We start from the raw sequence: 57,671 nt of genomic DNA, 5'->3' as shown, positions 1-57,671 counted from the left end.
CGGGATGCCCAGGAAGCCGTGGCTGTACCAGACGAACCCGAAGATGGTGGTGGCGATGATGGCCAGCAGCGAGATGACCATACGAGTGCGCAACTCGTATAGGTGCTCGACCAACGACATGGTGCCGTCGGGATTGAGTTTTCGCTTGCGTTGCCGCGGGTCGAGGCGTCGGGGAATCGGGAGAGTGCGCACTGGCGATGCTCCGACGCGCCCCTAAGCCGATTTCTTGGCGTCGGCGTCGCGCTGCGTGGCCGGCTGGGTCGAGTCACCAGCGGGCAGCTCGCGTCGCGCCGGATCGGTCGCTGCCGCGTCGGTGGTGGCCTGCGCGTCCTTGTCGTCGTCCTTCTGCATCTCCTTGACCTCGCTCTTGAAGATGCGCAGCGACTGTCCCAGACCACGGGCGGCGTCCGGCAGCTTCTTCGAGCCGAACAGGATCAGCAGCACGATGGCGACGATCGCCCAGTGCCACCATGACGTGAAGCCCATGAGATCACCCTTCAGTTCGGAGCAGACAGTGTCCAATGCTACCCGACACACGCCGAGCCGGAGGGGCCCAGTCGTGGCCGGTCTCAGCGATAACGCCCGCGGGCGGCCTCCGCGGTGTCGGCGACCGCGGCGGCAATCGCCGGGTCATCGACGACCCGCACGGCGCCGGCGAATCCGAGCAGGAACCGGGTGAGCCATTCCGGCGAGCCGTAGACCAACCGGGCGCGGACGGGGAGACCTGGATCGGGCCGGTCCTCGACAGTCTCGAGGGGTTCGAGCGGGTAGTAATCGAGAATCCACAGGTGATCGGCATCGATCTCGATCTCGACGGCCGGAAGGTCGGGGTCCTCGGCGACGAGCACCGACTGATTCGACGCCGCCGCCTCGGCCGGCGGACGGCTCGGCTCGTCGAGGGCGGTCGCGGTGTCGACGCGGTCGAACCGGAACAACCGCACGCCTTCGGCCATCCGGCACCAGGCCTCGAGATAGGTGTGCTGGTCCATGACCTGCAGGCGGATGGGGTCGACCACGCGGTCGGTGACGCTGTCGCGTCCGGCCGAGTAGTAGCGCAGGCGCAATGCCCGCGCTTTCTTGGTGGCCTCGCGGATCGTCGTGTACGTGGGGTTCTCCCCCGACGGCTCGGCGGGTGCGTCGGACGCTCCCGCGACCCCCGGCACCGTCGCACCCACCGCCTGCTCGATCTTGGCGATCGCCCGCCTGGCCGCCGCCACATCGATGACCCCCGGGGTCTCGACCAGCGCCCGCAGTGCGACGAGGAGCGTGCTCGCCTCCACGGTCGTCAGCCGCAGTGGCCGGTCCATGCCCGCGGTGAACCCGACCGTGACGTAACCCTCGCTGAACTCGAGCTCGATCAGGTCGTCGGGGTAATAGCCCGGTAGCCCGCAGACGAAGAGCAGCTCGAGGTCCTTCGTGAGCTGCGCTTGCGTGACCCCGAGTTCGTCGGCGGCCTGAGCAACCGAGATGCCCCGGCGGGCCTGGAAATACGGGACCATCGCCAGCAGTCGGTTGAGTCTCGACGGCGCTGCCGCGGCCATCAGACGCTCACCCCCATCAGACGGTCGAGGCTCGCGATGACGAGCTCGCGCAACTCGGGCGGATCGAGGACGACCGCGTCACGGCCCACACCCAGCACCATCCGTGCCACCGCGGTCAGCGAGTGGATGTCGAGGGTCACGATGTCGCCGGGTTCGCCGTCGAAGTCGGCGGGTTCAGTCGTCGTCGCGGCCCTGCGGAGGCCGAATGCCCGGTCGGCCGCGACCCAGATCCGCGCGACCCGTCCGTCCGAACCGGCAGCGGAATCGACCGCCGCGGAGACGATCTGCTGGAGATCGGTGCCGGCCGGGACCACGACCGCGTCGGCGGCACCGACCGCGGTGACCGCCGTGATCCGCGACAGCCGGAAGGTCCGGGTGGCGTCGCGGTCACGGTCGTGGCCGACGACGTACCAGCGGCCCCGGTGTGACACGACCCCCCACGGTTCGACGCGTCGGGTGGTCGGGGCGGCCGCGGCAGACGATCGATGTTGGAACTCGACGGCACGGCGGTCCTGGACCGCGGCGAGCAGGCCGGCGATGACCTCTTCGGAGCCGAGCGATCGTGATGACCCGCCCGAGGTGATCCCCAGATCGTCCTCGGAGCGGACATCGAGCCCGGCGGCCCGGAGCTTGAGGATCGCCGTCTGCGACAGCGTCGAGACCTCGGGTGTGTCCCACAGCGCGGCGGCCATGGCGATCGCCGCGGCCTCGTCGGACTCCAGCGAGATCTCCGGCAACTCGTAGGAGTCGCGGTCGATGCGGTATCCCTCGGCGCCGGCCGCCATCGGCGACCGGCCCGTCACGAGGGGGATCCCGAGATCTCGCAGCTCGTTCTTGTCCCGCTCGAACATCCGGTTGAACGCCTCGTCGGACTGCCCGTCGTCCGAATAGCCCGCGACGTTGCGGCGGATGTAGTCGGCGGTGACGTACTGTCGCGTCCACAGCAGGCAGATCACGAGGTTGAGCAGACGCTCGACTTTGGGGGTTGCCACCGAGTCAGGTTAGAACGTGGCCGTTCACCGCGTGCGGAGGCACGCTGGGTTCGCCGGTGACCCGGCGCTCACATCGAGGCGATGAGGCGATCGACGCGCTCGTCGACACTGCGGAACGGGTCCTTGCACAGCACCGTCCGCTGGGCCTGGTCGTTGAGCTTGAGGTGAACCCAGTCGACGGTGAAGTCACGCCCGGCTTTCTGCGCGGCCGAGATGAAGTCGCCCCGGAGCTTGGCGCGGGTGGTCTGCGGCGGCTCGTTGACCGCGGTCTTGATGGCCTCGTCGGTGGTCGCCCGGGCGACCAGCCCCTTGCGCATCAGGACGTCGAACACGCCGCGGCCGCGTTTGATGTCGTGGAACGCCAGGTCGAGCTGCGCGATCTTCGGATCCGAGAGCTCCATCGAGTACCGGTCCTGGTAGCGCTGGAACAGCTTCCGCTTGATGACCCAGTCGACCTCGGTGTCGACCTTGGCGAAGTCGTCGCTCTCCACTGCGTCGAGCATCCGTCCCCACAGGTCCACGACCATGTCCATCTCGGGGTCGGGCCGGCGGTTGGTGAGGTGCTCGACGGCGCGGGCGTGATACTCGCGCTGGATGTCGAGGGCGCTGGCCTGCCGACCGCCGGCGAGGCGCACCGGGCGTCGCCCTGTCGGGTCATGGCTGACCTCGCGGATGGCGCGGATCGGATTGTCGAGCGCGAAGTCCCGGAACGCGACACCGGCCTCGATCATCTCCAGGACGAGGGCCGCCGAACCGACCTTGAGGAGGGTGGTCATCTCCGACATGTTCGAGTCGCCCACGATGACGTGCAGCCTGCGGTATTTCTCGGCGTCGGCGTGCGGCTCATCGCGAGTGTTGATGATCGGGCGCGACCGGGTGGTCGCCGAGGAGACACCCTCCCAGATGTGCTCGGCGCGCTGGGACAGGCAGAAGGTCGCGGCCTTGGGGGTCTGCAGCACCTTGCCCGCACCACAGATCAGCTGGCGCGTCACGAGGAACGGCAACAGGACGTCGGAGATGCGGGAGAACTCCCCCGCCCGCACGACGAGATAGTTCTCGTGGCATCCATAGGAGTTGCCGGCCGAGTCGGTGTTGTTCTTGAACAGATAGATGTCGCCGCCGATGCCCTCGTCGGCCAGGCGTTGTTCGGCATCGACGAGCAGGTCCTCGAGAACCAGTTCGCCCGCGCGGTCGTGGTTGATCAGCTGGATGAGGCTGTCGCACTCCGCCGTGGCGTATTCGGGATGCGATCCGACGTCGAGATAGAGGCGAGCGCCGTTCTGCAGGAAGACGTTCGAGGACCGGCCCCACGACACGACCCGGCGGAAGAGGTACCGCGCGACCTCGTCCGGACTCAGGCGGCGGTGGCCGTGGAAGGTGCACGTGACACCGAACTCGGTCTCGATGCCCATGATTCGTCGCTGCACTTGACCAACCCTACTCGCGCGGACCGCGGCGGACCGGTCGACACGCACCGGCCGCCGCGCGCCGCGGCGTTCTCGTCACTGTTCGGAGGATGGCGTCTCACCAGGGGCTTCGTCCACCTCGGACGGTGTATCCGAGGACTGGGCCGCCGCAGCCTGCGGGAGGAGCCCTTCGACCGTGGACGTCGTGAGGCGCCGGAACGCGCGCCGTGGACGGTTGTGGTCGAGGACGGCGACCTCGAGGTCGCCCGCGGCGAGCACCCGGCGTTCGGTCGGGGTCCCGCCACCGTTGTCGGCCGGCGCCGTCAGGGCGGTGACCGCGACGCCGATCGCCCGGCCGAGCTCCATGTCGGGCTCGTAGCTGTCCTTGAGGGCCGCCGCGATCGGTTCGGTCGCCCCGCCCATCACCAGGAAGCGGGTCTCGTCGGTGATCGACCCGTCGTAGGAGATCCGGTACAGCTGCGACCGTTTCGGCTTGCCCGGACGGGCGACCTCGGCGACGCAGAGCTCGACCTCGAACGGCTTCGCCTGCTCGGTGAAGACGCTGCCCAGTGCGTTGGCGTAGGTGTTGGCCAGCGACAGCCCGGACACGTCGGCACGGTCGTAGCTGTAGCCGCGCATGTCCGCGATCTGGATGCCGGCCTTGCGCAGGCTCTCGAACTCGTTGTACTTGCCCACCGCCGCGAAACCGATCCGGTCGTAGATCTCGCTGGTCTTGCGGAGCGTGTTGGACGGGTTCTCCGCGACGAACAGCACACCGTCGGCGAACGTGAGGATCACGACGCTGCGTCCCCGGGCGATGCCCTTGCGAGCGAGCTCCGAGCGATCGCGCATGATCTGCTCGGCACTGGCGTAGTACGGGAAGGTCATCGGGCACCCCCCTCGTGCTCGGCGCTGCGGCGTTCGACGACGGCACGTGCCGCCGCCTCGATGTCGGTCGGGTCCACCTCCCGGGCCCCGTCGGCGCCGACGATGGCGGCCATCGGGAAGATCTTGCGGACCAGATCGGGCCCGCCGGTCGCCGAGTCGTCGTCGGCGGCGTCGTACAACGATTCGACGGCGATCGCGAGCGCCTCGTCGGCGGTCAGATCGGGTCGGTAGAGCTTCTTGAGCGAGGACTTGGCGAACACCGACCCCGAGCCGATGGCGGTGTAGCCACCGAACTCCTCGTGCCGGTCACCCGCGACGTCGAAGCTGAAGATACGTCCGCGTTCGGTCGGATCGTCGTGGTCGATGTCGTAGCCGACGAGCAGCGGAATGGCCGCCAGACCCTGCAGGGCCGCGCCGAGATTGCCCCGCACCATCGAGGCCAGCCGGCTGACCTTGCCGTCGAGGGTCAGCGGGACGCCTTCGATCTTCTCGTAGTGCTCGAGTTCGACGGTGAACAGCCGGACCATCTCGATCGCGATCCCGGCGGTGCCGGCGATCCCGGCCGCCGAGTACTCGTCGGTGATGTAGACCTTCTTGACGTCGCGCGTGGCGATGAGGTTGCCCATGGTGGCCCGGCGGTCCCCGGCGAGGACGACCCCACCCGGGTATGACACGGCCACGATCGTCGTGCCGTGGGGGATGTCACCGGCGCCGTCGGCGCCGCCGGCGAACGACCCCACCCGGTCGACCTGGGCCTGCGGGAGTTGTTCCGGCGCATGCGTCCGGAGGAATTCGGTGAACGACGAGATGTCGGCGCCGGCGAACGGGCCGGGGCGGAACTGGGACAGCGGGGGCAGTGAACCGAACCTGTCGCTCACTGGCCGCCCTTCTGGACGTAGGCGCGCACGAAGTCCTCGGCGTTCTCCTCCAGCACGTCGTCGATCTCGTCGAGCAGGTCGTCGGTGTCCTCGGCCAGCTTCTCGCGACGTTCCTGTCCGGCGCCGGAATCGGGGCCCACGCCCTCGTCGTCGCCGCCGCCACCACGCTTGGTCTGTTCCTGCGCCATCTGCTGCCTCCTTGAAACCGATCGCCCCTTGGCGGGCTACCGCGGTCGAGGGAGTCGGGATCGGGTGTCGCTGTCGCGGCGCTGATCCGGTGTCTCGACCCTGCGGAATCGTGTGCTCCCACACTACCTGTGGGGACGACAACTGTGGCGGAACGAAGCACATGCCGTCGGAGACGGCGAGGCGCCGCGGCCGCTCAGGTGGTGAGCTGATCCACCAGTTCGGCGGCCGAGTCCACCGAGTCGAGGAGCTTGCCGACGTGCGCCGCGGTGCCGCGTAGCGGTTCGAGGGTGGGGATACGGACCAGCGAGTCCCCGCCCAGATCGAAGATGACCGAGTCCCAGCTCGCCGCCGCGACGTCGGCGCCGAACCGGCGCAGACACTCGCCGCGGAAGTAGGCGCGCGTGTTCCGCGGCGGCTCGCTGATCGCGGCGAGCACGTCGTTCTCGTCGGTCAGCCGCTTCATCGACCCGCGCGCGACGAGCCGGTTGTACAGCCCCTTGTCGAGCCGGACGTCGGAGTACTGCAGGTCGATGAGCTGCAGACGCGGCGCCGACCACGACAGGTTCTCACGCTGGCGGAAGCCCTCCAGGATGCGCAGCTTCGCGGGCCAGTCGAGGATGTCGGCGCACTCCATCGGGTCGCGCTCGAGGCGGTCGAGCACGTCCGCCCACGTCTGCAGGACGTGTGCGGCGCGCTGGTCGTCGGAGTGCTCCTGGTCGTGGAACTTCTGACAACGCTCCAGATACTCCCGCTGCAGAGCGAGGCCGGTGAGCTCGCGACCGTCGGTGAGTGCGACCGTGGCCGTCAGCGACGGGTCGTGACTGATCGTGTGGACGGCCTGCACCGGCCGCGCGAGCTCGATGTCGGAGAAGTCGACCCCGGCCTCGATGAGGTCGAGGACGAGCGCGGTGGTCCCGACCTTCAGGTAGGTCGAGGTCTCGGCGAGGTTGGCGTCGCCGATGATGACGTGGAGTCGCCGGTATCGCTCGGGGTCGGCGTGCGGCTCGTCGCGGGTGTTGATGATGCCCCGCTTGAGCGTGGTCTCCAGCCCGACCTCGACCTCGATGTAGTCCGACCGCTGCGACAGCTGATAACCCGCCTCGTCGCCGGACTGGCCTATACCCACGCGTCCCGAACCGGTGATCACCTGCCGGGACGCGAAGAAGGTCGTGAGCCCGGCGATGACGGCGGTGAACGGGGTCTCCCGCGCCATCAGGTAGTTCTCGTGGGTGCCGTAGGAGGCGCCCTTGCCGTCGATGTTGTTCTTGTACAGCTGCAGTTTCGGAGCGCCCGGGACGCTCGCCACGTGACGAGCCGCGGCCTCCATCACGCGCTCCCCGGCCTTGTCCCAGATGACCGCGTCCATCGGGTCGGTGACCTCGGGTGCGGAGTACTCGGGGTGGGCGTGGTCGACGTACAGCCGCGCCCCGTTGGTGAGGATCATGTTGGCCGCGCCGATCTCGTCGGCGTCGATGATCGGTGCGGGTCCGGCCCCGCGGCCGAGGTCGAAACCTCGGGCGTCGCGAAGCGGCGACTCCACCTCGTAGTCCCAGCGTGTCCGCTTCGCGCGCGGTACACCGGCGGCCGCGGCATAGGCGAGAACCGCCTGGGTGGACGTCATGATCGGGTTCGCGGTCGGGTCGCCGGGTGCGGAGATTCCGTACTCGACCTCGGTCCCGATGATTCGCTGCATCCTTCGAGGGTAGATGTTCACTTGCCACCGGTCGCAACCACCGCACGTGCTGAGTACGGTCGACGCCGTGAAAGCATTCCGCCGGTTCACCGTTCGAGTGCCGCTGCCCGACCGGATCGCCGACCTCGCGCCGTTGTCGCACAACCTGCGCTGGGCCTGGCACACCCCCACCCAGGAGCTGTTCGCCACCATCGACCCGCGCCTGTGGTCGTCGACCGGCGATCCGGTCCGGGTTCTCGCCGACACCGACCCCGCCCGTCTGGTCGAGCTGGCCGACGACGAGGGTTTCGTGGCACGGGTCGCCGAGGCACACGCCGACCTCGAGCAGTATCTCGATGCACCGCAGTGGTTCCAGAGGTATGCGGCCGAGTCATCGGGACAGGACGGTTCGGCGCATGACCGGGTGGTGCCCCCGGGAATCGCGTACTTCTCGATGGAGTTCGGCGTCTCCGAGGTCCTGCCGATCTACTCCGGCGGCCTCGGCATCCTCGCCGGTGACCATCTCAAGGCGGCCTCCGACCTCGGGCTGCCGCTGATCGGCGTCGGATTGCTGTACCGCTCCGGTTACTTCCGCCAAGGCCTCGATCACGACGGCTGGCAGATCGAGCGGTATCCCGTGAACGATCCCGCCGACCTGCCCCTCACGCTCCTCGCCCCGGGCGACGGCGCGGAGCCGGTGATCGTCGAGGTCGCGATGCCCGGCGGGGCGACCCTGTCGGCCCAGGTGTGGGTGGCGTCGGTGGGCCGAATCCCGTTGCTGCTCCTCGACTCCGACATCGATCGCAACGATGTCGAGCCCGAAGGCGCCGCCCTGCGCGCGGTGACCGACCGGCTCTACGGCGGGGATCAGGAACACCGGATCGCACAGGAGATCCTGCTCGGCATCGGCGGTGTCCGCGCGCTCCGCGAGTACGTCCGGATCACCGGCCGGCCCGAGCCGACGGTGTTCCACATGAACGAGGGACACGCGGGCTTCCTCGGCGTGGAACGCATCCGCGAGTTGGTGGCCGGTGGGCTCGACTTCGACACCGCGGAAGCGGTGGTCCGCGCCTCGAATGTGTTCACCACCCACACCCCGGTGCCGGCCGGGATCGACCGTTTCCCCGCCGACCTCGTCGCCCGTTACCTCGACGCCGACTCCGACGGCAAATCCCGCCTGCTGCCCGGGCTGGCCGCGGCGACGGTGGCCGAACTCGGCGACGAGGCGGACCCCGGCGTTTTCAACATGGCGCACATGGGATTTCGGCTCGGGCAACGCAGCAACGGGGTGTCGCAGCTGCACGGTGCGGTGAGTCGGGAGATGTTCGCCGACCTGTGGCCGGGTTTCGACGCCGCCGATGTGCCAATCGGCGCGATCACGAACGGCGTGCACGGACCGACCTGGGTGGCCCCGGCGTGGCGCGACTTCGCCGACGGGGACGAGGACTCCGCGCCCGAGGTGTACGCGGACCTGTCCGACGAGACGATCTGGCGAACACACGAGAAGCTGCGCGAGGAACTAGTCGACGAGGTGCGGCGGCGAGCACTAGCCAGCGGCCTCGACCGCGGCTTCACCCACGCCGAGCTGGCATGGACCGCCGACCTGTTCGACCCGCACGTGCTGACCATCGGATTCGCACGGCGAGCGGCGACCTACAAGCGCCTGACGCTGATGCTCCGCGATCCCGAACGCATGCGCACCATCCTCACCGATCCCGATCGGCCGGTGCAGCTGGTCATCGCGGGCAAGGCCCACCCGGCCGACGAGGGAGGCAAGTCCCTGATCCAGCAGGTTGTCCGGTTCACCGAGGATCCGGAACTGCGCGATCGCATCGTGTTCCTCCCCGACTACGACATCTCGATGGCGCGTTTCATCTACGCCGGTTGCGATGTGTGGCTGAACAATCCGGTCCGTCCCATGGAGGCCTGCGGGACCTCGGGGATGAAATCGGCGCTCAACGGCGGACTCAATCTGTCGATCCTGGACGGCTGGTGGGACGAGATGGCCGACGGCGACAACGGGTGGGCGATCCCGTCCGCGGAGGGGATCACCGACGAACATCGTCGCGACGATCTGGAGGCGCAGGCGCTGTACACGCTCCTCGAGGAGACGGTGATCCCCCTCTTCTATCGCCGGGCGGACGACGGTGTACCCCGCCGGTGGGTGGAGATGATGCGCCACACCCTCACTCGGCTCGGACCGCAGGTACTCGCCTCGCGCATGGTCCGCGACTACACGACCGACCTCTACTGCCCGGCCGCCCGCGCCTATGAGTCCGCATGCGCCGACTCCTACGCGGGCGCACGCGACCTCGCCGTCTATCGGCGCACACTGGAGACCGGATGGTCGTCGGTTCTGGTGGCCGGTGTGGAGGACGAGCGTCGCGAGGACGGACTCTGGATCACCGCCCATGTGGCATTGGGAGACCTCGCGCCCGAGTCGGTCGCGGTGCAGGTCGTACTCGGCAGGGTCGGCGACGACGGCGAGATCCTGGCACCGACGTTCACCGACATGACCCCCGGTCCCGACCGCGATGCGTCTGGCCGAGTGGTGTTCACCGCACTGGTGCCGCCGTCGACCTCCGGTCATCTCGGCTATACCGTCCGGGTCCTACCCCGCCATCCGCAGTTGTCGTCGGAGTCCGAACTCGGGTTCGTACGCTTTCCGGCGACGACCGGTTGACGGATCCCTCCATCCCCGGGGGTGATTCAGGGTCTTCCCGGATGCCGTCGCCGCCCTCGCCACGCCACACTGGTCGAACAGAGCCAGTGACGGGAGGACCGGATGGCCGTGTCGTCGACGGTCGCGAGGACGGCGTCGCAGATCGCTTCGATGCTGGGTGAGCGACGCATGCGGCTGGTGGCGGTGCTCAACAAGCACGTGACCAACCGGATCGTGCTGCTGTGGGCCGGGCGCGTCCCGGGGATGGCGGTCATCGAACACGATGGTCTCCGCAGTGGCCGCCGCTACCGGACGCCGGTCATGGCGCTGGCGTCGGGCCGCGATTTCTGGGTCGTGCTGAACTATGGCGCAGGGTCGGACTGGGTGGCGAAGGTGCTCGCGGCGCGGGGGGCCTCGATCCGACACCGCGGTCGTCGATGTCAGATCGGGGACGTCCGCGTGCTGCCGGCGTCGCGGAGCGGCGCACCCCTCCCCGACAGCCTCGACGACGACCGGAAGGTGCTGTGCGCCACCATGCGCGACGTCTGACGGAACGGACCGCCCGTCAGTGCTGGTCAGCCGCCGCGCGTCAGCGCTTCTTCAATCGCAGCCGCGAATAGGTGAAGGCGAGCAGCAGCGCGCTGATCACCGCGAGCACCCCGTAGGCGAGTGCGGTGTGCGCGACCGATGTCTCCCACAGCGTGATGCGCTGCGGCGCGGCCACATTGATGTTGTAGAGGTCCACGCTGCCGGCCGCGGCGACATACCCCCAGAACGACGGGAAGATCCACGACAGCTGTTCGAGTCCGATGCCGTCGAGTTTGAACAGGCCGCCGCAGAACACCAACTGGACCATCACGACGATGACCAGCGGGGGCATGACCTGCTCGTTGGATTTGACCGCCGACGAGATGGCGAGACCGACGAGCGTGCTCACGCAGGCGAGGACGGCCACCGCGACGAGCAACGCCAGCGGCGGCGGGAGGATCGGACCGCCGAAGTCGGGCAGCCCCCGACCGGCGAAGGTGATGCCGACCATGATGATCGTCTGCAGCACCGCGGCGACGAAGAACACCACGATCTTGGCGAAAAGGTATGCGCCGGGCCGCAACCCGACGGCGCGCTCGCGTTCGAAGATGTCGCGCTCCCCGACGAGATCGCGCACGGTCAGCGCGGCCCCCATGAACGCGGCCCCGACGACGAGCACGACGAGGATCTGGATCGCCTCCGCGCCGTCCTTCGGTGGCGGCGCGTTCGGGATCACCTCGAGGCGGGCGAACCCGCTCGAACCCGGGATCACCAAGGTGAGCAGGCCGAGCACGACGGGTAGCAGCACGAGGAAGACGAGATAGCCGACGTCGGCGAAGATGAGCCGTACCTGGCGTCGGGCGATGGTCGACGACTGGCGGGTGAAGCTCGTGTGCGGCACCGGTATCGGTGGCCCGGGAGGACGCTGGGGCGGCGGCGGATTCGGCGCTCGACGGTGCCGGTCCAGGTACCGCATGTGTGCGGTGTCCGGCTGATCGGCGACGTACGCGAAGATCTCTGCCCAGTCGGAGGTGCCCATCTCCCCCTCGACCTGTCCGGGCGGGCCGCAGAAGGACGTCTTGCCGCCGGGCGCCAGCAGCAGCACCTGGTCGCACATGGACAGATAGGTCAGCGAGTGCGTGACCACGAGGACCACACGCCCGGCGTCGGCGAGCCGGCGGAGGGTGGCCATCACCTGGCGGTCGAGTGCGGGGTCGAGACCGGAGGTCGGTTCGTCGAGGATGAGCAGTGACGGACCCGTCAGCAACTCCATCGCGACCGACGCGCGCTTCTGCTGGCCGCCGGACAGCTTCTCCACGCGGGTGTCGACATGCTCGGTCAGCTGCAGCTCGCTGAGCACCCCGTCGATGACCCGGTCCCGATCGGCCTTCGAGAGGTCGGGTGGCAGGCGCAGTTCCGCAGCGTAGCGCAAGGCCTGCCGGAGCGTGAGCTTGTGGTGCAGGACGTCCTTCTGCGGCACCATGCCGATGCGGGTGCGCAGAGCGTCGTATTCGGCGTGGACGTTGCGGCTCTCGAAGGTGACCAGGCCGCTCGTCGGTGAGTTGAGTCCGGCCGCGATCTTCGACACCGTCGACTTACCCGCGCCCGAGGGGCCGATCACCGCGGTCAGCGTGCCCGGACTGGCGCTGAAGTCCACGTCGGCGAGCAGACGCTTCCCGCCGTCCACGACGAGACTCACACCGTGGACGTGGAGGCCGTCGGCGACCGCGGCGCTCTCCTGCCCGCGCATCAGCGTGCCGCCGGACACCACGAAGTCGCTGTTGCCGATGGTGACGACGTCGCCGTCGGTCAGTTGCGCGCTCGACACCCGCCGGCCGTTGACGAAGGTTCCGTTGACGCTGCCGAGGTCCTCGATCACGAGGGCAGCCCCGCGGCTGGACACCTGTGCGTGGTGCCGAGACGCCAGGACGTCACTGACGACGATGTCGTTGTCGGGCGTGCGTCCGATTCGCTGGACTCCGCGGAGCGAGATCGACTCGCGCTCGGGCGGTGTCGACGCGCCGGGCAGGCGGTAGACCGCCGACACGTTCTGCTGCAGCGCCTGCAGATGCGGCGCGCTCAGGACTTCCTGCGGCATCGGGTCCACTCGGTACTGTCGCCCGCCCGGTGCGTGGGCGGGCATCTGGCCGGAGGCCGGGACGGCCGCGCCCGGGAACCCCGCCGAGCGAGGACCTGACGGCGGGTGGCCCGACTGCATCGGACGCGAGACCGGCGGGCCCGGCCGGGACGGCGCGCTGCGCCCGGGACCACTCGAGGGCGGCCGGCCGCCGGATGCGGGCACGTCGACCACGAGGTCGACGACCGGACCCGTGTTCACGTCGCCGAGGCGTACCTGGGTCGTACCGGGCACCATGAACTCGGCCATCCGCCGGCCGTTGACGAAGAAGCCGTTGGTGCTGCCGATGTCGACGAGACACCAGGCCGTACCGCGCCACTCGATGGCGAGATGCCGACGCGACACCATCGGATGGTTGATCACGATGTCGTTGTCGGGCTCACGCCCCAGGGTGATGCGCTGAGCGCCGCCGCCCAGTGGATGCGGCGCCCCACCGTCGACGATCACTCGTCCACGCGCCATCGATGTGCTGTTCATCGCCGACAACTCTAGTGCTTGACGGCGCTGTTCACGCGGTTCTGTCGAGCAGACAGCCGACCCCGTGGGAGTCGGCTGTCTGCTCGGTCGAGACCACTGTCGCTACAGGTACTGACCCGTGTTCGTCTCGGTGTCGATGGCCCGGCTCGCGCCCGCACTCTTGCCCGTGACCAGCGTGCGGATGTACACGATCCGCTCGCCCTTCTTGCCCGAGATCCGAGCCCAGTCGTCGGGGTTGGTCGTGTTGGGCAGGTCCTCGTTCTCCGCGAACTCGTCGAGGATGGAGTCGAAGAGATGCTGGACGCGCAGACCCGGTGCACCCGTGTCCAGTTGCGACTTGATCGCGTACTTCTTGGCCCGGTCGACGACGTTCTGGATCATCGCGCCGGAGTTGAAGTCCTTGAAGTACATGATCTCTTTGTCGCCGTTGGCGTAGGTGACCTCGAGGAACCGGTTGTCCTCGCTCTCGGCGTACATTCGCTCGACGACCTTCTCGATCATCGCGTTGACACAGGCCGTGCGATCGCCCCCGAACTCGCCGATGTCGTCGGCGTGGATGGGCAGCTCCTCGGTGAGGTACTTGGAGAAGATGTCGATCGCGGACTCGGCGTCGGGACGCTCGATCTTGATCTTCACGTCGAGGCGCCCCGGGCGCAGGATCGCGGGGTCGATCATGTCCTCGCGATTCGACGCACCGATCACGATGACGTTCTCGAGGCCCTCGACGCCGTCGATCTCACTGAGCAGCTGCGGGACGACGGTGGTCTCCACGTCCGAGGAGACGCCCGACCCGCGAGTGCGGAAGATCGAGTCCATCTCGTCGAAGAAGACGATGACCGGCGTGCCCTCCGAAGCCTTCTCGCGCGCCCGCTGGAAGATCAGCCGGATGTGCCGCTCGGTCTCACCGACGAACTTGTTGAGCAGCTCGGGGCCCTTGATGTTCAGGAAGTACGACTTCGCCTCCTTGGCGTCGTCGCCGCGCACCTGCGCGATCTTCTTCGCCAGGGAGTTGGCCACGGCCTTGGCGATGAGCGTCTTGCCACAGCCGGGCGGGCCGTAGAGCAGCACGCCCTTCGGGGGACGCAGCTGGTAGTCGCGGAACAGGTCCTTGTGCAGGAACGGGAGTTCGACGGCGTCGCGGATCTGCTCGATCTGGCGGCCCAGGCCACCGATGTCCTCGTAACCGACGTCCGGGACCTCCTCCAGGACGAGATCCTCGACCTCGGCCTTGGGCACCCGCTCGAACGCGAACCCGGCCTTGGTGTCGATGAGCAGCGAGTCGCCGGGACGCAGCTTGCGACGCAAACCGTCCTCACCGTCGACCTCGCCGAGCAGCGGTTCGGCCAGCCAGACCACCCGCTCCTCGTCGGCGTGACCGACGACCAGGGCGCGTTTGCCGTCACCGAGCACCTCGCGCAGCGTGCTGATCTCGCCGACGGTGTCGAATTCACAGGCCTCGACGATGGTCAGGGCCTCGTTCAGACGCAGGGTCTGACCCTTGGTCAGCAGGTCGGTGTCGATGTTGGGCGAACAGGTGAGGCGCATCTTGCGGCCCGAGGTGAACACATCGACGGTGGCGTCGGGGTGCACGTCCAGCAGGACGCCGTACCCGCTCGGCGGCTGACCCAGACGGTCGACCTCCTCGCGGAGAGCGACGAGTTGCTGTCGGGCTTCTTTGAGGGTGTCGAGCAGCTTCGCGTTGCGTGCGGTGAGGCTGTCCACCCGCTCTTGTAGATCCCCGGCCGGCCGGCCGGCTGCGCCGCGCGCAGACGAGTCCGGGCCGCTCCGCGACAGCGGCGACTCGGTGCCGCTCCGCGGCGGGGGCGGAGTGTAGGCGGGGACGAAGCCCTCGTCGGATGCACTGGCGCCCTCGGGAACCGCGCGGTCCCCCAGTGCGTCGTGGCGGTCAGATTCGGTCATTGCTGACTCCTCTCGCCGGCAATCACCCGATCCCTCGATCGGAATGCTCGCGCCGTATCCCTACGCTACCGGCCGAGACGGCGAATCGCCGTCCACCGCGCAATCGCCGGTGTTGACGGTGTGTTAAATGTGCGTCTTCGCAACGTATTCGCGATGTTTCACCGCACAGCTCGGCGACGGGCCGTTGCTCCGCGACCGGGCTCAGCCCTTGCTCGGACGGCGCTGCGGACGCAGTGTGGTGGTGCCGTCGGCAAGGCGCCGGGCCGTGATCAGAAAAGCCGTGTGGCCTTGCATTTTGTGCTCGGGACGCACCGCGAGGCCCACCGCGCTCCACTCGCGGAGGAGCGTCTCCCAGGCCCGGGGCTCGGTCCAGCACTCCTGCTCGCGCAGGGCCTCCATCACCCGGGACAACTGGGTGGCGGTCGCCACGTAGACCGTCAAGACCCCGCCTGGTTTCAACACGGTCCGCACGACGTCGAGCGGTTCCCAGGGCGCGAGCATGTCCAGGATGACGCGATCGAACCGTTCGTTCCGATCCACGTTCGCCAGATCGTCGACGGTGAGGTGCCAGTTGTCCGGCCGTCCCCCGAAGAAGGTCTCGACGTTGCGGATCGCGTGCTCGGCGTGGTCATCCCGGATCTCGAAGGAGACGACCTCTCCGTCGGCACCGACCGCGCGCAGCAGCGAACACGTCAGCGCGCCGGAGCCGGCACCGGCTTCGAGGACGCGGGCGCCCGGGAAGATGTCGCCCTCGAGGACGATCTGGGCGGCGTCCTTGGGATAGATGACCTGGGCCCCGCGCGGCATCGAGAGCACGTAGTCGACGAGCAGCGGGCGCAGCGCCAGATATTGGGTACCGCTGGTCGCGGAGACGATGCTGCCCTCGGGCGAACCGATGAGGTCGTCATGGGAGATGGCACCGCGGTGGGTGTGGAACTGCTTTCCCTCGTCGAGCAGCACCGTGAACTTGCGCCCCTTGGCATCGGTCAGCTGAACCCGGTCGCCGACGACGAACGGTCCGGTGGTGGGCACTGGTGCTTCCTCTCGTGAACGATCCGAACCCGCGCGACTCGGCGCAGGGGTTCGTGGGCCGTGTGGACGTTACCCGACGAGGTGGCCCGGTCCTGCCTCGTGTCGCTGCGGGGAGGGCGCCGCCCGGGTGGCCGGCTAGCGGACCCGAGTGTCGGGACCTCGGACTGTCGGGCCCGGCGCCTACCCTGCGAAGGGTGAGCACGATGACCGGAGTCGGAGACGCCTCCCCCAGCACGACCCCGACAGGGACCCCGGACGGCCCCGACGCCGATGCGCGAGGGATCGTCGGGCGCCCGCTGGCGCTGTCGCCGTCCCGCGCCGCGGACTTCAAGCAGTGCCCGCTGCTCTACCGCTACCGTGCGATCGACCGCTTCCCGGAGACCCCCACCACCGCGCAGACCAGGGGCACCGTCGTCCATGCCGCGCTGGAGAATCTGTTCGACCTCCCGGCCGAGCTCCGCACGCAGGACTCGGCCGAGTTGCTGGTCGAAGGCGCCTGGGCCGCGATGTGCGAGGGCGACCCCGAGCTCGCGAAGGTCATCGGCGAAGGCGGCCAGGCCGCGTTCCTCGCCGATGCGCACAAGCTCATCGCCACCTACTACACGATGGAGAACCCGACCGCCTTCGACGCCGACGCGGTGGAGGAACACGTCGAGATCGACGCCGACGACATGCTCATGCGGGGGTTCATCGACCGCATCGACGTCGCGCCGACCGGCGAGATACGCGTCGTCGACTACAAGACCGGGCGGTCGCCGGGTGAGGCGTACGAAGCCAAGGCGTTGTTCCAGATGAAGTTCTACGCGCTCGCGATCCTGCGCACCCGCGGAGTCGTTCCCGCCCGGTTGCAGCTGATGTACCTCTCCGACGGGCAACAGCTGATCTACCGCCCGGACCGTGATGAGCTGCTCCGCTTCGAGCGCACCCTGCGCGCGATCTGGCAGGCGATCCGCACGGCCGTGGCCTCGGGCGACTTCCGGCCGAAGAAGTCGTGGTCGTGCAAGTTCTGTGAGCACCGCGCCCGGTGTCCGGAGTTCGGGGGCGTCATCCCGCCGTACCCCGGTCCCCCGGCGGGTTTCGCGGTCTGAGCAGCCCCGACGTCCGCGGGACGCCCCCGCCCCGACCCATTATGTCGGCAGTCATAGAGTGACTCGGGTGGAGAACTCGTACTACGAACCCATCGATGCCCCGCCGGATGCTGCCCGCGACGAGGGCGACTTCGAGTACTTCCGCCCGACCGAGGCGACGCTGAGCGTGTGGTCGCCGACGATGCAGCACGGTGGTCCCCCGTCGGCCCTGCTGATGCGGTCGTTGCTGCGGTGCGAGCCCGACCCGGCTCAGCACTTCACGCGTGTGACCACCGAGATCCTCGGTCCGGTCGGGCTGGGCGTCAACCGGGTCGCCGCCCGGGTCGTGCGGCCGGGCCGCCAGATCAGCCTCGTCGAGACCGAACTGCAGGTGCAGCAGGCCGACGGGACATTCCGCGCCGCCGCCCGCTCGGTGGGGTGGCGGCTCCGCGTCGCCGACACCGCCGAGATCGCGAACGGTCCCGACCCCCTGACGCCCGGACCGGACGAGTCGAAGGCGGTGATCGGCTTCTCCGACGACAACGGCGAGGCGGTCGACTGGGGCACCCTCGGGTTCATCGGCACCATCGAGTCGGTCCGGGCCGAGGGGCGCAACGGCTCGACTCCCGCGGTGTGGCTGCGGCCGGCGATCCCGCTCGTCGCCGACGAGAAGACCGAGGACCTGGAGTCGATGTTCACCGTCATCGACGTCGCCAACGGGTTGGGCACCCGACTCCGCCCGAATCGGTGGACGTGGATGAACACCGACACCACCGTGCACCTGACGCGCGTCCCGAGCGGACCGTGGGTCGGCATCGACGCCCACATGATCGCCGGTCCGGACGGGTTCGGCAGCACCTTCGCCGACCTCTACGACGCCTCCGGCCACATCGGCCGGTCGGCCCAGACGGTGATGCTCAGCGCGGTGCAATAGCCACAAATTCACCACTAATCGGCAAACCCACCAGCTCGCAGCTGGTGGGTTTGCCGAAAATGGGTGGATCTGCCTCCGCTAGAACCGGCAGGACCGGATGTCCGTCGCCAGGATGGCCTTGGCGCCGAGCTCGGACAGCTCGTCCATGAGGTTCTGGTGGTCCTTGCGGGGCACCATTGCGCGGACCGCGACCCAGTCCGGGTCGGCCATGGGCGCCACGGTCGGCGACTCGAGGCCCGGCGTGAGCGCCGACGCCCGATCGAGAAGCGAACGGGGGCAGTCGTAGTCGATCATCACGTACTGCTGTCCGAACACCACGCCCTGCACTCGGGCGACGAACTGCCGTTCGGCCTTGGTGAGGTCGGCGTCGCGTCGGGAGATCAGGACCGCCTCGGAATCGCACAGCGATTCACCGAACGCCACCAGGCCGTGCTGGCGCAGCGTGCGACCGGAACCGACGACGTCGGCGATCGCGTCGGCGACACCGAGCTGGATCGAGATCTCGACCGCACCGTCGAGCCGGATGATGTCGGCGGTGATGCCATGACCGGCCAGGTCCTCGCGCACGAGGTTCGGGTACGACGTGGCGATGCGTTTGCCCGCGAGATCGGCCACTGCCCACTGCTGGTCGGCCGGAGCCGCGTAACGGAAGGTCGACGAGCCGAAGCCCATGGCCAGCTGTTCGCCCACCTCGGCGCCGGAGTCGCGGGCGAGGTCACGTCCGGTGATGCCCAGGTCCAGCCGGCCGGAGGCGACGTAGATCGCGATGTCCTTGGGACGCAGGAAGAAGAACTCGACGTCGTTGTTGTTGTCGAGGACCGTGAGGTCCTTGGCGTCGGTCCGGCGGCGATAGCCGGCCTCGGAGAGGATGGCCGACGCGGATTCGGAGAGCGCACCCTTGTTGGGTACGGCCACTCTCAGCATCTCGTTGTCCTTTTCGTGGAGTGCGCCTGCGGGCGCGGGGATGGAGCAGAACTGTGTCGTGTGGACTGTGTCCGGACCGGGTCAACCGGTCACAGATGTCGGTACACGTCCTGCAGCGTCAGTCCCCGCTTGATCATCATCACCTGCAGCCAGTAGACGAGCTGCGAGATCTCCTCGCCGAGCGACTCGTCGGATTCGTGTTCGGCGGCGAGCCAGACCTCACCCGCCTCTTCGATGATCTTCTTGCCCAGGGTGTGGACACCGGAGTCGAGGGCGGCGACGGTACCCGAACCCTCGGGACGGCTCTGCGCCTTGTCGCTGAGTTCGGCGAACAGCTCCTCGAAAGTCTTCACGATTCCTCATTTTTGCATGTGGAGATGCGCGCGAGACCGCCGGTCCATGCACCGGCGACATCGTCGAGGTCCAGCCCGACCAGACTGGTCCGGAAGACGCGCAACCGGCCCGGCTCGACCGGTGCCGCGGACTCGACGACGAGCGTCGGACATCCGGCCGCCGATGCCGCCTGGGCGCCGGTCGGCGAGTCCTCGACGGCCAGACAGTCGGCCGACGGGACACCGAGTAGTTCCGCCGCGCGCAGGTAGGGATCGGGCGCGGGTTTGCCCACCGCCACCTCGTCGCCGCAGACCGTCGTGGTGAATCGTCCACGCCCGATGGTCTCCAGGGCCACCTCGGTCAACTCTCGCACCGTGTTCGTCACCAGCACCATGGGGATCCCTGCCCCGGCCACCAGGTCGAGTGCTTCGGCTGCGCCGGGACGCCACGGCAGGTCGTCGGCGAACAGTTCGGCGACCCGATCGAGAGTCCAGCGTCCGTCGGCATCGGGATCGCGCTCCGCGGCGGACAGACCGGCCGCGTCATGCACCTTCGCCAATGCGTCCGGCAGCGAGTTCCCGAGAGTGGATTCGCGGAGTTCCGGTGACATGACGATGCCGTGCCGGGCGGCCAGTTCCGCCATCGCGACGTCCCAGATCGGTTCGGAGTCGAGCAGCGTGCCGTCCATGTCCCACAGCACGGCAGCGGGGAGTCGCGCACCCGAGGGTGAGGTGGGGCCGGCGGTGGAGACGGTGGGGGCGGTGTCGGTCACCCCTGCATCATCGCAACCCACCGCTCGGTGGGCTCGTCGGCGGGGTAGAACAGCTCGATGGTCAGCTCCTCGAGGGTGACATCGCGTGGGGAGCCGAACGTCGTGAGGGTGCTGAAGAACGACAGCACCTGGTCGCCGAGGGCGAGCCGGAACGGCACCAGCAACTGCGGTTGTCCCCCGACTCCGGCACGGTCGCGGGCGAGACGTCCGTCGAGTGCGGCGACGGTCGGATACCCCGAGACCTCCCGTTCGAGGTCGGCGAGGCGCGGGTCGCCGGTGATCCGCGCCATCCGCCGGAGCAACTCGAGCAGGTAGGTCGCCCACTCGTCGAAGTTGTGCGTGGCCCGCGCGAATCCGTCCGGATGCAGCGACACCCGGAACAAGTTGACCGGTCCGGTCTGTAGTTCGGGCGGCAACAACTCGAGAAGGGTGAGCGCGGTGTCGTTGGCCAGCACGACGTTCCAGGTCCGGTCGAGCGCCATGCCCATGTTCGGGTTGTGGGCGTCGAGCAATCGCTGGACAGACGACCGGACGTGGGCCATCGTGTCCGAGTCGAGCGGTTCCTCGCTGTAGCGGGGTGCGTGCCCCGCAGCGAGGAGCAGCGAATTTCGTTCTCGCAGTGGAACATCGAGCCGCTCGGAGAGCGCCTCGAGCAGCGCCGGACTCGGGCGTGACCGGCCGGTCTCGACAAAACTGAGGTGACGCGGCGAGACACCGACCTCGTAGGCGAGATCCAGCTGGCTCAGCGAGCGGCGAGAGCGCCACTGCCGCAGCATGCTTCCCACCTCGACGGTCATGGGGTCATGGTAGGTCCCGGGCGGGAGCGCGGCGACTACCTCACGGGTAACGGTCGTCCGGCGATCAAGACCGCAGACAGGACTCGAGCAACTCCAACGAGTGTCCGATCGTCTGGGCGAGGACCTCTTCGGGTTCACCGTCGAACACTTCCCGGGAGGCGCTGACGCGGCCGCGGTGATCCAGTCCGAACCACACCGTTCCCGGTGCCGCCTCGTCGGGTTCGGGACCGGCCTCACCGGTCACCGCGACGACGAGGTCGGCGTCGAACAACCGGGCGGTCGATGCCACCATCGCGCGCGCCGCGGTCTCGCTCACGACCGGCCCCTCGGGCACGTCGAGCAGGTCGTACTTGACGTCCTTGTGGTAGGCCACGACCCCGCCGCGGAACCACGTACCCGCGTTCGGCGCCTTGCTCAGTTCGGTTGCCAGGTTCCCGCCGGTCAGCGATTCGGCGACCGCGATCCGGACGCCTGCTTCCATCGCGGCGTCCGCCACGCGCTTGCAGGTCTCCGAGAAATTACTCACATCCGACATGTGTCGCTCCCTTCGTGTCCGCGTCGACCATCGCTGGTTGATATCCACAGGGCCGCGCCTCGAAACGACTACCTGGTAGGTAGTGGTGCCGGCGGCGCGGGTGCGAGACGTTGGGGACATGACCCGCATCGAGAACGACCCCGTTCGCACACGGCACACGACGGTGTTGATCTCGCCGGCGATGGGAGTGCCGGCGCGTGTGTACCGGCGCTTGACGGAGGCCCTGAGCAGAGCCGGACTCGACGTCGTGATCGTCCCTCGGCGAGGGATCGAGGAGGGAAGCGAGCCACCGTCTCGACGTTCCGACTGGTCCTATGCCGACGAGGCGGACGACCTAGCCGACGCCGTGACCGCCGCCCGGACGGAAACCCCGGAGACGAGGGTCCTGGTGCTCGGTCACAGCCTGGGTGCACAGCTGGCGGCGTTGGTGGCGTCACGGACCGATCGTGCTCCCGACGGGATCGTGGCGATCGGCGCCTCGGTCCCCCACTTCCGACACTACGGCGCACGCGGGATCCCGCTCGCCGCACTGGCCGCGTCGGTCACGCCGGTCGCGGCGGTGCTCGGCCGGTGGCCACGACGCGGCTTCGGCGGTCCGACGCCGCGCACGCTGATGCGGGAATGGGCGCGCATGGTGCTGACCGGGTGGGCGCCGTTCGCACTCGACTCCCGAATGCGGTTGCCGGCGTTGTCGATCCGGCTGCACGACGACGAGGTCGTGTCCGGCCGCGCCGCGGACGCCTACGACGCGGCGTTCGACAAGGACGCGATGTCGACACTGTGTTACCGGGCCTCCGACGGTCCGGCCGGGGGCGTCGCGACGCACCTCGGATGGACGCGGACGCCTGATGGGATCGTCGAGCTGATCGCGCGATGGTGGGAATCTCACGCCGTCCAGGAGCCCGATCGGGACTCGACGCGGTCGCGTGTGCGCACGGCGGTTCGTTCCGCCCAGGCGCCGGTGGCGAGATAGGCCAGCACGGCGATCGCCACGCCGCACAGCGTCACCACCATCCAGAACGGTCGTGCGGTGGCGCTCAGGTCGTCGGCCACCGTTCCCACCCGTCCGGAGAACGCGATGGCACCGGACACCGCCACGCCCAGCGCCGTCCCGACCTGGCGCCCGGTGGACGCCATGGCGGAGGCGAGTCCCGCCTGGGTTCGCGGCATGCCCGACACCGCGGCATTCGTGATGGGCGCGTTGACCAGTCCGAAGCCGATGCCGAACACGAGGTAGGCCGCGCCGAGGTAGGTGAACGGGGTATCGGATCCGACGCCGAGGAGCAGCACTCCGCCCGCCGCCATCCCGATCCCGCCCGCGAACAGTGGCGGCCGGGACCCCCGCGCGGCGACGAGGCGTCCCGAGACCGGCGCGCAGGACGCGGCGGCCAGAGCCATCGGGATCAGCATCAGACCCGCGCCGAGCGGACTCAGTCCGCGGACTTCTTGCAGGTACAGGGTGTTGAGGAACAGGAACCCGCCGGTCGCCGCGAACGCGATGACCGCGCACACGACCGCGACGGTGAACGGCACACTGCCGAAGAACCGCGGGTCCAGGAGCGGCTCGTCGCGGCGCAACTCGTAGCAGATCAGGACCACAGACGAGCACGCAGCGACCGCAAAACAGCCGACGATGACGCCGGACCTCCAGCCCAGCACATGCCCTTCGATGATCCCGAACGTCACGGTTCCCAACAGCACGAGGATCAACAGCTGACCCACCACATCGGCCCGTCGAGGCTGTGGCGCCCTCGACTCGGGGACGTACCGCCGGCTGAGAACGAGGGCGAGCACGCACACCGGGACATTGAGCACGAAGATCGCCTGCCAGCCCAGGCCGGAGACCAGCGCACCACCGACGACCGGGCCGAAGGCCAGACTCGCCCCGAATGCACTTCCCCACAACCCGATCGCCCGCGCACGCGCCTTCGGCTCGGTGAACACAGTGGTCACGATCGACAGGGCCACCGGGTTCAGCATCGAGCCACCGACCGCCTGGACGGCCCGGGCCGTGATGAGCACCTCCGGTGTCGGCGACACCGCGCAGAGCACCGACCCGGTTCCGAAAATCGCGAGGCCGACCCCGAAGATGCGTCTGCGACCGAGCCGGTCGCCGGTGGTGCCACCGAGGATGAGCAGGCTCGCGACGACCAACGTGTACGAGTCGACCACCCACTGGAGCTGAGACGGCGTGGCGTCGAGATCGGCACCGATCGACGGCAGCGCCACGTTGACCGCGGAGATGTCGAGGCCGACGAGGAACATGCTCAGACAGCAGACGACCAGGATGACGCGTCGAGGCCCGGTCGTGGACATGGAGCCAATGTAGAACCCCGACCCCGGGGCGGCGCGACTCGCTGAGGATCATGCTCACGGGGAACGAGACCCGCGAGGCGCCGGGATCGTCGTAGTCTGGGCCCACGCGCACCGCCGAGGAGAAAGCCGAGGTCCCATGTCGAAGATCCTGGTGTTCGGACACCGCAACCCCGACACCGATGCCATCGGGGCGGCGATCGGCCTCGCCCACCTCGAAGCCGCGCTCGGCAGCGATGTCGAGGCCGTTGCCCTCGGCCGACCGAGTCTCGAAACCGCCTTCGCACTGGAGCATTTCGGACTCGACGCGCCGCGCGTCATCGAGACGGCCGCGCCGGCGAAGGTCATGCTCGTCGACCACAACGAGCGCCAGCAGAGCGTCGCCGACATCACCGACGTGACCGTCCTGAAAGTCATCGACCACCATCGGATCGCCAATTTCGAGACGGCAGCGCCGCTGTACATGCGCGTCGAACCGGTCGGATGCACCTGCACGATTCTCACCCGGATGTACGCGGAGAACGGGGTCGAGATCCCGCGTCCGCAGGCGGGCATCATGCTGTCGGCGATCATCTCCGACACCCTCTTGTTCAACTCCCCCACCTGCACCGACGCCGATCGCGCCGCTGCCGCCGAGCTTGCCGACATCGCGGGCGTCGACGTCGACGAGTACGGCGACGCGCTTCTACGGGCCGGGACCGCGCTCGGCGACGAGCCGGTGTCGGCGATCATCGGACGGGACTCCAAGAGCTTCGACATGGGGCCGAAGACGGTACGGGTCTCGCAGGTCACCACGGTCGACTCCGCCGAGATACTCGACCGTCGCGACGAGTTCCTGACGGCAATGACCGCCGAGAAGGAGGCAGCCGGCTACGACCTCTACCTCCTGCTCATCACCGATGTGATCAAGGCCGACTCGGACCTGCTCGTGGTCGGCGAACCCGCCTCGGCCATCGAGCAGGCGCTGGGTGTCACCGTCGCCGACGGCCACGCCTTCGGCAAAGGCGTCGTCTCGCGCAAGAAGCAGATCGTCCCGCAATTGACCGAAGTGCTGGACGTCTGAGCGGTCTCTGGCCTCCCCGCGCACATCCGCAGCCGAGAGAGGACTCTTAACAACAAAATTCGAGGACAACCCAAACCGGCGCCCCATCTACCACAACGCACCGACAAGTTGTCGCCGACGAATACCGTTGCACAACAGACACTTTCGAGTTGCGAGATGCCGACTATGGTGTACACTCGAACGTACATTCGCGGCTACGGTTCTTGGGGGGTGGCCATGTCTGACGGATCAGCGACGCCGCAGCCGCGTGCCGTCGAGTTGATCGCCGACCTCCACCGCATCGTGGACGAGTTGCAGACGGTCGACCTGGGGCCGTGCACCGATGCCGAGTTGGCCGAAGTGGCAGCCGATACCGAGAAAGCGATCGCACGGTTGACTGTTGCTGGTGACCGGCAGATCGATCAGGTCGAGGCCCGCGACCTGCCCCGCAAAGCCGGGTGCCGAACACTCATGCAGTACATGACCCACCGGCTACGCGTCTCCAACCCGATGCGACGCCGTAAGCAGATGGACGCCACCGCCACCCGCACCAGCCTCGGCGGCGAGGTCCTACCACCTGAACACCCCACCCTGGCCGAAGCGTTCGCCGCAGGAGCGGCCGGTTCCGCGCACGTGCAGGCCGCCCTCGATGTCCTCGACCAGATCCCCCACGGAATCGACCACGACGTGAAAGTCGCGGCCGAACGGCAGATGGCGGAGATCGCCGAAGCCCACACCCCCGCCGAGATCACCCAGCTCGGCGCCCGCCTGCTCGCCCACCTCGACCCCGACGGCACACTGTCCGACGACACCGACCAGAAACGACGCCGCGGCCTGTGGATCGGTCGGCAACGCGCCGACGGGACAGCCAAAATATCGGGCACCCTGACACCCGCACTCGCCGCCCGGCTCACCATGATGTTCGCCGTGTGGGGCAAACCCGGACTCAACAACCCCGACGACCCCGCCTCGCCCAGCGGGCCGGCCGGAGCCGCCGACCCCGACGCCCTCACCGCCGCCGCCGACCGCGACGGCCGCACTCTCGCCCAGTCCAATCACGACGCGCTCGACGCCGCCCTGGCCGCGGGTTTCGCCGACGGCGCACTCGGCACCTCGCACCGCGGCCTGCCCGTGCAGCTGATCATCAAGGCCGACCTCGGGGACCTGATCCGCGAAGCCGGACTCGCGACCACCGCCACCGGAACCCTGCTGCCCATCCGGGACTTGATCGCGATGGCCGCCGACATGCAACCGTGGCTCGCGATCTTCAAAGACGCCACCACCGTCCCCCTGCACTTCGGACGGGGCAAACGCCTCGCCACCCGCGAACAACGCCTCGTCTCCTTCGCCCGTCCCGACGGGGAAGTGTGTTCGGCACCCGGGTGCGATCAACCCGCCACACACATCGAGCTTCATCACGCCGAACGAGACTGGGCCAAGGGCGGACTCACCGACATCGACGACCTCGCCCCGGCCTGTCCCCGACACAACCGCATGGTCGGCGACCAACCCGGCCAATACACCACCCGCATCGCCCGATCCGGACCCGACGAAGGCCGCTGCCTCTGGCGACTCAACGCCGAACCCGGCGCACCACCCAACCCCGAACACCTCAACCGCCGACCCGACATACCCCGGCGATTCACACAACACCTGAACACCGTGCGCGAGCAAATCCACGGGCCACCAACGCGGTCCGGCGATCACGCGCGCCCGAACAACCGGCATCACGACGACGCGCGTCGATCATGGTCGAGAACCAGCCACGTCATCGACGTGAGACCACCCCGACCCGGCCAACGACAGCTCCGACCCTCCCTCGTCGAAGCATTCCTAGCCGAGTACCTCGCACGCAACTGACTGCGCTACAGCGCAAGAGGACCCGTCGTAGCTCGTCGACCTCCTTCGTCCCTTGCTCGGCCCGGCGGCTATCGCTCCTCATACCTCAGTGTCTGCGGCCTGGCGGCCGTCGAGGACTACGAAAGAACCGTTGTGCGCGGTGCGAGCCCATCTACTGCTCCCTGAGGAGTCCGGAGCTTGCGGAGGCCTTCACGAAGGGTCCGGGTGAGTCGGGTTGCGAAGACCCTTCGTGACGCGCCCTCCGCAAGCTCCGGGCGCTCCTCAGGGAGCGGGGTTGGTCGCCCTCCGCAAGCTCCGGGCGCTCCTCAGGGAGCGGGGTTGGTCGCCCTCCGCAAGCTCCGGGCGCTCCTCAGGGAGCAGGGGTTGGTCGCCCCTCCGCAAGCTCCGGGCGCTCCTCAGGGAGCCGGGGGCAGGGCGTTCTTTCGGATCAGGGAGCAGGGGCTGGTGAGTAGCTTGGCGCGTCGAGGTGTTCCGCATTCGTCGGATCGTCTAACTGCCCACGCCCTCCCCGTGCCGGCCCGCGCCGCCGGCGAACCTGCTTGCGCCGGCCAGGGTGTCGGTGGCGAGCGAGACCATGCCGTGTCGGAGTTCGTTGGCGATGGCCGCGTCCGTGTCCAGGCCGTCCTGTTCGAGGACCGACAGCCGGTCCTGGCGCATGCACGTCTGCGGGAACGCGGCGATCTCCGTGGCCAGTGCGATCGCGGCCGGTAGCGCTGTCCCGGACGGGACGACGCGATTGGCGAGCCCGATCGACAGGGCCTCGTCGGCGGGTACCGCCCGGCCGGTCAGCACGAGATCCATGGCCCGGCTCTCGCCGATCAGGCGCGGAAGTCGAACGGTCCCACCGTCGATCAGCGGGACGCCCCAGCGCCGGCAGAACACCCCGAAGACGGCGTCGTCGTCGACCACACGCAGGTCCGCCCACAGCGCCAGCTCCAGTCCGCCGGCCACGGCGTGCCCGGAGATCGCCGCGATGACCGGCTTGGACAACGTCATCCGAGTCGGACCCATGGGGCCGTCACCGTCGGGTGCCACCCGATTCGGGTCACCGTCCGAGATGGCCTTGAGATCGGCTCCGGCACAGAAGGTCCCGCCTTCGCCGTAGAGCACCGCCACCGACGCCGACTCGTCGGCGTCGAACCGCCGGAAGGCATCCGCCAGCGCATCGGCGGTCGCGCGGTCGACGGCGTTGCGCCGATCCGGCCGGTCGATCCCGATGATCCGCACCGGCCCCTCGGACCGCTCCAGAACCGTCATGGCCTGTCCCCCGTCCCTCGATCCGGTGGCGAAGTACGTCAGGTGTTGAAGTACTTCGCCTCCGGATGGTGCAACACGAACGCGTCGGTCGACTGCTCGGGATGCAACTGCAACTCCTCGGACAGTTCGACGCCGATCCGTCCCGGCTCGAGCAACTCCATCATCTTCGCGCGGTCCTCGAGGTCGGGGCAGGCGCCGTAACCGAACGAGAAACGCGCGCCGCGGTATTCGAGGTCGAAGAAGCCCTGGGCGTTCTCCGGGTCCTCGCTGGCCATCGTGCGGTCGCCGAACGCGAGTTCGCTGCGCACCCGCTGATGCCAGTATTCGGCGAGCGCCTCGGTCAGCTGCACGCCGATGCCGTGTACCTCGAGGTAGTCGCGGTAGGCGTTGTCGGCGAACAGCTTGTTGGCGAAGTCGGCGATCGGCTGTCCCATGGTGACGAGCTGGAACGGCAGCACGTCGACCTTGCCGGCGGCCTTCGCGTCGGCGCGGGACCGGATGAAGTCCGCGATGCACAGGAACCGCGACCGCTGCTGACGCGGGAACGTGAAGCTGAACCGCACCGGCGCATCGGGTTCCGGCTCGGTGAGCACGTGGACGGTGTCGCCGTCGCTGACCGCTGGGTAGTACCCGTAGACCACCGCGGCGTGCTGCAGGATGTTCTCGGTCGACAGGCGATCGATCCAATACCGCAGTCGCGGACGACCCTCGGTCTCGACGAGATCCTCATACGACGGCCCGTCACCACCGCGGGCGCCCCGAAGACCCCACTGACCCAGGAACAGCGCGCGCTCGTCGAGGAGCTGCATGTAGTCCGCGATCGGGACGCCCTTGACGATCCGCGACCCCCAGAACGGCGGCGTCGGGATCTCGTTGTCGACGGCCACATCCGAGCGGGCCGGCACCTCGACGGGTTCCTCGGCGGCCTTGCGCTTGGCCGCGATGCGCTTCGATCGCTCATGGCGGGCCTTGCGTTCGGCGGCCTTCTCCGCCGCGGCCTTCGCCTCGTCGCTGTCCGGGTCGGGTCCCCCGCCGCGCTTGGTCGCCATGATGTCGTCCATCAGGCGCAGACCCTCGAAAGCGTCACGCGCATAGTGCACGTCGCCCTCGTAGGTCTCGGAGAGGTCGTTCTCGACGTAGGAGCGGGTGAGTGCGGCGCCGCCCAGCAGCACCGGGTACTCGTCGGCGAGCCCGCGGGAGTTGATCTCCTCGAGGTTCTCCTTCATCACCACGGTCGACTTGACCAGCAGCCCGGACATCCCGATGACGTCCGCCCGCTTGTCCGCGGCGACGTCGAGGATGGTCGCGATCGGCTGTTTGATGCCGATGTTGACGACCTCGTAGCCGTTGTTGGACAGGATGATGTCGACGAGGTTCTTGCCGATGTCGTGCACGTCGCCCTTGACGGTGGCGAGGACGATGCGTCCCTTGCCGTCCTCGCCGGTCGCCTCCATGTGCGGCTCGAGATGCGCCACCGCGGTCTTCATCACCTCGGCGGACTGCAGCACGAACGGCAGCTGCATCTGGCCCGAACCGAAGAGTTCGCCGACGGTCTTCATCCCGGCCAGCAGCGTGTCGTTGATGATCGTGAGCGGCGGGACCTGGGTCATCGCCTCGTCCAGGTCGTCGGTCAGACCGTTGCGCTCACCGTCGACGATCCGGCGCTCCAGGCGCTCGAACAGCGGCAGCTTCGCCAGTTCCTGGGCCCGCGACTCGCGCGCCGAGGCGGCCGAGACACCCTCGAACAGCTCCATGAGCTTCTGCAGCGGGTCGTAACCCTCACGTCGCCGGTCGTAGACGAGGTCGAGGGCGACCTCGCGGTGCTCCTCCGGGATCCGGGCCATCGGCAGGATCTTCGACGCGTGCACGATCGCGGTGTCGAGGCCGGCCTGCACGCACTCGTGCAGGAAGACCGAGTTGAGCACCTGTCGCGCAGCGGGATTGAGCCCGAAGGAGATGTTCGAGATGCCCAGCGTGAAGTGCACGTCGGGGTGGGCCTCGTGCAGCCGGCGGATCGCCTCGATGGTCTCGATGCCGTCGCGTCGGACTTCTTCCTGACCCGTCGAGATCGGGAAGGTCAGCGTGTCGAGGATGATGTCCTCTTCGGCGAGCCCCCAGTTGCCGGTGATGTCGGCGATCAGCCGCTCGGCCACCCGGACCTTCCAGTCCGCGGTACGCGCCTGCCCCTCCTCGTCGATGGTGAGCGCGACGACCGCCGCCCCGTGTTCGACGACGAGCTGCATGATCTTGGTGAACCGCGAATCCGGTCCGTCGCCGTCCTCGTAGTTGACCGAGTTCACCGCGCAGCGCCCGCCCAGCGACTCCAGACCGGCTCGGATGACCTCCGGCTCGGTGGAGTCGAGCATGATCGGCAGCGTCGACGAGGTGGCGAACCGGCTGGCGAGAGCCGTCATGTCGGCGGCGCCGTCGCGACCGACGTAGTCGACGTTGAGGTCGAGCATGTGCGCGCCGTCGCGGGTCTGGTCCTTGGCGATGTCGAGGCACTTCTGGTAGTCCTCGGCGATCATCGCCTCGCGGAAGGCCTTGGAGCCGTTGGTGTTCGTGCGCTCACCGATCACCAGGAAGCTGGCGTCCTGGTCGAAGGGCACCGCGGAGTACAGCGACGACGTCTCCGACTCGTGTTCCGGGGTCCGGGTCGCCGGGGTCACCTCGGACACCGCGTCCGCGACCTGCCGGATGTGTTCGGGTGTCGTGCCGCAGCAACCGCCGACGAACTGCAGGCCGAACTCGCCCACGAACTGCGACATGGCCTGCGCGAGTTCCTCGGGCGTCAGCGGATACTCGGCACCGTTGGCACCGAGGACCGGCAGACCGGCATTGGGCATCACCGACACCGGGATGCGCGCATGCTTGGAGAGGTACCGCAGGTGTTCGCTCATCTCGGCGGGACCGGTGGCGCAGTTCAGGCCGATCAGATCGATACCGAGCGGCTCCAGCGCTGTCAGCGCGGCACCGATCTCCGAGCCGAGGAGCATCGTGCCGGTCGTCTCGACCGTGACGTGGGAGATGATCGGGATCTTGCGGCCCACCCGCTCCATCGCACGGCGGGCGGCCACCACCGCCGATTTCACCTGCAGCAGGTCCTGCGAGGTCTCGATCAGGATCGCGTCGGCACCGCCCTCGAGCATGCCGATGACGCATTCCAGGTAGGCGTCGCGGATGGCCGCATACGTGGTGTGGCCGAGGCTGGGCAGCTTGGTGCCCGGCCCGATCGAACCCAGGACGAAACGGTCGGTGCCGTCGGCCGAGGGACCCATCTCGTCGGCGACGCCGCGCGCGATCGTCGTTCCCTTGTACGACATCTCCCGGATCCGGTCCGCGATGTCGTAATCGCCCAGATTCGACAGGTTGCACCCGAAGGTGTTGGTCTCCACGGCGTCGGCGCCGGCCTCGAAGTACGCACGGTGGATGCCCTCGAGGACGTCGGGCCGGGTGTCGTTGAGGATCTCGTTGCAACCCTCGAGGCCACGGAAGTCGTCGAGCGTCAGATCCGCGGCCTGCAGCATGGTGCCCATCGCCCCGTCGCCGATCAGTACCCGACGCGACATCGCCGACAGAAATGTCGTGTCGAAATCGCGTGGATCGGTTCCGGAGAAGTCAGGGGACATGGTTGACAGCGTAGTTCGCCCTCTCTGCGTGTTCGGTCGTAGGCTGGATCGGTGAACGCTGAGCAGACGTCGAACCTTCCCCAGCTGCGCAGACCCATTCTGCTCGCGGCCTTCGAGGGGTGGAACGACGCCGGGGACGCCGCCAGCAGCGCTGTCGAGCACCTGGCACTCGAATGGGACGCCCGACCCCTCGCCGACATCGACTCCGATGAATACTACGACTTCCAGGTCAATCGCCCCACCGTGAATCAGATCGACGGGGTCACACGCCGGATCGACTGGCCGACGACGTCGATCTCGTACTGCAGCCCGCGGGGCGCCGACCGCGACATCGTGCTGGTCCGCGGCATCGAACCCAACATGCGGTGGCGGGCGTTCTGCGCCGAGATCGTCGACCTCGCGCAGGAGCTCGGTGTCGAGACCACGGTGATGCTGGGCGCATTGCTCGCCGACACCCCGCACACCCGCCCGGTGCCGGTGACCGGCGCGGCCTACAGCAGCGAGTCCGCGGCCCGGTACAACCTCGCGGAAAGTCGCTACGAGGGACCGACCGGCATCACCGGCGTCCTCCAGGATCTCTTCGTCCAGGCGGGTCTGCCGGCCGTCTCGTTCTGGGCGGCCGTCCCCCACTACGTGTCGACGCCGCCGAACCCGAAGGCCACGGTGGCGCTGCTGACCCGGGTCGAGGAGGTCCTCGACATCGAGGTGCCGCTCGGCACCCTCCCCGAGCAGGCGGAGGAATGGGAACGCGCGGTCACCGAGATGACCGAGGACGACGAGGAGATCGCCGACTACGTGCGCGGGCTCGAGGAGCGCGGGGACGCCGAGGTCGACACCGACGAGGTCATGGCGAAGATCGACGGCGACGCGCTGGCCGCGGAGTTCGAGCGGTATCTCAAACGTCGCGGCCAGGGACCGTTCGGACCCTGAACCAGGCGTCCGGCCGGAATCCGGGTCGTCAGCCGATCTTCTCGATGGACACCACCGGGGTGGTGATCCGCCACGTGCGGACGTCGGGATCGTCGGCGGCGCGCACCCAGAACTGCGCGGACTCCCCCAGGCGACAGGACTTCACCCCGAGCAGCGGGATGTCCTCGGAGTCGCGTCGGAGCCTGCTGACCGTCCAGTCCTCGTTCTCGGTGCCGCCGACCCCGGGGGCCCGGAGCAGCGTCATCTCGGTGAAATCCAGCAGGTAGGTCGACGTCCGGGTGACGACGGTGTACACCCCGGCGTCGGTCTCGGGTCGGATCTCTTGCACGCGCGCCACGTCAGCACTCTACCCAGACGTCGGCGCGCGGACATCCGGGTGTGGGGACAACGCCTACCGGACGTCGGGGACGAGCGGGATTCCCAGCAGCGCGTCGACCGCGGCCGCGAGTTCGGCGGGCGCCGTCGTCGACGAACCGATTCCGTTGCGGACATCCGCGCACCAACCGTCCACTGCGGCAAGCGCTTTGGGGGTGTCGAGATCGTCGGCGAGATGCTGGCGGAGCCGTGCGATGACCGGTTCGGCGTCGGGTCCGGTACTCGCGCCGAGCGCCGCACGCCAGCGACCGAGGCGTTCGACGGCCGTGTCCAGGACCGCGTCCGTCCACATCCGGTCACCGCGGTAGTGGTCGGCGAGCAGTGCGAGTCGGATGGCCGCGGGGTCGACGCCCTCGCGTCGCAGGACCGACACGAACACGAGATTGCCACGACTCTTCGACATCTTCTCGCCGTCGAGCCCGACCATTCCGGTGTGCACGTAGTGCCGGGCGAACCGCCGCGAACCGGTGAGGGCCTCCCCGTGGGCCGCCGAGTACTCGTGGTGCGGATAGATGAGGTCGTTGCCGCCGCCCTGGATGTCGAACTCGATCCCGAGCCGGTTCAGCGCGATCGCCGAACACTCGATGTGCCAGCCCGGCCGGCCCGGACCGAACGGCGACTCCCACGACGGCTCGCCCGGACGTTCGGCGCGCCACAGCAGCGCGTCGAGCGGATCTCGCTTGCCGGGACGATCGGGATCGCCGCCGCGCTCGGCGAAGAACCGTTCCATGGTCTCGCGGTCGTACCCCGACTCGTAGCCGAACTGTTCGGTGGCATCGGTGCGGAAATAGACGTCCGGGAACTGCGCGTCGTCGACGGTGTAGGCGGCCCCGGAGGCCAGCAGCTTGCCGACGACCTCGACGACCTCGTTGACCGACTCGACCGCGCCGATGTAATCGCGCGGGGGCAGGACGCGCAGAGCGGTCATGTCGTCGCGGAACAGCTGCGTCTCCCGCGCCCCGAGATCACGCCAGTCGACGCCGTCCCGGTCCGCCCGTTCGAACAGCGGGTCGTCGACGTCGGTGACGTTCTGCACGTAATGGACCTCGTGGCCCTGATCGCGCAGGATCCGGTTGACCTGGTCGAAGGTCACATAGGTGGCGGCGTGCCCCAGGTGGGTCGCGTCGTAGGGGGTGATGCCGCACACGTACATGGTCGCGGTGGCCCCGGGGGCGACGGGACGGACCGCACGGTCGGCGGTGTCGTAGAGACGGAGGGCGGGTCCACTGCCCGGTACGGCGGGGAGTTCGAGATCGGGCCACGACTGCATGCGTCCACTGTATTGCCCACCGCGCGCAGGCCCTTCACGGCCTCGTCCGGGACGGAGCGCATTCGCTCAGAACGGCGGCCACGGGATGGGCCGGTGACCGGGCGGGTGCGGCATGGTCGCGCTCTCGGCGACCACGATCGCGCGGATCGCGAGCGACTCGATCTCGTCGGGCGTGATGTGTTCGGCGAGCTGTGCGCGCAGGGCCGAGCCGTCGGTCTCCAACCGCTCCGCGAGTTCGGCGACATCGGCGACGAGGTGCCCGGGTACCGGTTCGCCCGCCCAGCCCCACAGCACCGTCCGCAGTTTGTCCTCCTCGTGCAGACAGATGCCGTGGTCGATCCCGTAGACGGTGCCGTCCAGACCTTCCAGGACGTGACCGCCCTTGCGGTCGGCGTTGTTGAGGATGACGTCGAGCACCGACATGCGCTGCAACCGCGGGTCGTCGGCGTGCACCAGCACGACGGGGTCGCCGTACGGGTCGTAGGCCTGCAGGACCGCGAGATAGCCGGCGGGTACCGCGCCCACCGGGCACAGGTCGACCAGGTCGACCCGCGGTTCGGTCGCCGGGATCGGGTGATCGGTGTTGTCCGGTGTCTCGACCCAGCGCTGCACCATCCCGGGCCCGAGCGGGCCGTCGCGGTGCACTGTGGTCGGGATCGTGTCCCACCCCAGCGCCTCCGAGATCAGGTACGACGCCACTTCCCGTCCGGCGAGCGTGCCGTCGGGGAAGTCCCACAGCGGGACCTCACCGCGCACCGGTTTGTAGACACAACGCACCGAGGTCCGGTCGTCGAGCACCGCATCGCACACGAGCGTCGCGTTGCTGGCCGAGGGGATCCGGCCGAGGATGGTGAGTTCGCCGTCGCGGAGGACGTGGTCGACCGCGGGCTCGTCAGTCACGTGCGGAAGAGCCGGCGTCACCGGGCTCGTCGGGGTCGTCCGGGTCACCGGACGGCGGGGTGTCCCCCGCCTGGCCGAAGGGGTCGTCATCGGCCGCCAGGCCCGGATCACTCTGTGCGGCAAGGCTGTTGAAGACATCGGGGTCGATGAAGTCGAGGGATTTGCTCAACTCCGCATCCCGTTTGTATCCGTTGGTCCGGATACACAGGTGACCTTCGGGGTCGAGCGGTTCGCTGCACAACGGGCACGGCTGTCGTCCCGCGGATATCACCCTCGACGAGCGGGCGGCGAACTCGCGGGCCGCCGCGGTCGTCAGGAAGACCCGCACCGCGTCCGGGCCCTCGTCGGTGTCGTCGAGGACCACGCTCTCGTCGAACTCCCCCTCGGTGATGGCGAGCAACTCGACCACGACCGCCTCGGATTCGGCGTCCCAGCCGAGACCCATGGTGCCGACCCGGAACTCGGCGTCGACCGGCATCACCAGTGGACTCAGGTCACCGACCCGGTCGGTCTCCGGCGGGATCGGCGTGCCGAAGCGTCGGTGGATCTCGTCGAGCAGGGCACCGATCCGGTCGGCGAGGATCTGGACCTGCTGCTTCTCCAGCATCACGCTGATGATGCGGGCCTCGTGGACCGCCTGGAGGTAGAACGTGCGGTCACCGGGCTGCCCGATCGTGCCCGCCACGAAGCGGTCCGGGCTCCGGAACACGTGTATCGCTCGAGACATCACACCTCCTTCGTCGTCTGGTTCATTATCCCGATGTCGCCGGGATCGTCGCGGCACCATTGGCGGACGGCGCTACATCCGCGCCCGTGTCGCCGCCCACCACCGCGTCGTCGGACGGTCGTTGCCCGTCCTGCGCCGGCGGCGGGGGCTTCGGGATGGACAGCAACTCGGTCGCATTCACCGTATGGACATAAGGACGCGACGGCGTGTAGCGGATCACGCTGATCGACGCCGGTTCGACGACGATGCGCTGGAAGGCGTCGAGGTGGCTGCCCATGGCGTCGGCGATGATCGACTTGATCACGTCACCGTGCGAGCACGCGATCCACACCCCGGAACCGTCCGGGCCGCCGTGGACGCGGTCCAGTTCGCGGATGGCGCGTACGGCCCGTGCCTGCACGTCGGCGAGTCCCTCCCCGTCGGGGAAGATCGCGGCCGACGGCTGCCGCTGCACGACCTTCCACAGCGGTTCGGTCAACAATTCCGAGATCGGACGCCCGGTCCACCCGCCGTAGTCGACCTCGGCGAGATCGTCGACGACGATCTCGGGTGGCGCCTGCCCGTCCGCGGCCAGCGCCGCCAGCAGTGGCTGGACGGTCTCGGCGCACCGATCGAGCGGCGAACGCGCCACCGCGCGAATGGACCCGAGATGGTCGCCGAGACGACGAACCAGATCATCGGCCTGGGCGCGCCCGCGGTCGTCGAGGTGGACGCCGGCGCTGCGACCGGCGAGCACCCCTGAGGTGTTCGCCGTCGAACGGCCGTGCCGGAGAAGGATCACGGTCATCCCACAACCATAGGCACCGGCCCGGCGGGACCGCACGGCGCGACCGCCCGGCGCCGCGGCCGTGGCATCAGGTCGCCGAGACGACGCCGGTCGACAACAGGATGATCAGCGTGACGCCCAGCACGATGCGATAGGCGCCGAACCAGTTCATGGAGTGCGCGCTGACGAACTTGAGCAGCCAGGCGATCGCGGCATAACCGACGACGAACGCGACCAGCGTCGCGACGAGCAGCTGGGGCCCGCTGGCCTCCATGCCCTCCCCGCTCGGGTTGAACGCGTCCGGGAGGCTGAACAGGCCGGATGCGGTGACCGCGGGGATGGCCAGCAGGAACGAGAAGCGGAAGGCGGCTTCGCGTTCGAGTCCGAGGAACAGGCCGGCACTCGCGGTCGCACCGGACCGCGACACGCCCGGAATCAGCGCCAGACATTGGGCGCCACCCATCACGAGGCCGTCCCGCAGGGTGAGCTGTTCGAGATTCCGCTGCTTCTGCCCGTAGCGCTCGGCCAGCCAGAACACGCCGGCGAACACGATCAGCATGATGGCGACGAGCCACAGATTGCGTCCGGTGGTGCGGATCTCGTCCTTGAACAGGAAACCGATCAGGCCGATCGGGATGGTCGCGAAGATCACGTACCAGCCGATCCGGTAGTCGACGTTCCGCTCGTCGGCATGACGGAGCCCGCGGAACCACGCGGTGATGATGCGGACGATGTCGCGGGCGAAGAAGACGAGGACCGCGGCCTCGGTGCCGAGCTGCGTGACCGCGGTGAAGGAGGCCCCGGCGTCCTCGCCGAACATCAGTTCGGAGGCGATCCGGAGATGCCCGGACGACGAGATCGGCAGGAACTCGGTGAGGCCCTGCAACGCCCCGAGAACGATCGACTGGGTCCACGTCATGGTGTCGGTCACGGCGCCCGATGCTACTTGGGACCGCCGCGGCCGACCCGACACGACGACACGGCTCCGACCCGCCTGAGCGGCGCGCGGAAGCGGTCGCGCAAGATGGGGACATGCTCTTCCCGCGACCTTCACGCCCAAGTCACCAGTCCCACACGGGCATGTCGCGGCTACGGGGCCCGATCGCGGCCACGGCGGCACTGGTCATCGGTGTGGGCATGATCACCGCGTGCGGCTCCGACGACGGCACCCCCGACGTACCGACCGTCGTGCCCGCGACCGCGCCGGAGGCGCCGGCGAATTCGACGACGGCTCCCGCGGGCACCGTCGTGCCCGCCCCGGCCGAGGCGCGTGCGCTCGCCGCGTCGGATAGCAGCGTCGCCGTCCTGTCAGCCGACGGCAACCAGATCCTCCGATACGACGCCGGGGCGCTGACGACCCCGCCGCAGACGATCGCGGTCCCGGGCCTCACCACCCTGGCCGCCGGCGACGACGGCGGGTTCGTCGGCGCGGGCCCGCGTGCGCTCGTCGTCGTCGATGCCGACGGACGGGTCCGCACCGGCGACCTCGAGTCCGACCAGCCGACGGCGATCGCCCGGACCACGGCCGGGCTGCTCGTCGTCGGCACAGCCGATGGACGAGTCCTCGTGTACGACAACGATTTCGCGAAGAAGCACGACGTCGATCGCTTCGTACGGGTGGACTCGGTGACGGCCGCGCCCGAGTCTGCGGAAGGCCTCGACGGCCAGGTCGTCGTCCTGGATCGGGCGCAGTCGTCGGTGACCCCCGTCGACCCCGAATCCGGTGAACTGGGGCCGGCGCTGCGTGCGGGCAACGGGGCCACCAACTCGACCGTCGACGAGTTCGGACGCGTGCTGGTCGCCAACACCCGTGACGGCGAGATCCTCGGCTTCTTCGGATCACCGCTGGTGATGCGCTTTCGCTACCCGGTGGCCGGCGGACCGTACGCCGTAGACTACGACGACACCCGAGACCTGCTCTGGGTCTCGACGACCGGCGACAACGAGGTGGTGGCATTTGACCTGGCAGACGGTGAACCCACCGAGGTCCGGCGGTTCGCTTCGGTCGTACAGCCCGACCGCATCGTGGTCGACGGATCGGGCACCGTCTACGTGCTCTCGGCGCGGAACGGCGGACTCCAGGTGGTTCCCGACGACGGGCGGGCCGAATGAACCCCGGCGCCGGGAGCGAAGCGAGCGGGCCGAATGAATCCCGGCGCCGGGAGCGAAGCGAGCGGGCCGAATGAATCCCGGCGCCGGGAGCGAAGCGAGCGGGCCGAATGAATACTGACCGGCGTCCGCACGCTCGTAGTGCGCGTACTGCTGCGCGCCTCGGTTCGCGCTATCCCGACGGGTGGGAGGTCACCTCGGAGGATGTCGAGTGCATCCTGCTGCGTCTTCCCCCTGACGTCACCCGGGTGACCGCATCGATGCGGTTGGCCCTCGAGGCGGAGTTCGGCGGTTGGGAGCTGTCCCGGGTGCGGCTCTACTCCGACGGAACCCGCAAGGTGCTGCTCAAACGGCGCCGGCCGCCGCGAGGTTCACGCGGGCCCGACACCGCCGACCCGACCGGCGACCGGTCCACCGGATTCGACGACAACGACCCACGGAGCGCCCGCGCATGCTGATGTCCCGCAGCACCACCCGAGTACTTCCCGTGCTCAACCGGTGGTGCTATCCCCTGCTGCGCTCGATCATGTTCCGCGTCGATCCGGAGCGAATCCATCACATCGTGTTCTCGGTGCTGCGCGTCGTCGGGCGGTTTCCGCCGTTGGCGTTCCTGACCGCGAGGCTGTTGGCCCGGCATGATCCGATCCTGCGGACGCGGGTGTTCGGCGTCGACTTCCCCGCCCCGATCGGTCTGGCGGCCGGGTTCGACAAGACGGCCGGCGCGGTGAACACCTGGGGTCAGCTCGGCTTCGGGTTCGCCGAGATCGGCACGATCACCGGCCAGGGGCAGCCCGGGAATCCGACGCCGCGATTGTTCCGGCTGCCCGCGGACCGTGCGCTGATCAATCGGATGGGCTTCAACAATCCCGGTGCCGAGGTGGCCGCACAGCACCTGACCGAGGTACGACGGGGGCCGGTGTCGGTCCCCATCGGAGCCAACATCGGCAAGACCAAGGTCGTCCCGGTCGAGGACGCCATCGACGACTACCGGCGTTCGGCGGAACTGCTCGGACCGCTCGCGGATTTCGTCGTGGTCAACGTGAGTTCGCCGAACACCCCGGGACTGCGCGATCTGCAGGCCGTCGACTCCCTGCGGCCCATCCTGGCCGCGGTGCTCGCCGCCGTGGACGTCCCGGTGCTGGTGAAGATCGCCCCCGACCTCGTCGACGACGACGTCGACGCCGTGGCGGACCTGGCCGTGGAGCTCGGCCTGGCCGGGATCGTCGCCACCAACACCACGATCGGCCGCGAGGGTCTGCGCACCGCGTCGCACGAGGTCGACAAGATCGGTGCCGGTGGTCTGTCCGGGCCGCCGGTCGCCGCTCGGTCGCTGACGGTGCTACGTCGCCTCTACGACCGCGTCGGCGGACGTGTCGCGCTCGTCAGCGTGGGCGGCATCGAGACCGTCGACCAGGCCTGGGAGCGGATCTGCGCCGGTGCCGACCTGTTGCAGGTCTACACCGGCTTCATCTACGGCGGCCCGGTGTGGCTCGCCGAACTCCATGCCGGACTCGCCCGGCGCGCCCGCGCCGGTGGCTTCGCCTCGATCTCCGACGCGGTCGGTTGCGCGGCCCGCAACCAGCCCTGACGGCCACCGATCGCCCGGTACGCAGGGCACCGGGCGATCGGCCGGCCGTGCGAGAACTCAGACGTTCTCGGCTGGTTGCTCGTAGGTGCCGACGAGGGTCGCCCGCGCGATCGCATGAGAGAACAGGTTGAAACCCAGGTAGGCCGGTGTCGCGTTCTCCGGCAGCCCGAGCGATTCGGTGTCCACGGCGTGCACGACGACGAAATAGCGGTGCGGGCCGTGTCCGGGAGGCGGCGCGGCACCGATGTAGCGGCGTAGCGAAGCGTCGTTGGTGAGAGTGACCGCGCCTCCGGGGAGCCCGGACCCGTCGTCGTCGCCGGCGCCCTCGGGCAGGCTCGTGACCGAGGCGGGGATGTCGGCGACGGCCCAGTGCCAGAACCCGGCGGCGGTCGGAGCGTCGGGGTCGTAGACGGTGACGGCGAAACTCTTGGTCTCGGCGGGGAATCCGGACCAGCTCAGCTGCGGTGAGAGGTCCTCGCCACCCGCACCCATGATCCCGCTCACCTGCCCGTTGGCGAGTGCAGCCCCGTCGGTGAAGCTCTCCGAGGTCAGGGTGAAACCGGGAAGGCTCGGCAGCGGGGAGTACGGGTCGAATGACGACATGTGTTCACCTTTCTCACGTTTCGCGCGGCGGAAGAGTGCCGGTCACCCTCCGAACCGGTGCGCCCGGATCGGCGGGAAGGCCGTGACGCCCACTGTAGTGGTGTGCTCAGCTGTGCCGCAGAAAGTGCTCGAAGACCTTGGTGCCGAACAGAACCGAATCGACGGGCACGCGCTCGTCGACGCCGTGGAACAGGGCCGCGAAGTCGAGTTCGGGCGGCAACCGCAACGGCGCGAACCCGAAGCACCGGATGCCCAGCTTCGCGAACGCCTTGGCGTCGGTGCCGCCGGAGAGCATGTACGGCACCGTCTTTCCCTGCGGATCGTGCTCGAGGACGGCGGCGTTCATCGCATCCACCAGGTCGCCGTCGAAGGTCGTCTCGTAGGAATCGAGATGGGTGATCCACTCCCGCCGCACGTTGGGCCCGATGAGTTCGTCGATCTCCTTCTCGAATGCGGCCTGCCGCCCGGGGAGCACGCGGCAGTCGATGACCGCCTCGGCCTTCTGCGGGATGACGTTGGCCTTGTAGCCGGCCTTGAGCATCGTGGGATTGGCGGTGTCACGCAGGGTCGCGCCGATGATCCGCGCGAGGTTGCCCAGCTTGAACAGCGACGTCTCCAGGTCGGGGGCCTCGGGACTCAGGTCCAGGCCCGTCTCCGCACTGACCTCGGCCAGGAACTGGCTGACCGATTCCGTCATCACCAGGGGGAACGTGTGCCGACCGATCCGGGCGACCGCTTCGGCGACCTCGGTGACGGCGTTCTCGTCGTGCAGGAACGATCCGTGTCCGGCCCGCGCCTCGGCGGTGAGCCGCATCCACGCGAGCCCCTTCTCGGCCGTCTCGACCAGATAGAGACGCTTCTGCGTGCCGTCGGGCCGGTCGACGGTGAGCGAGAAGCCGCCGACCTCGCCGACGGCCTCGGTGATGCCCTCGAACAGGTCGGGCCGGTTCTCGACGAGCCAGTGGGCGCCCCACGCCCCGCCGGCCTCTTCGTCGGCGAGGAACGCGAACACCAGCTCCCGGGGCGGCACTGTGCCGTCTCGTTTGAACTGACGCGCGAGCGCCAGGGCCATTCCGGCCATGTCCTTCATGTCGACCGCGCCGCGGCCCCAGATGTAGCCGTCCTTGATGGCACCGGAGAACGGGTGAACACTCCAGTCGGCCGGTTCGGCGGGCACGACGTCGAGGTGGGCGTGGATCAGCAGCGCGCCGCGATCGGAGTCGGGCGGACCGGCGAGGCGCGCGAACACATTGCCGCGGCCGGGACGGCCGGACTCGACGTACTGCGTGGTGTAGCCCACCTCCTCGAGCTGCTGGGCCACCCACTTGGCGCACTCCTCCTCGCCTTTGGTGGTCTCGGGCTCGCCCGAGTTGGAGGTGTCGAAACGGATCAATTGGCTGACCAGATCGACCACTTCGTCGGTCGCAGACTGTGAAGACACCCCTCACTCCTACGGGATTTGGGATACACGGGCAACCTCGGTTAGGGTTATCCCGCTGCAGCGAGACGGGGTCGAGAGACCACCGGCGGGAGATCGCCGGACGCTCACCGCGGCACGCAGGTCCGAGTGGCGGAATGGCAGACGCGCTAGCTTGAGGTGCTAGTGTCCTATTAACGGACGTGGGGGTTCAAGTCCCCCCTCGGACACCAGAACAACGAGAAGAACCCCGGCTCACCGCCGGGGTTCTTCTCGTTGTGCCGCAAGCGATCTCCGCGTCAGGGTGCGACCGAGTCCGCGAGCGCCGCCCACGCCCGCGAGTACGGCAGATCGATCGAGTTCTCCACGAAGGCCCGCAGGATCGCCCGACGCAGTCGCCGCTGCACCGCCCACTGGCCGTTCGGTTTGGTCTTCACCGTCAGACGCAGGACGACCTGATCCGACGACACCTCCTGGACGCCGAGCATCTCGATCTGGCCGAGGATGTCGGTCGAGTCCTCCTCCACCGCGGTGCGGGCCGCCTCGTCGGCCACCTGCTGCGCCTTGTCGATGTCGGCGCCGGGCGCCACCGGGACGTCGACGCGCGCGACCGCGAACTCCTGGCTCATGTTGCCCACGCGGGCGATCTCGCCGTTGCGGACGTACCAGAGGGTGCCGTCGATGTCGCGCAGGGTGGTGACGCGCAGCCCCACCGATTCGACTTCGCCGACGGCCTCGCCGAGATCGACGATGTCACCCACGCCGTACTGGTCCTCGAGCAGCATGAAGACACCGGTCACGAAGTCGCGCACCAGGTTCTGCGCACCGAAACCGATGGCGAGGCCGACGATGCCGGCCGAGGCGATGAACGGCGCGATGTTGACGCCGAGGACGCTCAGGACCGACAGCACCACCCAGACGAGCAGCACGATCGACACCGTCGACTTGAGCACCGACCCGATCGTCGCGGCCCGCTGTGCACGGCGTGCGGCGATCTGGGCGTTGCGCTCGGTGGAGGCCGACTTCGACCGCAGTCCGCGCATGAGAGCGGTGCCGCGGCCCGGCTCCCCGCCGGCGGTCCGTGGCCGGGTGGCGCGGTCGATGGCACGGTGGATCACGAAGCGGACGATCAACGCCACGGCCACGTAGGCGACGATGCGAGCGGGGTTCTCGATCAGCCATTCGCGGTTCGTTTCCGTCCATTCGAAGGCAGAGTCCTGAATCGACATGGGTCCGACCGTACGGATGATGAGATCGTTGTCCAGTCGTGACCGACCCCGTGTCCGCTCTCTGGGCAAGACGGGATGTGGCCGAAACCGTTGTCGGCCTGCGGTGAACATGACAATGAACCGGCCGAGGATCATCTGTTTCGCGTATGTGCTCTCCATCACGTCGAGCGCGAGCCGCAACCGCCCCCCGGGTGGCCTCCGAGGCGTCGGCGTGGTCCCGACGGGGTGGTGGACCCGCGTTCGCAGCGGACCCGGCACAATTGTGCGGTGACCCAGCGCCTGTTCTTCGACTGCGACACCGGCATCGACGACTCACTCGCGCTGATCTATCTGATCGCGCGCACCGACGTCGACCTCGTCGGAGTGGCCTCCACGGCCGGCAACGTGCCGGTCGATGTCGTCACGGCCAACAATCTCTCGTGGCTGGAGCTGTGCGGACGCCCCGAGGTGCCCGTCCACACGGGCCCGGCCACTCCCCTCGTCGCCGCGCTGATGACCACCGAGGACACCCACGGTCCGCTGGGCGTCGGACACGCCGAACTGCCGGCCCCGACCACGACGCCGAGCCATCTCGACGCCCCCGACGCCTGGATCGAGGCGTCGCAGGCGCACGCCGGCGAACTCGTCGGCCTGGTGACCGGCCCCCTCACGTCCCTGGCGACCGCCATCCGACGCGACCCGGACCTGCCGGCGCGCCTGCGGCGCCTGGTCATCATGGGCGGCGCCTTCCACACCCACGGCAACACGACGCCCACCTCGGAGTGGAATGTGGCCGTCGACCCGGAAGCAGCGGCCGAGGTGTTCACCGCCTTCGGCACCGCGGGCGCCCCGGAACCGATCGTCTGCGCGCTCGACCTCACCGAGTCGGTCGTCCTGACACCCGATCACGTGGTCCGACTCGCCGCCGCGGCCGGCAGCACGCCCGTCGAGTGCCCGGACCCGACCGACGAACGCGGACTCCGTTCGGTCGCCGACAACGAGATCATCCGGCATCTCGTCGACGCCCTGCGGTTCTATTTCGAGTTCCACGACGATCACGACGAGGGTTACATCGCCCACCTGCACGACCCGTTCGCCGCACTGGTCGCGCTGGCCCCCGACACGGTCGAGACCCGCCCGGCGCGCGTCGACGTCGAACTCGCCGGGACGCTGACGCGGGGCATGACCGTGGCCGACGAACGCGCGATGACCGCGCCAGGACCCAACGCCCGCATCGCGACCTCCACCGACGTCGACGCCGTGTTCGACGAATTGATCGAGACGATCGGCGCGTTCGCGCGCAGTCGCGCACCCGAAATCGTCGGCACCGCGCCGGAGGAGTCCACCGGACTACTCTGAACGGGTGACTCGACTCGGTTACCAGATCCCGAACTTCACCTACCCCGGCGTCGCCGCCGACCAGTTGTTCCCCACCGTGGTCGCGCAGGCGCAAGAGGCCGAGAACTCCGGTTTCGACACCGTCTTCGTGATGGACCACTTCTATCAGTTGCCGATGCTCGGTGAGCCCGACGATCCGATGATCGAGTGCTACACCCTGCTCGCGGCACTCGCCCAGCACACCTCGAAGGTCCGTCTGTCGTCGCTCGTCACCGGCAACACCTACCGCAACCCGACGCTGCTCGCGAAGACGGTCACGGCTCTCGACGTGGTGTCGGGTGGTCGGGCCCAGCTCGGCATCGGCGCGGGATGGTATGAGCTGGAACATGATTCGCTCGGGTACGAGTTCGGGACGTTCACCGACCGGTTCGAGCGCCTCGAGGAGGCGCTGCAGATCATCCTCGGCATGCTCGCCGGCGAGACACCCAGCCTCGACGGTGACCGCTATCGGATCACCAACGCTCTCAATGTGCCTGCGCCGCTCTCGAAGATCCCGGTGATGATCGGCGGCGGCGGCGAGCGCAAGACGTTGCGGATGGTCGCGCAGTACGCCGACGAATCGAACCTGCTGTGCACACCCGCCGACATTCCCCGCAAACTCGACGCCCTCGCCGAACACTGCGAACGACTCGGCCGGGACCGCTCGGAGATCACCGTGACCGTGCAGACGTCGGCCTGCGTGGCGCCGACCGCCGCCGAGGCGACCGCGGAGCTGGAGGCCTACCTGGAGCGCACACCGGCGGCCGAGTCACGCCGCGGATCGACGATCGTCGGGGATCCCGACGAGGTGGCCGCCCGGTACGCCGAGCTGCTCGCGACCGGTGTCGACGGTGTCACGGTGAACGCTCCCGCCAACGGCCATGTGCCGGGGCGGGTCTCGCTACTCGGCGAGACACTGGCACCGCTGTTGGCCTGATGCTCCAACCCCCGGGGGCGCCGGGCCGCACCAGATGTCCGCGCCGCCGCCGGGATTGACGTCGCATGCGACCTCAGTCCGTTGACGCGACCTCGATCGTGGTCGCACGGACGGATCGAGATCGCATGCGACCTCGATCGGTGCACTCAGCGCTCGTCGAACGCGTCCACGATCCGTTGCGCGGCGAGGGCCGGGGTCAGCGACCCGTCCCGCAGTTGCTGCTCCACGTCGCCGCGGATCCCGCGCACGGCCGGTGAGTCACCGAGCCGGGACAGCACGATGTCGTTGACCATCGCCCAGGTCCAGTCGATCTGTTGCTGGTTGCGGCGGGCGGTGAACTCTCCTGCCGCGGTGAGTGTCTCGTTGTGGCGTACCACGGTCTTCCAGAACTCGTCGACGCCGGTGTTCTCGATCGCGCTCATCGTCAGCACCGGCGGCATCCACAGCGCGTCGTGCGGATAGATCAGCTTCAGCGCGTTCTTCAACTCGCGTGCCGCGCTCTTCGCCTCGTTGAGGTGTTTGCCGTCGGCCTTGTTCACCACGACCACGTCGGCGAGTTCGAGGACACCTTTCTTGATGCCCTGCAACGAATCCCCGGTGCGGGCCAGGGTGAGGAACGTGAACGTGTCGACCATGTTCGCGACCGTCACCTCGGACTGCCCGACGCCCACCGTCTCGACGAGCACGACGTCGAAGCCGGCCGCCTCGACGAGCACGATGCTCTCGCGGGTGGCCTTGGCCACGCCGCCGAGCGTGCCCGACGTCGGCGATGGCCGGATGTAGGCGTTCTCGGCCGTGGACAGCCGGCCCATTCGGGTCTTGTCGCCGAGGATCGAGCCCCGCGTGCGCGTCGAACTGGGGTCGACGGCGAGCACCGCCACCTTGTGGCCCAGCTCCAGCAGGTGCATGCCGAGCGCCTCGATCGTCGTCGACTTGCCCACCCCGGGGACGCCGGTGATGCCGACGCGGAACGACTTGCCCGCGTGCGGCGTCAGCTTCAGCAACAGCTCCTGGGCGGCGGCCCGATGATCGGCGCGCTTGGACTCGACGAGCGTGATCGCACGCGCCAGATCGGCGCGGCGATCGGCCAGGACAGCGTCGGCCAGCGCGTCGACGTCGATGGGACGTCGCGGTTGGACCGCCATCAGTTCGCGGTCGCCCCGGGCAGTTCCAGGCCGAGGGTGTCGGCGAGCTTGCCGATGAGTTCCACGGCCGAGTCGGCGATGACCGATCCGGGCGGGAAGATCGCGGCGGCGCCGGCCTCGTACAGTTCGGCGAAGTCGCCGGGCGGGATCACGCCGCCGACGACCACCATGATGTCCTCGCGGCCGACCTCGCGCAGCGCCTCCCGCAGGGCCGGGACCAGCGTCAGGTGCCCGGCGGCCAGCGACGACACACCCACCACGTGCACGTCGTTGTCGGCGGCCTGGGCGGCCACCTCCTCCGGCGTGGCGAACAGCGGGCCCACGTCTACGTCGAAGCCGAGGTCGGCGAACGCCGTCGCGATCACCTTCTGGCCGCGGTCGTGACCGTCCTGGCCCATCTTCGCGACCAGGACACGCGGCTGGCGGCCCTCCGCCTCGGCGAACTGGCGCACGGCCTCGATGGCCGCGTCGATGTTGCTCACCTCGCCCGCCTCATGTCGGTACACCCCGCTGATCGTCTTGATCTCCGCTTGATGGCGACCATAGACCTTCTCGAGTGCCTCGGAGATCTCACCGACCGTCGCCTGGTGCCGTGCTGCCTCGATGGCCAGGGCCATCAGGTTGTTCCCCAGGCCGCCCTCCGACGACGCGGCCGCACGGGTGAGGTCGGCCAGGGCCGCCTCGACCGCAGCCGAATCGCGTTGTCCGCGAAGACGGTCCAGCTTCTCGAGCTGCTCGGCGCGCACCTTCGAGTTCTCGACCTTGAGGACCTCGATCTCCTCGTCGTCGGCGACCTGGTACTTGTTCACGCCCACCAACGGCTGCTGGCCGGAGTCGATACGCGCCTGGGTGCGCGCCGCGGCCTCCTCGATGCGCAGCTTCGGCAGGCCCTCGTTGATGGCCTGCGTCATGCCGCCGGCCTCTTCGACCTCGCGGATGTGCTTGCGCGCCTTCTGCGCCAACTGATGCGTGAGCCACTCGACGTAGTTCGAACCGGCCCACGGATCGATCGGACGGGTGGTGCCCGACTCCTGCTGCAGGAGCAGCTGGGTGTTGCGCGCGATGCGGGCCGAGAAGTCGGTCGGCAGCGCGATGGCCTCGTCGAGGGCGTTGGTGTGCAGCGACTGGGTGTGACCCTGCGTGGCGGCCATCGCCTCGACGCAGGTGCGGGCCACGTTGTTGAACACGTCCTGGGCGGTCAGCGACCAGCCCGAGGTCTGCGAATGTGTGCGCAGCGACAGCGATTTCGCGTTCTTCGGATCGAACTCGGCGACGAGCTCACTCCACAGCAGACGCGCCGCACGCAGCTTCGCGACCTCCATGAAGAAGTTCATGCCGATGCCCCAGAAGAACGACAGTCGCGGGGCGAACTTGTCGATGTCCAGGCCGGCCTCGAGTCCGGCGCGGATGTACTCGACGCCGTCGGCGAGCGTGTAGGCCAGCTCCAGATCGGCCGTCGCCCCGGCCTCCTGGATGTGATAGCCGGAGATCGAGATCGAGTTGAACTTCGGCATCTTCTGGCTGGTGTACTCGAAGATGTTGGAGATGATCCGCATCGACGGCTTCGGCGGATAGATGTAGGTGTTGCGGACCATGAACTCTTTGAGGATGTCGTTCTGGATGGTCCCGGCCAGTTTCTCCGGCGGCACACCCTGCTCCTCGGCGGCCACGACGTACAGCGCGAGGATCGGCAGCACCGCGCCGTTCATCGTCATCGACACCGACACGCTGCCGAGGTCGATCCCGTCGAAGAGCTGACGCATGTCGAGGATCGAGTCGATCGCCACACCGGCCATGCCGACGTCACCGGCGACGCGCGGATGGTCGGAGTCGTAGCCGCGGTGGGTCGCGAGGTCGAATGCGACCGACAGTCCCTTCTGGCCGGCCGCGAGGTTGCGGCGGTAGAAGGCGTTGGATTCGGCCGCGGTCGAGAAGCCGGCGTACTGGCGGATGGTCCACGGCTGGTTGACGTACATCGTCGGGTACGGGCCCCGGATGAACGGTGCGGCACCGGGAACGGAATCGAGCGGGTACGGATGTTCGGCATCGTCGAGGACGGCGTCGCGCTCGGCGCGCGTGTACACCGGCGTGACGTCGATCTGCTCCGGGGTGCTCCAGGTGACCTGGTCCACCGAGTATCCGTGCGCCGAGGCGAGTTCCTCGGCGACCGCGGCCGCGGCACCATCAGCGGTCGTCGCACCGGTGTCGTCCGATGTCAGACCGATTCCGGCGAAGTTCGGAATCGTCTGTGTCAGATCGGGTTCGGTCTGGGTCATGCCGTTGCTCCCGCCGTCTTCGGGGATGTCGAGACCAGCTGGTCGAGAAGGTCGCCGAGGGTGCTCACCGCATCGATGCCGACGCGCAGCGAACCGTCGGGACGATCGTCGCCCTCGGGCCATTCCTTGTCCGGTCCGGCGAGGAGCACTGTCGACAGACCGGCCGCGCGAGCGGCCGCGAGTGCGGCGGGCCCCTCTTCGGCATAGCGCGCCTTGGTTCCGCAGAGGACCGCGATCGGGGTGTTCGCCCCGGCCACCGCGTCGCCGACCTTGTCCGCGGTCAGCGGGCCGGGGTTGACGACGGTGATGCCGCCGGCACCCAGGAAGTTCGCGACGAAGGTGGTGCGGCCGTTGTGTTCGGCGACGCTGCCGAGCGGGATGAGCAGGATCGACGGCCGTGCACCGTGCTCGGCGAGCACGACGTCGGACCGGTCCCGCAGTTCCTCGAAGGCGCGTCCGATCCGCGCGAGGCGCGGCGTACCGGTGACGACGTCGGTGACCGCGGAAGCCGGGGCCCCCGTCGTCTCCGACAGTGCGCGCTCGTCGATGTTGGGGAACTCGTTGACGCCGGTGACCGAGATGCGGCGATGCGCGACCTCGGTGTCGCGGCGAGCGAGGGAGGCGTCGACCTTCTCGGCGATCCAGCCCGTGTCGAGCGCGACACGGTAACCGCCGGCGGCCTCGACCTCGGTGAACACCGTCCAGGCGTTCGTGGCGAGATCGTCGGTCAGGGATTCGACGAACCACGAGCCGCCGGCCGGATCGAGGACGCGTCCGATGTTGGACTCCTCGAGCAGCAGCAGCTGGGTGTTACGGGCGATGCGTCGCGAGAAGGACGCGCTCGAGGTGCGCTTGTCCGCCGGGATGGTCGCGTCGTAGCCCAGGACGGTCAGCTGATCGGCGCCGCCGACCCCGGCGCCGAATGCCGCGATGGTGCTGCGCAGCATGTTGACCCACGGGTCCCGCTGGGAGTACATCGACAGATCGGTCACGCCGTGGGTCAGCGCTCCGCCGACCTCGGGTGCGCCGACGACTTCGGCCACCCGAGCCCAGATCTTGCGCAGCGCACGGAATTTCGCGATCGTGGCGAATTGGTCGTCGTCGGCGGAGACGCCGAAGGTGATCTGACGCAGCGCGGCCTCGGGTGAGAGGCCGGCCGCGGTGAGATCACGGAGGTGGGCGACCGCGGCCGCCACCGTGAGTGCGAGTTCGAGGCCATTGTCGGCACCGGCGGTGGCGAAGTCGCTGCCGTCCACCCGGAAGGTACGGACCCCGTCGGGCAGCCCGGATGCGGCGAGGGCCGTGGCCTCGTCGGGATCGACGGTCGCCCGGCTCGAGAACGCGGCCGTCAGCGGCGACAGGCCGAAGGAGTGGACGGTGGCCGCCGTCGGAGCGGCGGCGACCGGAGCGGCCTGGGCCTTTTCCTTCAGGCCGAGCAGTTCGCGAGCCGCCGCGATGCCCTCGGTGCCCGCATCGAGGGTCACCGGCACCAGATCGAGGTAGACGCCGCGCAGCGCCGTCGCGAGGTCGGCGACCCCCAGCCCGTCACCGGGCCTGCTCACCGAGAGCCAGAGACCGCTCGTCCCGTTGGCCATCGCCTCCAGGATGAGCTCGTTGAGGTCCGCCGCCGGCGTCGCGTCGTCGCCGAACCGTTCCGCGACGCGCCAGCCGGTGGTGACGTCACGCGCGGGGTCGGCGCCGCGGACGAACGGGAAGCGGCCGGGGACACCGGGCTCGGCGAGTTCGTCGCGACGTGTGTAGAGCGGCCGGATGGTCAGCCCGTCGGCGGTGTCGGTCGAGAGCAGCGCCTCGGGTGTGTCGGGCAGCTCGTCGACGTCGACGCGTCGCGACTTCGCCAGAACGGCCGCGGCGGCCGTCGACCACGCCTGGTAGGCGTCCTCGAGTTCTGACTCGGGTTTGGGCTGGTCAGTTTGCTGTGGCATGTGGGGAAGCACACCTCCGTGAATGCACTGTGATGAGCGCGTACACGACACTAGCCGATCGCTCGCTCGGCTCGGCGTCGAGGTCGGCGTGACGTGGCGCACTCGGGGACCCGGTACACCGCTGGGCCCAGCGTAGAGTGTCCGGGTGCCCGATCGATCCGCTGTCAGCGAGGATGTCGCCGGCCCGACCGCGGCCGACGCGGAGATCGCGGACGCGGCGAGCGCCGGAGACGGTCACCCGCCGACGTCGGGCCGTCGTCGGGCCGATCGACGGATCCTGCGCCGGGCTCTCGTCGCCGCCGTGCTCCTCGCCGCCGTCCTGGCCGCGTCCTACTTCGTCCCGCTGCCCTCGATCTCGAGCGTCCGCGACTGGGGCGCGGATCTGGGACCGGCCTTCGTGTGGTTGTTCTTCCTCGCCTACGCGGTCGTCACCATCGCCCCGATCCCGCGGTCGACGTTCACGGTGATGTCCGGGATCTTCTTCGGACCGCTGGTCGGTTTCGCGGGGGCGATGATCGCCTCGTCGGTGGCGGCGGTGGCAGCCTTCGTCCTGGTCCGCCGAGTCGGACGCGACCGCGTGCAGCCGTATCTGAAGGCACCGGTGGTCCGTGCCGTCGAGTACCGGCTCGAGCGTCGTGGCTGGTTGGCGGTCGGGTCGCTGCGGTTCATCGCGGCATGCCCGTTCTCGGTGGCGAACTACTGCTCGGCTCTGTCCTCGGTGCGTCTCGCGCCGTACGCGATTGCCAGCATCCTCGGTATGGCCCCCGGCACCGCGGCGGTGGTCATGCTGGGCGATTCCCTGACCGGTGACACGCATCCCCTCCAGCTCGCGGTCACCGGTGGCCTCTTTGCGATCGGCATCGCCGGTCTGGTGCTCGACTCCCGCCTGCCGGTCTCGTCGTCGAACGCAACAAGCGCAGCGACTTGATCCCCGCGGATCAAGTCACCCAGCGCGATCCATCCAGTCAGGGGACTTGATTCACCGCGATCAAGTGCATAGCCTTGAGTGATGTTCGTACTCACCGTCGACCAACGCGGGAGTCGCCGCGACATAGACCGGGTGGACGCCATCCTCACCGCTCTCGCGACGGTCCAGACCGTACGGGCCTTCGAACGTACCGCGGGCGACGAGATCCAGGGAGTCCTCGCCGATCCGGTGACGGCCGCCCGACTGGCCGTCGAACTCACCGCCGAGGGTCACTGGAGTGTCGGCATCGGCACCGGACCGGTCGATGAACCTCTCCCCCCGTCCACCCGGGCCGGGCGCGGGCCCGCCTTCGTCCACGCTCGCGACGCCGTCGAGGCCGCCAAACGACAGCGGGTCCCCCTCTGTGTCCGCGGCCCGGAAACTCGCTGGTCCCGTCACGCCCAGACGGCCGGCCGTCTCATCGCCGATGTGATCACCGCCCGCAGTGCCGCCGGCCGGGAGGCGGTGGAGCTGATGCGCCGCGGCCTCACCCAGGTCGAGGCCGCCGCCGAACTCGACATCACGCCACAGGCCATGAGTCAGCGGCTGCGGACCGCGGCGTGGGATCTGGAATCCGATTCCCTCGGCCTCGTCGCCGACGCGCTCGCCGAGGCCGACCGACACAGCCCGTCCGGAGGATCGGCATGACCACCGCAGCGATCACCCTTCTTCTCCTGACCGCGCTGGCGACGCCGACCTGGGCGCTCGCGACGCGGAAGAAGCGCAACCACGCGCCGGTGTCCGTCGTACGCAGACTCGACGTCATCGGAGCCGTCGTCCTGCTGGTCCTGGCCGGGGTGACCGCCGTCCTCGCCGCCGTGGCCGCGCCCGCCAGCGGCTTCCTCGCCTCGGCCGTCCCGGTCGTCGCCGCGCTCGCGGCGGTCACCGGCGGCGGACCCGTGGTCCGGACGGTCCTCGTCGCCGGCGGTGTCGGCCAGCGCCCGGGGCCCGGACCCGATCCGGAGGGGTCGCCGGATGACGGAACCGGGGACGACACCGACACGCCCGACTCCCCGGCGCCCGCCCCGACCGACCCGACCGAAGCCGGGCCGTTGCGCGGCGGCCGGGTGATCGGATACCTCGAACGCCTCGCGGTCGTCACCACGTTGATGGCGGGGTGGCCCGAAGGCCTCGCGATCATCCTGGCCGTGAAGAGCCTCGCCCGCTACCCCGAGCTGCGCGCCCCGCATGCGGCCGAGCAGTTCATCATGGGCACCTTCGCCTCGGTGATGTGGGCGGTCGGCATGGCGGGCGTCGAGCACCTCATCCGCTGAGCCGTTCTCAGGTCGTGGGCTCGGCCAGCCCCGGCTCCTCGGGCTGTACGGGCGGGGACCACGCACCATCGGTGAGCTCGGCCGGCTCGGACCCCACCGGCGACGCATGGCGCGACGCGCGCGCCGCACGAGCGGTGATCTCGGGCGCGACCGGGGTACGGGCCACCGCCTCCGCCTCGGCGACGGCCTGGGCGACCTTGGGATCGGAGGCCATCGAGAACCAGTCCTCGGTCTCCGAGTCGTCGATCGGCGAGGGCGGCGAGTCGGCCGGCTCGTACCGGAACACGCCGTCGTCTCCCTGCACACCGAAGGATTTCGCGAAACCCTGGAGGGCCGAACCGAAGTCGGACGGCACCACCCACACCTTGCTGCCCTCGCCCTTGGCCATCTCGGGCAACTGCTGCAGATACTGGTAGGCCAGGAGTTCCGGGGTCGGCTTGGCCGCCTTGATCGCCGCGAAGGTCTTCTCGATCGCCTTCGCCTCACCCTGGGCGTTGAGGTACGACGCGGCGCGGTCGCCCTGCGCCCGCAGGATGCGCGACTGCCGCTCCGCCTCGGCCGCGAGGATCGCGGCCTGCTTGGCACCCTCGGCGGCGAGGATCTGCGACTGCTTGTTTCCCTCGGCGGTCTTGATCGCCGACTCGCGCTGGCCCTCGGCCGAGAGGATCGTCGCCCGCTTCTCACGGTCGGCCTTCATCTGCTTCTCCATCGACTCCTGGATCGACGGCGGCGGCATGATCGACTTCAGCTCGACGCGCGCGACCCGGAGGCCCCAGCGGCCGGTCGCCTCGTCGAGGACTCCGCGCAGCTGGCCGTTGATGGAATCGCGGGAGGTCAGGGTCTCCTCGAGCGTCATCCCGCCGACCACGTTGCGCAGCGTCGTGATCGTCAGCTGCTCGACGCCGGCGATGTAGTCGTCGATCTCGTACACGGCGGCCCGGGGATTGGTGACCTGGAAGTAGACGACGGTGTCGATGGACAGCGTCAGGTTGTCCTCGGTGATGACCGGCTGCGGCGGGAACGACACCACTCGTTCACGGACGTCGACGCGGGCGCGGATGCGGTCGATGAACGGCAACAGCAGGGTGAGTTGACCGGACACGGTGCGGGTGTAGCGGCCCAGTCGCTCGATGACCGCGGCCTCCGCCTGCGGGATGAGGGCGACGGACTTGACCAGCATCACCACCACGAGCAACACGAGCAAAACGATGACGGTCAGGCCGAAGATCTCGTACTCCATGGTCACCTTCCAGCGTTGTCGTTCGGCGGTGTCGCGACGGCACACTCAGGCGCGCCACACCACCGCGGTCGCGCCGTCGATCTCCACGACGGTCACGTGGGTTCCGGGTTCGAGCACCTGGGTCGGGTCCATCGTGCGGGCCGACCACACGTCGCCGCCGATCTTGACGCGTCCGTCATGGGCGTCGACCTGTTCGGTCACCACCGCCGGCCGACCCTCGAGCGCCTCGGTGTTCATCAGGACCGCCGGACGGTTCAGCATGTGCTTACGGGCGATCGGACGGACCGCAACCAGCAGCAGCACCGAGACGAGCGCGAAGACCAGCCCCTCGACCCACAGCGGCGTCTCGAACGCGAAATCGACACCGGCGGCCGCGAATGCGCCCCCGGCGAGCATGAGCAGGACGAGTTCGCCACCGAACATCTCCGCGACCACCAGGACGATCGCGGCTGCCAACCACAGCAGGGCGCTCATGGGTCCAGTCTGCCAGAGATGTCCGAACCGCCTTCGGCGCTCACGACGCGGGTGGGCCCCGGTGGGCGTCAGGCCGTGTGCGTCACCTGGGCTCGTCGGCCGCGGTCACGAAATCGATGAGTTCTTCCACCGACCGCAGCAGATCGACCTCGAGATCCCGGAAACTGCTCACCCCGCCCAATACCCGGCGCCAGCCGTCACGAGGGTCCCCCCAGCCGAGCTCGGCACACACACCGGTCTTCCAGTCGGTGCCCCGCGGGATGTGCGGCCAAGCCGGGATCTTCACCGATGCCGGCTTCACCGCCTCCCAGACGTCGATGTAGGGATGCCCGCACACGAGGACGTGCTCCCCGACCTCGGCGGTGAGATGTGCTTCTTTGGAACCCGCCACCAGATGGTCGACGAGGACACCGGCCCGGCGATGCGGTGCCGGCTGGAATTCATCGAGTGCCGCCTCGAGGTTGTCGAGGCCGTCGAGGCTGACGACGACCACGCCCTCCGCGCGGAGGTCGTCACCCCATACGCGCTCGAGGAGTGTCGCGTCGTGCACGCCCTCGACGAAGAGCCGGCTGGCGCGCGCGGTCCGCGCGCGGGCGCGAGGGGCTGCTCGCGATCCCGACGCCGTCATGGCCGGCTGCTGCGGGCCTCTGGTACGCGGCCGCACGAGCGTCACCGGCCGACCGTCGATGAGGAACGCGCCGGGGTGCATCAGGAACACCCGCGTCTGACCCCGCCGGTCCTCCAGCCGGACGAGATCGCCGGCGTAGCTCTTCTCGAGCCCGACGACCGCACCGCAGAAGCCGGTGGCGGCGTCCTCGACGACCAGATCGCGATCCGCGGCGACCTCCGCGGGACGCGGCTTCGCCCGACGGGGCTGGGAGAGCACATCGCGTCCGTAGCGGTCATCCATCGCACACCACCATCTCTCGATCGGTCATCTCGTGATCACGCCGCCGCGATGGACAGGTCGGGCGGCGCACACACCGTATGCCCCGCGGGCCCGCCCGCGGGGTTGCCACGCCCGGCTCCCCCCGGCCTCGCCGGTATCCTGGCTTCTTGATGAAACGCAGCCGCCTGCTCTCCGCCACCGTCGCGTGGCCGACGTGCGCCCTCGGCGCGTGGTCGGCCGCCTGGCTCATCGGCCGGTGCTCCCCCGACGACGTGATCGAAGCCCTGGCGGAATCCGCCGACCGGCACCTCCTGCACTGGCCCGACGGCGGGGTCGCCGGGGCCGAACAGAATTCGCCCGCAACGGGTTCGGCGAACGGGGTGCTCGATCTGCTCGCGCTGCTGCGACCCGCTCGACGCCTCGTCGTCCGCCTGCCCTCCACGGGTGATCCGCAGGGACTCCCACCGCATGTCGCGACGTCGGCCGCACTCGGCGCGGGCGAGGTGCTGCTCGTCGACGACGCGGCGGGCGCCGGCACGCTCGCGCTCGTACCGGAGTTCGCCGCCGACACCGCCGATCCACCGTTCGTCACGTGCACATGGTCGGCCTACCGCTACGACGCGACCCTCGACCTCGGCCATCTCGTATCCGCGGGCCCCAGCGCCGGTGATCTGGAATACGAGCTGCGGCAAGCAGTTCGAGATGCGACCACGATCATCGGCGGGCTCGGCGGACGCCGGTCGGCCGACGCGAGCGACCTCCGTACGGAACTCGCGGCGCTCACCTCGAGGCATCGGGTCGCCCTGCCCCCGCACCTCCTCGACGCGCGCTCCACCCGCCTGATCGACACGGCGGCACAGGTCGAGGCGATCGTCGACCTCGCCGGAGCACGCAGCGTGGAGATCGGCGACAGTGCCGGACAATGGGATTCCGGCGACGCGACGCTCCGGGGACTCCAGGCGCTGACGCGGACCGCACGGGCGGCGGCGGTCAATCACACGATCCTCGAGCTACTGCGACGCTAGGACCCGGGCCGCCACCGCCGGAAGGTCACTCCCGGAGCCGCGGCGGACGTTCGGACACGACGCCGTACAGATCGAGTCCGTTCCGCTGTTCGGTGGCGAACAACGTCGCCCCCCATTCGTGGACGAACCAGTCCCGCAGCCGAGCGGAGCCGGTCCAGGCGTAGTACGGCCGGGCCGCAGAGACACAGAACCGTTCCACTTCGCGCATCATGCGAACGAGAGCGTCGCCACCACGAGCTTCGGGAACGATCGCCGCGATCCGCACATCGACGGCATCCGATGCCGGGGAGGGCAATTGTGGGCTGGTGAGGAACTCGATCAGCCGTTCGCGGAGTCCGGGAATGGCCGCGACCCGGACGAAATCAGCCGGGACGAGCGGCGGTTCGCCGTCGGGCGACAATTCGACATCGTGGGGATGCCAGATCAGAATTCCGACGAGATGCTCG

At 68.9% G+C, this 57,671-nt stretch carries 53 protein-coding genes and 1 tRNA gene (2 of these 54 running past the window's edge); 18 read left to right on the top strand and 36 right to left on the bottom strand.

Features of this window, described 5'->3' with window-relative positions; translation table 11 throughout:
* The 9 genes from tatC to dop form a co-directional block, all read right to left on the bottom strand.
* A protein-coding gene (tatC, locus tag AS181_RS04695) for a twin-arginine translocase subunit TatC (RefSeq protein ID WP_091344258.1) crosses the window boundary here: on the bottom strand, positions 1-120 show its 5' end (the start). It extends 798 nt beyond the left edge of the window; only the first 120 of its 918 coding nucleotides appear in the window; it begins with the start codon at positions 118-120; its stop codon lies off the left edge, out of view.
* A gap of 93 nt (positions 121-213) precedes the next feature.
* Complete coding sequence (tatA, locus tag AS181_RS04690) at positions 214-486, bottom strand: Sec-independent protein translocase subunit TatA (protein WP_058250435.1); 273 nt, start codon at positions 484-486, stop codon at positions 214-216.
* 83 nt (positions 487-569) lie between these two features.
* Positions 570-1,541, bottom strand: a complete 972-nt coding sequence (locus AS181_RS04685) for a helix-turn-helix transcriptional regulator (RefSeq protein ID WP_058250434.1) — start codon at positions 1,539-1,541, stop codon at positions 570-572.
* Positions 1,541-2,533: a helix-turn-helix transcriptional regulator gene (locus AS181_RS04680; protein WP_058250433.1), complete on the bottom strand. Its 993-nt coding sequence runs from the start codon at positions 2,531-2,533 to the stop codon at positions 1,541-1,543. The genes AS181_RS04685 and AS181_RS04680 overlap by 1 nt, the downstream gene beginning before the upstream one ends.
* 68 nt (positions 2,534-2,601) lie before the next feature.
* Positions 2,602-3,960: a Pup--protein ligase gene (gene pafA, locus AS181_RS04675; RefSeq protein WP_004019052.1), complete on the bottom strand. Its 1,359-nt coding sequence runs from the start codon at positions 3,958-3,960 to the stop codon at positions 2,602-2,604.
* Between the two features lie 75 nt (positions 3,961-4,035).
* On the bottom strand, positions 4,036-4,827 hold the full coding sequence (prcA, locus tag AS181_RS04670; RefSeq protein ID WP_058250432.1) for a proteasome subunit alpha: 792 nt from the start codon (positions 4,825-4,827) through the stop codon (positions 4,036-4,038).
* On the bottom strand, positions 4,824-5,705 hold the full coding sequence (gene prcB, locus AS181_RS04665; RefSeq protein ID WP_058250431.1) for a proteasome subunit beta: 882 nt from the start codon (positions 5,703-5,705) through the stop codon (positions 4,824-4,826). Before prcB ends, prcA begins: the two co-directional genes overlap by 4 nt.
* Entirely contained in the window at positions 5,702-5,893 is a 192-nt protein-coding gene (locus tag AS181_RS04660) for a ubiquitin-like protein Pup (RefSeq protein WP_004019064.1), read from the bottom strand. Before AS181_RS04660 ends, prcB begins: the two co-directional genes overlap by 4 nt.
* A 194-nt stretch (positions 5,894-6,087) precedes the next feature.
* Positions 6,088-7,587, bottom strand: coding sequence for a depupylase/deamidase Dop (gene dop / locus AS181_RS04655; RefSeq protein ID WP_058250430.1), 1,500 nt, complete (start codon positions 7,585-7,587; stop codon positions 6,088-6,090).
* A 67-nt stretch (positions 7,588-7,654) separates the two neighbouring features.
* On the opposite strand from dop, the gene glgP reads away from it, so the two are divergent.
* Positions 7,655-10,249, top strand: coding sequence for an alpha-glucan family phosphorylase (gene glgP, locus AS181_RS04650; protein WP_058250583.1), 2,595 nt, complete (start codon positions 7,655-7,657; stop codon positions 10,247-10,249).
* Between the two features lie 102 nt (positions 10,250-10,351).
* Positions 10,352-10,777, top strand: coding sequence for a nitroreductase/quinone reductase family protein (locus AS181_RS04645; RefSeq protein ID WP_058250429.1), 426 nt, complete (start codon positions 10,352-10,354; stop codon positions 10,775-10,777).
* A 40-nt stretch (positions 10,778-10,817) separates the two neighbouring features.
* Here the strand turns inward: AS181_RS04645 and AS181_RS04640 are convergent, their stop codons facing one another.
* From AS181_RS04640 to AS181_RS04630, 3 genes are all read right to left on the bottom strand, one after another.
* A complete protein-coding gene (locus AS181_RS04640; RefSeq protein WP_058250582.1) occupies positions 10,818-13,355 on the bottom strand; it encodes an FHA domain-containing protein in 2,538 nt (845 codons plus the stop codon).
* Positions 13,356-13,472: 117 nt separating this feature from the next.
* Positions 13,473-15,290, bottom strand: coding sequence for a proteasome ATPase (arc, locus tag AS181_RS04635; RefSeq protein ID WP_058250428.1), 1,818 nt, complete (start codon positions 15,288-15,290; stop codon positions 13,473-13,475).
* A gap of 201 nt (positions 15,291-15,491) precedes the next feature.
* The gene (locus tag AS181_RS04630) at positions 15,492-16,322 is read right to left on the bottom strand and encodes a tRNA (adenine-N1)-methyltransferase (protein ID WP_058250427.1); all 831 of its coding nucleotides are present in this window, start codon (positions 16,320-16,322) and stop codon (positions 15,492-15,494) included.
* A gap of 203 nt (positions 16,323-16,525) precedes the next feature.
* Between AS181_RS04630 and AS181_RS04625 the strand changes: the two genes are divergently transcribed.
* A complete protein-coding gene (locus AS181_RS04625; RefSeq protein WP_058250581.1) occupies positions 16,526-17,410 on the top strand; it encodes a RecB family exonuclease in 885 nt (294 codons plus the stop codon).
* A 67-nt stretch (positions 17,411-17,477) separates the two neighbouring features.
* Entirely contained in the window at positions 17,478-18,323 is an 846-nt protein-coding gene (locus AS181_RS04620; protein WP_058250426.1) for a thioesterase family protein, read from the top strand.
* A gap of 78 nt (positions 18,324-18,401) precedes the next feature.
* Here AS181_RS04620 and hisG read toward each other — a convergent pair whose 3' ends face one another.
* From hisG to AS181_RS04595, 5 genes are all read right to left on the bottom strand, one after another.
* A complete protein-coding gene (gene hisG / locus AS181_RS04615; RefSeq protein ID WP_058250425.1) occupies positions 18,402-19,247 on the bottom strand; it encodes an ATP phosphoribosyltransferase in 846 nt (281 codons plus the stop codon).
* An 89-nt stretch (positions 19,248-19,336) separates the two neighbouring features.
* Entirely contained in the window at positions 19,337-19,600 is a 264-nt protein-coding gene (locus AS181_RS04610; protein ID WP_014926729.1) for a phosphoribosyl-ATP diphosphatase, read from the bottom strand.
* Positions 19,597-20,352, bottom strand: a complete 756-nt coding sequence (locus tag AS181_RS04605) for an HAD family hydrolase (RefSeq protein ID WP_374100839.1) — start codon at positions 20,350-20,352, stop codon at positions 19,597-19,599. The genes AS181_RS04610 and AS181_RS04605 overlap by 4 nt, the downstream gene beginning before the upstream one ends.
* Positions 20,349-21,149, bottom strand: coding sequence for a helix-turn-helix transcriptional regulator (locus AS181_RS04600; RefSeq protein ID WP_058250424.1), 801 nt, complete (start codon positions 21,147-21,149; stop codon positions 20,349-20,351). The genes AS181_RS04605 and AS181_RS04600 overlap by 4 nt, the downstream gene beginning before the upstream one ends.
* Positions 21,150-21,213: 64 nt before the next feature.
* Complete coding sequence (locus AS181_RS04595) at positions 21,214-21,684, bottom strand: CinA family protein (RefSeq protein ID WP_058250423.1); 471 nt, start codon at positions 21,682-21,684, stop codon at positions 21,214-21,216.
* Between the two features lie 118 nt (positions 21,685-21,802).
* On the opposite strand from AS181_RS04595, the gene AS181_RS04590 reads away from it, so the two are divergent.
* The gene (locus tag AS181_RS04590; RefSeq protein ID WP_058250579.1) at positions 21,803-22,657 is read left to right on the top strand and encodes an alpha/beta fold hydrolase; all 855 of its coding nucleotides are present in this window, start codon (positions 21,803-21,805) and stop codon (positions 22,655-22,657) included.
* Here AS181_RS04590 and AS181_RS04585 read toward each other — a convergent pair.
* Positions 22,570-24,000 (bottom strand): MFS transporter, encoded by a 1,431-nt coding sequence (locus tag AS181_RS04585; RefSeq protein WP_058250422.1) that lies wholly within the window; start codon positions 23,998-24,000, stop codon positions 22,570-22,572. The two genes, AS181_RS04590 and AS181_RS04585, sit on opposite strands and share 88 nt — an antisense overlap.
* 136 nt (positions 24,001-24,136) lie before the next feature.
* Between AS181_RS04585 and AS181_RS04580 the strand changes: the two genes are divergently transcribed.
* On the top strand, positions 24,137-25,060 hold the full coding sequence (locus tag AS181_RS04580; RefSeq protein WP_058250421.1) for a manganese-dependent inorganic pyrophosphatase: 924 nt from the start codon (positions 24,137-24,139) through the stop codon (positions 25,058-25,060).
* 216 nt (positions 25,061-25,276) lie between these two features.
* Positions 25,277-26,899 carry an HNH endonuclease signature motif containing protein gene (locus AS181_RS04575; RefSeq protein ID WP_058250578.1) on the top strand — a complete coding sequence of 541 codons (1,623 nt, stop codon included), beginning with the start codon at positions 25,277-25,279 and terminating at the stop codon, positions 26,897-26,899.
* 489 nt (positions 26,900-27,388) lie between these two features.
* Here the strand turns inward: AS181_RS04575 and AS181_RS04570 are convergent, their stop codons facing one another.
* Positions 27,389-28,156, bottom strand: coding sequence for a crotonase/enoyl-CoA hydratase family protein (locus tag AS181_RS04570; RefSeq protein ID WP_058250420.1), 768 nt, complete (start codon positions 28,154-28,156; stop codon positions 27,389-27,391).
* 38 nt (positions 28,157-28,194) lie between these two features.
* The gene (gene metH, locus AS181_RS04565; RefSeq protein WP_058250419.1) at positions 28,195-31,785 is read right to left on the bottom strand and encodes a methionine synthase; all 3,591 of its coding nucleotides are present in this window, start codon (positions 31,783-31,785) and stop codon (positions 28,195-28,197) included.
* Positions 31,786-31,836: 51 nt separating this feature from the next.
* Between metH and AS181_RS04560 the strand changes: the two genes are divergently transcribed.
* Entirely contained in the window at positions 31,837-32,715 is an 879-nt protein-coding gene (locus AS181_RS04560) for a PAC2 family protein (RefSeq protein WP_058250418.1), read from the top strand.
* A gap of 28 nt (positions 32,716-32,743) precedes the next feature.
* On the opposite strand, the gene AS181_RS04555 is transcribed toward AS181_RS04560, so the two are convergent.
* The 6 genes from AS181_RS04555 to AS181_RS04530 form a co-directional block, all read right to left on the bottom strand.
* The gene (locus tag AS181_RS04555) at positions 32,744-33,052 is read right to left on the bottom strand and encodes a hypothetical protein (protein WP_058250417.1); all 309 of its coding nucleotides are present in this window, start codon (positions 33,050-33,052) and stop codon (positions 32,744-32,746) included.
* Positions 33,053-33,106: 54 nt separating this feature from the next.
* The gene (mshC, locus tag AS181_RS04550; protein ID WP_058250416.1) at positions 33,107-34,360 is read right to left on the bottom strand and encodes a cysteine--1-D-myo-inosityl 2-amino-2-deoxy-alpha-D-glucopyranoside ligase; all 1,254 of its coding nucleotides are present in this window, start codon (positions 34,358-34,360) and stop codon (positions 33,107-33,109) included.
* Positions 34,361-34,426: 66 nt separating this feature from the next.
* Positions 34,427-35,281, bottom strand: a complete 855-nt coding sequence (locus AS181_RS04545; protein ID WP_058250415.1) for an SCO1664 family protein — start codon at positions 35,279-35,281, stop codon at positions 34,427-34,429.
* Positions 35,253-35,987, bottom strand: a complete 735-nt coding sequence (locus AS181_RS04540) for a DUF3090 domain-containing protein (RefSeq protein ID WP_058250414.1) — start codon at positions 35,985-35,987, stop codon at positions 35,253-35,255. Before AS181_RS04540 ends, AS181_RS04545 begins: the two co-directional genes overlap by 29 nt.
* Before the next feature lie 25 nt (positions 35,988-36,012).
* Positions 36,013-36,774, bottom strand: a complete 762-nt coding sequence (locus AS181_RS04535; RefSeq protein WP_058250413.1) for an MSMEG_4193 family putative phosphomutase — start codon at positions 36,772-36,774, stop codon at positions 36,013-36,015.
* A gap of 67 nt (positions 36,775-36,841) precedes the next feature.
* Complete coding sequence (locus AS181_RS04530; RefSeq protein WP_058250412.1) at positions 36,842-37,684, bottom strand: undecaprenyl-diphosphate phosphatase; 843 nt, start codon at positions 37,682-37,684, stop codon at positions 36,842-36,844.
* Between the two features lie 149 nt (positions 37,685-37,833).
* Between AS181_RS04530 and AS181_RS04525 the strand changes: the two genes are divergently transcribed.
* The 3 genes from AS181_RS04525 to AS181_RS04515 all read left to right on the top strand — a co-directional run bounded on the left by AS181_RS04525 (position 37,834) and on the right by AS181_RS04515 (position 40,450).
* On the top strand, positions 37,834-38,865 hold the full coding sequence (locus AS181_RS04525; protein WP_058250411.1) for a YncE family protein: 1,032 nt from the start codon (positions 37,834-37,836) through the stop codon (positions 38,863-38,865).
* Between the two features lie 107 nt (positions 38,866-38,972).
* Complete coding sequence (locus AS181_RS04520; protein WP_058250410.1) at positions 38,973-39,320, top strand: DUF5703 family protein; 348 nt, start codon at positions 38,973-38,975, stop codon at positions 39,318-39,320.
* The gene (locus AS181_RS04515) at positions 39,314-40,450 is read left to right on the top strand and encodes a quinone-dependent dihydroorotate dehydrogenase (RefSeq protein WP_058250409.1); all 1,137 of its coding nucleotides are present in this window, start codon (positions 39,314-39,316) and stop codon (positions 40,448-40,450) included. The genes AS181_RS04520 and AS181_RS04515 overlap by 7 nt, the downstream gene beginning before the upstream one ends.
* 57 nt (positions 40,451-40,507) lie before the next feature.
* Here AS181_RS04515 and AS181_RS04510 read toward each other — a convergent pair whose 3' ends face one another.
* The gene (locus AS181_RS04510; protein WP_058250408.1) at positions 40,508-41,053 is read right to left on the bottom strand and encodes a YbhB/YbcL family Raf kinase inhibitor-like protein; all 546 of its coding nucleotides are present in this window, start codon (positions 41,051-41,053) and stop codon (positions 40,508-40,510) included.
* Positions 41,054-41,159: 106 nt separating this feature from the next.
* Entirely contained in the window at positions 41,160-42,494 is a 1,335-nt protein-coding gene (locus AS181_RS04505) for a M20/M25/M40 family metallo-hydrolase (RefSeq protein ID WP_058250407.1), read from the bottom strand.
* A 120-nt stretch (positions 42,495-42,614) separates the two neighbouring features.
* On the opposite strand from AS181_RS04505, the gene AS181_RS04500 reads away from it, so the two are divergent.
* Positions 42,615-42,703: transfer RNA gene (locus tag AS181_RS04500), tRNA-Leu, on the top strand.
* Between the two features lie 66 nt (positions 42,704-42,769).
* Here the strand turns inward: AS181_RS04500 and AS181_RS04495 are convergent.
* Positions 42,770-43,699: a mechanosensitive ion channel family protein gene (locus AS181_RS04495; protein ID WP_058250577.1), complete on the bottom strand. Its 930-nt coding sequence runs from the start codon at positions 43,697-43,699 to the stop codon at positions 42,770-42,772.
* A 267-nt stretch (positions 43,700-43,966) separates the two neighbouring features.
* Here AS181_RS04495 and AS181_RS04490 point away from each other — a divergent pair, with 267 nt between their 5' ends.
* Positions 43,967-45,037: a nucleoside hydrolase gene (locus AS181_RS04490; protein WP_058250576.1), complete on the top strand. Its 1,071-nt coding sequence runs from the start codon at positions 43,967-43,969 to the stop codon at positions 45,035-45,037.
* 4 nt (positions 45,038-45,041) lie between these two features.
* Entirely contained in the window at positions 45,042-45,992 is a 951-nt protein-coding gene (locus tag AS181_RS04485) for an LLM class F420-dependent oxidoreductase (protein ID WP_058250406.1), read from the top strand.
* A 146-nt stretch (positions 45,993-46,138) separates the two neighbouring features.
* Here the strand turns inward: AS181_RS04485 and meaB are convergent, their stop codons facing one another.
* The 3 genes from meaB to AS181_RS04470 are packed head-to-tail and all read right to left on the bottom strand — an operon-like array spanning position 46,139 to position 51,356.
* Positions 46,139-47,137, bottom strand: coding sequence for a methylmalonyl Co-A mutase-associated GTPase MeaB (gene meaB / locus AS181_RS04480; protein ID WP_058250405.1), 999 nt, complete (start codon positions 47,135-47,137; stop codon positions 46,139-46,141).
* Positions 47,137-49,413: a methylmalonyl-CoA mutase gene (scpA, locus tag AS181_RS04475; RefSeq protein WP_058250404.1), complete on the bottom strand. Its 2,277-nt coding sequence runs from the start codon at positions 49,411-49,413 to the stop codon at positions 47,137-47,139. Before scpA ends, meaB begins: the two co-directional genes overlap by 1 nt.
* Positions 49,410-51,356, bottom strand: a complete 1,947-nt coding sequence (locus tag AS181_RS04470) for a methylmalonyl-CoA mutase family protein (protein WP_058250403.1) — start codon at positions 51,354-51,356, stop codon at positions 49,410-49,412. The genes scpA and AS181_RS04470 overlap by 4 nt, the downstream gene beginning before the upstream one ends.
* 145 nt (positions 51,357-51,501) lie before the next feature.
* Here AS181_RS04470 and AS181_RS04465 point away from each other — a divergent pair, with 145 nt between their 5' ends.
* From AS181_RS04465 to AS181_RS04455, 3 genes are all read left to right on the top strand, one after another.
* Positions 51,502-52,284, top strand: coding sequence for a TVP38/TMEM64 family protein (locus AS181_RS04465; RefSeq protein ID WP_058250402.1), 783 nt, complete (start codon positions 51,502-51,504; stop codon positions 52,282-52,284).
* A gap of 81 nt (positions 52,285-52,365) precedes the next feature.
* Positions 52,366-52,971 (top strand): hypothetical protein, encoded by a 606-nt coding sequence (locus AS181_RS04460; protein ID WP_058250401.1) that lies wholly within the window; start codon positions 52,366-52,368, stop codon positions 52,969-52,971.
* Positions 52,968-53,597, top strand: coding sequence for a hypothetical protein (locus AS181_RS04455; RefSeq protein WP_058250400.1), 630 nt, complete (start codon positions 52,968-52,970; stop codon positions 53,595-53,597). The genes AS181_RS04460 and AS181_RS04455 overlap by 4 nt, the downstream gene beginning before the upstream one ends.
* A gap of 7 nt (positions 53,598-53,604) precedes the next feature.
* Here the strand turns inward: AS181_RS04455 and AS181_RS04450 are convergent, their stop codons facing one another.
* From AS181_RS04450 to AS181_RS04440, 3 genes are all read right to left on the bottom strand, one after another.
* Positions 53,605-54,837, bottom strand: a complete 1,233-nt coding sequence (locus AS181_RS04450; protein WP_058250575.1) for an SPFH domain-containing protein — start codon at positions 54,835-54,837, stop codon at positions 53,605-53,607.
* 45 nt (positions 54,838-54,882) lie between these two features.
* Positions 54,883-55,311 carry an NfeD family protein gene (locus AS181_RS04445; protein WP_058250399.1) on the bottom strand — a complete coding sequence of 143 codons (429 nt, stop codon included), beginning with the start codon at positions 55,309-55,311 and terminating at the stop codon, positions 54,883-54,885.
* 82 nt (positions 55,312-55,393) lie between these two features.
* Positions 55,394-56,221, bottom strand: coding sequence for a DUF3097 domain-containing protein (locus AS181_RS04440; protein ID WP_058250398.1), 828 nt, complete (start codon positions 56,219-56,221; stop codon positions 55,394-55,396).
* Between the two features lie 149 nt (positions 56,222-56,370).
* On the opposite strand from AS181_RS04440, the gene AS181_RS04435 reads away from it, so the two are divergent.
* Positions 56,371-57,225, top strand: a complete 855-nt coding sequence (locus AS181_RS04435; protein WP_058250397.1) for a hypothetical protein — start codon at positions 56,371-56,373, stop codon at positions 57,223-57,225.
* Between the two features lie 25 nt (positions 57,226-57,250).
* Here AS181_RS04435 and AS181_RS04430 read toward each other — a convergent pair whose 3' ends face one another.
* Positions 57,251-57,671, bottom strand: partial view of a hypothetical protein gene (locus AS181_RS04430; protein WP_311277895.1) — the 3' portion only. 104 nt of this gene lie beyond the right edge of the window; the window shows 421 of its 525 coding nt (coding positions 105-525); the start codon falls outside the window, past its right edge — the gene reads right to left on this strand; it ends in the stop codon at positions 57,251-57,253.

The sequence above is a fragment of the Gordonia sp. SGD-V-85 genome, from assembly GCF_001456905.1.
GTDB classification, from domain to species: domain Bacteria; phylum Actinomycetota; class Actinomycetes; order Mycobacteriales; family Mycobacteriaceae; genus Gordonia; species Gordonia hongkongensis.
The sequence above is the reverse complement of the archived record's forward strand: the minus strand, read 5'-3'. Positions and strand labels throughout refer to the sequence as shown.

Excerpts from the sequence above, each read along its gene's own strand:
- tatA (WP_058250435.1), bottom strand. The coding sequence starts at position 486 with ATGGGCTTCACGTCATGGTGGCACTGGGCGATCGTCGCCATCGTGCTG.
- AS181_RS04585 (WP_058250422.1), bottom strand. The coding sequence starts at position 24,000 with ATGTCCACGACCGGGCCTCGACGCGTCATCCTGGTCGTCTGCTGTCTG.
- AS181_RS04470 (WP_058250403.1), bottom strand. The coding sequence starts at position 51,356 with ATGCCACAGCAAACTGACCAGCCCAAACCCGAGTCAGAACTCGAGGAC.
- meaB (WP_058250405.1), bottom strand. The coding sequence starts at position 47,137 with ATGGCGGTCCAACCGCGACGTCCCATCGACGTCGACGCGCTGGCCGAC.
- AS181_RS04580 (WP_058250421.1), top strand. The coding sequence starts at position 24,137 with ATGTCGAAGATCCTGGTGTTCGGACACCGCAACCCCGACACCGATGCC.
- AS181_RS04595 (WP_058250423.1), bottom strand. The coding sequence starts at position 21,684 with ATGTCGGATGTGAGTAATTTCTCGGAGACCTGCAAGCGCGTGGCGGAC.
- AS181_RS04455 (WP_058250400.1), top strand. The coding sequence starts at position 52,968 with ATGACCACCGCAGCGATCACCCTTCTTCTCCTGACCGCGCTGGCGACG.
- hisG (WP_058250425.1), bottom strand. The coding sequence starts at position 19,247 with ATGCTGAGAGTGGCCGTACCCAACAAGGGTGCGCTCTCCGAATCCGCG.
- mshC (WP_058250416.1), bottom strand. The coding sequence starts at position 34,360 with ATGCAGTCGTGGCCCGATCTCGAACTCCCCGCCGTACCGGGCAGTGGA.
- AS181_RS04625 (WP_058250581.1), top strand. The coding sequence starts at position 16,526 with ATGACCGGAGTCGGAGACGCCTCCCCCAGCACGACCCCGACAGGGACC.
- AS181_RS04520 (WP_058250410.1), top strand. The coding sequence starts at position 38,973 with ATGAATACTGACCGGCGTCCGCACGCTCGTAGTGCGCGTACTGCTGCG.
- AS181_RS04660 (WP_004019064.1), bottom strand. The coding sequence starts at position 5,893 with ATGGCGCAGGAACAGACCAAGCGTGGTGGCGGCGGCGACGACGAGGGC.
- AS181_RS04525 (WP_058250411.1), top strand. The coding sequence starts at position 37,834 with ATGTCGCGGCTACGGGGCCCGATCGCGGCCACGGCGGCACTGGTCATC.
- AS181_RS04440 (WP_058250398.1), bottom strand. The coding sequence starts at position 56,221 with ATGGATGACCGCTACGGACGCGATGTGCTCTCCCAGCCCCGTCGGGCG.
- AS181_RS04510 (WP_058250408.1), bottom strand. The coding sequence starts at position 41,053 with ATGTCGTCATTCGACCCGTACTCCCCGCTGCCGAGCCTTCCCGGTTTC.
- AS181_RS04435 (WP_058250397.1), top strand. The coding sequence starts at position 56,371 with ATGAAACGCAGCCGCCTGCTCTCCGCCACCGTCGCGTGGCCGACGTGC.
- prcA (WP_058250432.1), bottom strand. The coding sequence starts at position 4,827 with ATGACCTTCCCGTACTACGCCAGTGCCGAGCAGATCATGCGCGATCGC.
- AS181_RS04600 (WP_058250424.1), bottom strand. The coding sequence starts at position 21,149 with ATGACCGTCGAGGTGGGAAGCATGCTGCGGCAGTGGCGCTCTCGCCGC.
- AS181_RS04645 (WP_058250429.1), top strand. The coding sequence starts at position 10,352 with ATGGCCGTGTCGTCGACGGTCGCGAGGACGGCGTCGCAGATCGCTTCG.
- AS181_RS04590 (WP_058250579.1), top strand. The coding sequence starts at position 21,803 with ATGACCCGCATCGAGAACGACCCCGTTCGCACACGGCACACGACGGTG.
- scpA (WP_058250404.1), bottom strand. The coding sequence starts at position 49,413 with ATGACCCAGACCGAACCCGATCTGACACAGACGATTCCGAACTTCGCC.
- AS181_RS04450 (WP_058250575.1), bottom strand. The coding sequence starts at position 54,837 with ATGGAGTACGAGATCTTCGGCCTGACCGTCATCGTTTTGCTCGTGTTG.
- metH (WP_058250419.1), bottom strand. The coding sequence starts at position 31,785 with ATGTCCCCTGACTTCTCCGGAACCGATCCACGCGATTTCGACACGACA.
- AS181_RS04460 (WP_058250401.1), top strand. The coding sequence starts at position 52,366 with ATGTTCGTACTCACCGTCGACCAACGCGGGAGTCGCCGCGACATAGAC.
- AS181_RS04515 (WP_058250409.1), top strand. The coding sequence starts at position 39,314 with ATGCTGATGTCCCGCAGCACCACCCGAGTACTTCCCGTGCTCAACCGG.
- AS181_RS04540 (WP_058250414.1), bottom strand. The coding sequence starts at position 35,987 with ATGTCTCGAGCGATACACGTGTTCCGGAGCCCGGACCGCTTCGTGGCG.
- AS181_RS04445 (WP_058250399.1), bottom strand. The coding sequence starts at position 55,311 with ATGAGCGCCCTGCTGTGGTTGGCAGCCGCGATCGTCCTGGTGGTCGCG.
- arc (WP_058250428.1), bottom strand. The coding sequence starts at position 15,290 with ATGACCGAATCTGACCGCCACGACGCACTGGGGGACCGCGCGGTTCCC.
- AS181_RS04640 (WP_058250582.1), bottom strand. The coding sequence starts at position 13,355 with ATGGCGCGTGGACGAGTGATCGTCGACGGTGGGGCGCCGCATCCACTG.
- AS181_RS04535 (WP_058250413.1), bottom strand. The coding sequence starts at position 36,774 with ATGACCGTGATCCTTCTCCGGCACGGCCGTTCGACGGCGAACACCTCA.
- AS181_RS04685 (WP_058250434.1), bottom strand. The coding sequence starts at position 1,541 with ATGGCCGCGGCAGCGCCGTCGAGACTCAACCGACTGCTGGCGATGGTC.
- AS181_RS04575 (WP_058250578.1), top strand. The coding sequence starts at position 25,277 with ATGTCTGACGGATCAGCGACGCCGCAGCCGCGTGCCGTCGAGTTGATC.
- AS181_RS04495 (WP_058250577.1), bottom strand. The coding sequence starts at position 43,699 with ATGTCGATTCAGGACTCTGCCTTCGAATGGACGGAAACGAACCGCGAA.
- AS181_RS04570 (WP_058250420.1), bottom strand. The coding sequence starts at position 28,156 with ATGACGGTTCTGGAGCGGTCCGAGGGGCCGGTGCGGATCATCGGGATC.
- dop (WP_058250430.1), bottom strand. The coding sequence starts at position 7,587 with ATGCAGCGAATCATCGGGACCGAGGTCGAGTACGGAATCTCCGCACCC.